58 protein-coding genes and 2 pseudogenes (2 of these 60 only partly in view) are annotated in these 54277 nt (G+C 62.9%); 21 read left to right on the top strand and 39 right to left on the bottom strand.

Features of this window, described 5'->3' with window-relative positions:
• The 5 genes from paaC to ACHMXK_RS20220 form a co-directional block, all read right to left on the bottom strand.
• Positions 1-22, bottom strand: partial view of a 1,2-phenylacetyl-CoA epoxidase subunit PaaC gene (gene paaC / locus ACHMXK_RS20240; protein WP_397442315.1) — the beginning only. The gene continues 749 nt to the left of window position 1, outside the view; 22 of the gene's 771 nt are visible here — the first part of the coding sequence; its start codon is at positions 20-22; its stop codon lies beyond the left edge, outside the window.
• Positions 22-306 carry a 1,2-phenylacetyl-CoA epoxidase subunit PaaB gene (paaB, locus tag ACHMXK_RS20235; protein ID WP_397442314.1) on the bottom strand — a complete coding sequence of 95 codons (285 nt, stop codon included), beginning with the start codon at positions 304-306 and terminating at the stop codon, positions 22-24. Before paaB ends, paaC begins: the two co-directional genes overlap by 1 nt.
• Entirely contained in the window at positions 303-443 is a 141-nt protein-coding gene (locus tag ACHMXK_RS20230; RefSeq protein ID WP_397442313.1) for a hypothetical protein, read from the bottom strand. Before ACHMXK_RS20230 ends, paaB begins: the two co-directional genes overlap by 4 nt.
• The gene (gene paaA, locus ACHMXK_RS20225) at positions 440-1441 is read right to left on the bottom strand and encodes a 1,2-phenylacetyl-CoA epoxidase subunit PaaA (RefSeq protein ID WP_397442312.1); all 1002 of its coding nucleotides are present in this window, start codon (positions 1439-1441) and stop codon (positions 440-442) included. Before paaA ends, ACHMXK_RS20230 begins: the two co-directional genes overlap by 4 nt.
• 122 nt (positions 1442-1563) lie before the next feature.
• Complete coding sequence (locus ACHMXK_RS20220) at positions 1564-2553, bottom strand: 23S rRNA (adenine(2030)-N(6))-methyltransferase RlmJ (RefSeq protein ID WP_397442311.1); 990 nt, start codon at positions 2551-2553, stop codon at positions 1564-1566.
• A 174-nt stretch (positions 2554-2727) separates the two neighbouring features.
• Between ACHMXK_RS20220 and ACHMXK_RS20215 the strand changes: the two genes are divergently transcribed.
• The 7 genes from ACHMXK_RS20215 to mdtD all read left to right on the top strand — a co-directional run bounded on the left by ACHMXK_RS20215 (position 2728) and on the right by mdtD (position 8688).
• Entirely contained in the window at positions 2728-4401 is a 1674-nt protein-coding gene (locus ACHMXK_RS20215) for a serine/threonine protein kinase (protein WP_397442310.1), read from the top strand.
• 202 nt (positions 4402-4603) lie between these two features.
• Entirely contained in the window at positions 4604-5032 is a 429-nt protein-coding gene (gene rplM / locus ACHMXK_RS20210) for a 50S ribosomal protein L13 (RefSeq protein WP_318409703.1), read from the top strand.
• 10 nt (positions 5033-5042) lie between these two features.
• Complete coding sequence (rpsI, locus tag ACHMXK_RS20205) at positions 5043-5435, top strand: 30S ribosomal protein S9 (protein ID WP_318409704.1); 393 nt, start codon at positions 5043-5045, stop codon at positions 5433-5435.
• Positions 5436-5552: 117 nt separating this feature from the next.
• A complete protein-coding gene (locus ACHMXK_RS20200) occupies positions 5553-6260 on the top strand; it encodes a DUF6776 family protein (protein WP_397442309.1) in 708 nt (235 codons plus the stop codon).
• A 30-nt stretch (positions 6261-6290) separates the two neighbouring features.
• A complete protein-coding gene (locus ACHMXK_RS20195) occupies positions 6291-6689 on the top strand; it encodes a polymer-forming cytoskeletal protein (RefSeq protein WP_397442308.1) in 399 nt (132 codons plus the stop codon).
• 110 nt (positions 6690-6799) lie between these two features.
• Positions 6800-7165 carry an iron-sulfur cluster insertion protein ErpA gene (gene erpA / locus ACHMXK_RS20190; RefSeq protein ID WP_096698577.1) on the top strand — a complete coding sequence of 122 codons (366 nt, stop codon included), beginning with the start codon at positions 6800-6802 and terminating at the stop codon, positions 7163-7165.
• A gap of 89 nt (positions 7166-7254) precedes the next feature.
• On the top strand, positions 7255-8688 hold the full coding sequence (gene mdtD / locus ACHMXK_RS20185; protein WP_397442307.1) for a multidrug transporter subunit MdtD: 1434 nt from the start codon (positions 7255-7257) through the stop codon (positions 8686-8688).
• Between the two features lie 7 nt (positions 8689-8695).
• On the opposite strand, the gene ACHMXK_RS20180 is transcribed toward mdtD, so the two are convergent.
• Together ACHMXK_RS20180 and ACHMXK_RS20175 are read right to left on the bottom strand one after the other, a co-directional pair.
• Entirely contained in the window at positions 8696-9832 is a 1137-nt protein-coding gene (locus tag ACHMXK_RS20180; RefSeq protein ID WP_397442306.1) for an anhydro-N-acetylmuramic acid kinase, read from the bottom strand.
• Positions 9833-9910: 78 nt separating this feature from the next.
• A complete protein-coding gene (locus ACHMXK_RS20175; RefSeq protein WP_397442573.1) occupies positions 9911-11272 on the bottom strand; it encodes a peptidoglycan DD-metalloendopeptidase family protein in 1362 nt (453 codons plus the stop codon).
• A gap of 212 nt (positions 11273-11484) precedes the next feature.
• Between ACHMXK_RS20175 and tyrS the strand changes: the two genes are divergently transcribed.
• Together tyrS and ACHMXK_RS20165 are read left to right on the top strand one after the other, a co-directional pair.
• Positions 11485-12717: a tyrosine--tRNA ligase gene (tyrS, locus tag ACHMXK_RS20170; protein WP_397442305.1), complete on the top strand. Its 1233-nt coding sequence runs from the start codon at positions 11485-11487 to the stop codon at positions 12715-12717.
• Positions 12718-12817: 100 nt separating this feature from the next.
• Positions 12818-14068 (top strand): hypothetical protein, encoded by a 1251-nt coding sequence (locus ACHMXK_RS20165; protein WP_397442304.1) that lies wholly within the window; start codon positions 12818-12820, stop codon positions 14066-14068.
• 67 nt (positions 14069-14135) lie between these two features.
• Here ACHMXK_RS20165 and ACHMXK_RS20160 read toward each other — a convergent pair whose 3' ends face one another.
• From ACHMXK_RS20160 to ACHMXK_RS20130, 7 genes are all read right to left on the bottom strand, one after another.
• Complete coding sequence (locus ACHMXK_RS20160) at positions 14136-14537, bottom strand: cupin domain-containing protein (RefSeq protein WP_397442303.1); 402 nt, start codon at positions 14535-14537, stop codon at positions 14136-14138.
• 144 nt (positions 14538-14681) lie between these two features.
• The gene (locus ACHMXK_RS20155) at positions 14682-15398 is read right to left on the bottom strand and encodes an ankyrin repeat domain-containing protein (RefSeq protein ID WP_397442302.1); all 717 of its coding nucleotides are present in this window, start codon (positions 15396-15398) and stop codon (positions 14682-14684) included.
• A 17-nt stretch (positions 15399-15415) separates the two neighbouring features.
• A complete protein-coding gene (locus ACHMXK_RS20150) occupies positions 15416-15907 on the bottom strand; it encodes a heme-binding protein (protein WP_397442301.1) in 492 nt (163 codons plus the stop codon).
• Between the two features lie 221 nt (positions 15908-16128).
• The gene (locus tag ACHMXK_RS20145) at positions 16129-16776 is read right to left on the bottom strand and encodes a response regulator transcription factor (protein WP_397442300.1); all 648 of its coding nucleotides are present in this window, start codon (positions 16774-16776) and stop codon (positions 16129-16131) included.
• A complete protein-coding gene (locus ACHMXK_RS20140; RefSeq protein ID WP_397442299.1) occupies positions 16773-18260 on the bottom strand; it encodes a sensor histidine kinase in 1488 nt (495 codons plus the stop codon). Before ACHMXK_RS20140 ends, ACHMXK_RS20145 begins: the two co-directional genes overlap by 4 nt.
• Positions 18261-18388: 128 nt before the next feature.
• Positions 18389-19006 (bottom strand): OmpA family protein, encoded by a 618-nt coding sequence (locus ACHMXK_RS20135; RefSeq protein ID WP_397442298.1) that lies wholly within the window; start codon positions 19004-19006, stop codon positions 18389-18391.
• Entirely contained in the window at positions 19006-19506 is a 501-nt protein-coding gene (locus ACHMXK_RS20130) for a FecR domain-containing protein (protein WP_397442297.1), read from the bottom strand. Before ACHMXK_RS20130 ends, ACHMXK_RS20135 begins: the two co-directional genes overlap by 1 nt.
• Positions 19507-19617: 111 nt before the next feature.
• Between ACHMXK_RS20130 and ACHMXK_RS20125 the strand changes: the two genes are divergently transcribed.
• Positions 19618-20532 carry a cation diffusion facilitator family transporter gene (locus tag ACHMXK_RS20125; protein ID WP_397442296.1) on the top strand — a complete coding sequence of 305 codons (915 nt, stop codon included), beginning with the start codon at positions 19618-19620 and terminating at the stop codon, positions 20530-20532.
• Entirely contained in the window at positions 20529-20969 is a 441-nt protein-coding gene (dtd, locus tag ACHMXK_RS20120; protein ID WP_397442295.1) for a D-aminoacyl-tRNA deacylase, read from the top strand. Before ACHMXK_RS20125 ends, dtd begins: the two co-directional genes overlap by 4 nt.
• Here dtd and ACHMXK_RS20115 read toward each other — a convergent pair.
• From ACHMXK_RS20115 to ACHMXK_RS20100, 4 genes are read right to left on the bottom strand one after another with little or no spacing between them, the layout of a single operon-like run.
• A complete protein-coding gene (locus tag ACHMXK_RS20115; RefSeq protein ID WP_397442294.1) occupies positions 20956-22599 on the bottom strand; it encodes a SulP family inorganic anion transporter in 1644 nt (547 codons plus the stop codon). The two genes, dtd and ACHMXK_RS20115, sit on opposite strands and share 14 nt — an antisense overlap.
• A 26-nt stretch (positions 22600-22625) precedes the next feature.
• Positions 22626-23252, bottom strand: coding sequence for a ParB-like protein (locus ACHMXK_RS20110; protein WP_397442293.1), 627 nt, complete (start codon positions 23250-23252; stop codon positions 22626-22628).
• A gap of 34 nt (positions 23253-23286) precedes the next feature.
• Positions 23287-23739 (bottom strand): rRNA maturation RNase YbeY, encoded by a 453-nt coding sequence (gene ybeY, locus ACHMXK_RS20105; protein ID WP_397442292.1) that lies wholly within the window; start codon positions 23737-23739, stop codon positions 23287-23289.
• Positions 23729-24739, bottom strand: coding sequence for a PhoH family protein (locus tag ACHMXK_RS20100; RefSeq protein WP_397442291.1), 1011 nt, complete (start codon positions 24737-24739; stop codon positions 23729-23731). The genes ybeY and ACHMXK_RS20100 overlap by 11 nt, the downstream gene beginning before the upstream one ends.
• 105 nt (positions 24740-24844) lie before the next feature.
• Here ACHMXK_RS20100 and ruvA point away from each other — a divergent pair.
• Both ruvA and ruvB read left to right on the top strand, forming a co-directional pair.
• A pseudogene (gene ruvA / locus ACHMXK_RS20095) lies at positions 24845-25416 on the top strand (Holliday junction branch migration protein RuvA).
• Positions 25413-26492: a Holliday junction branch migration DNA helicase RuvB gene (gene ruvB, locus ACHMXK_RS20090; protein WP_397442290.1), complete on the top strand. Its 1080-nt coding sequence runs from the start codon at positions 25413-25415 to the stop codon at positions 26490-26492. Before ruvA ends, ruvB begins: the two are co-directional and overlap by 4 nt.
• On the opposite strand, the gene ACHMXK_RS20085 is transcribed toward ruvB, so the two are convergent.
• Entirely contained in the window at positions 26472-28199 is a 1728-nt protein-coding gene (locus ACHMXK_RS20085) for a lysoplasmalogenase family protein (RefSeq protein ID WP_397442289.1), read from the bottom strand. The genes ruvB and ACHMXK_RS20085 overlap by 21 nt on opposite strands.
• A 299-nt stretch (positions 28200-28498) precedes the next feature.
• Here ACHMXK_RS20085 and ACHMXK_RS20080 point away from each other — a divergent pair, with 299 nt between their 5' ends.
• From ACHMXK_RS20080 to ACHMXK_RS20070, 3 genes are all read left to right on the top strand, one after another.
• Positions 28499-28882, top strand: a complete 384-nt coding sequence (locus ACHMXK_RS20080) for a RidA family protein (protein WP_397442288.1) — start codon at positions 28499-28501, stop codon at positions 28880-28882.
• A 113-nt stretch (positions 28883-28995) separates the two neighbouring features.
• Positions 28996-29232 (top strand): hypothetical protein, encoded by a 237-nt coding sequence (locus ACHMXK_RS20075; protein ID WP_397442287.1) that lies wholly within the window; start codon positions 28996-28998, stop codon positions 29230-29232.
• A gap of 112 nt (positions 29233-29344) precedes the next feature.
• On the top strand, positions 29345-29524 hold the full coding sequence (locus ACHMXK_RS20070; RefSeq protein ID WP_397442286.1) for a hypothetical protein: 180 nt from the start codon (positions 29345-29347) through the stop codon (positions 29522-29524).
• A 44-nt stretch (positions 29525-29568) separates the two neighbouring features.
• Here ACHMXK_RS20070 and ACHMXK_RS20065 read toward each other — a convergent pair whose 3' ends face one another.
• The 6 genes from ACHMXK_RS20065 to ACHMXK_RS20040 are packed head-to-tail and all read right to left on the bottom strand — an operon-like array spanning position 29569 to position 34162.
• Positions 29569-30696 (bottom strand): DSD1 family PLP-dependent enzyme, encoded by a 1128-nt coding sequence (locus tag ACHMXK_RS20065; protein WP_397442285.1) that lies wholly within the window; start codon positions 30694-30696, stop codon positions 29569-29571.
• On the bottom strand, positions 30696-31352 hold the full coding sequence (locus ACHMXK_RS20060) for a histidine phosphatase family protein (RefSeq protein ID WP_397442284.1): 657 nt from the start codon (positions 31350-31352) through the stop codon (positions 30696-30698). The genes ACHMXK_RS20065 and ACHMXK_RS20060 overlap by 1 nt, the downstream gene beginning before the upstream one ends.
• Positions 31349-31990: a DUF4136 domain-containing protein gene (locus tag ACHMXK_RS20055; protein ID WP_397442283.1), complete on the bottom strand. Its 642-nt coding sequence runs from the start codon at positions 31988-31990 to the stop codon at positions 31349-31351. Before ACHMXK_RS20055 ends, ACHMXK_RS20060 begins: the two co-directional genes overlap by 4 nt.
• Before the next feature lie 13 nt (positions 31991-32003).
• The gene (gene ttcA, locus ACHMXK_RS20050; protein WP_397442572.1) at positions 32004-32924 is read right to left on the bottom strand and encodes a tRNA 2-thiocytidine(32) synthetase TtcA; all 921 of its coding nucleotides are present in this window, start codon (positions 32922-32924) and stop codon (positions 32004-32006) included.
• A 58-nt stretch (positions 32925-32982) separates the two neighbouring features.
• Complete coding sequence (locus ACHMXK_RS20045) at positions 32983-33354, bottom strand: dihydroneopterin aldolase (protein ID WP_397442282.1); 372 nt, start codon at positions 33352-33354, stop codon at positions 32983-32985.
• A gap of 40 nt (positions 33355-33394) precedes the next feature.
• Positions 33395-34162 (bottom strand): SDR family oxidoreductase, encoded by a 768-nt coding sequence (locus tag ACHMXK_RS20040; protein ID WP_397442281.1) that lies wholly within the window; start codon positions 34160-34162, stop codon positions 33395-33397.
• A 67-nt stretch (positions 34163-34229) separates the two neighbouring features.
• On the opposite strand from ACHMXK_RS20040, the gene ACHMXK_RS20035 reads away from it, so the two are divergent.
• The gene (locus ACHMXK_RS20035; RefSeq protein ID WP_397442280.1) at positions 34230-35336 is read left to right on the top strand and encodes a class I SAM-dependent methyltransferase; all 1107 of its coding nucleotides are present in this window, start codon (positions 34230-34232) and stop codon (positions 35334-35336) included.
• Between the two features lie 485 nt (positions 35337-35821).
• Positions 35822-36016 (top strand): DUF2905 domain-containing protein, encoded by a 195-nt coding sequence (locus tag ACHMXK_RS20030; RefSeq protein WP_397442278.1) that lies wholly within the window; start codon positions 35822-35824, stop codon positions 36014-36016.
• Between the two features lie 7 nt (positions 36017-36023).
• Here the strand turns inward: ACHMXK_RS20030 and ACHMXK_RS20025 are convergent, their stop codons facing one another.
• The gene (locus ACHMXK_RS20025; RefSeq protein WP_397442277.1) at positions 36024-36926 is read right to left on the bottom strand and encodes a hypothetical protein; all 903 of its coding nucleotides are present in this window, start codon (positions 36924-36926) and stop codon (positions 36024-36026) included.
• A gap of 208 nt (positions 36927-37134) precedes the next feature.
• Between ACHMXK_RS20025 and ACHMXK_RS20020 the strand changes: the two genes are divergently transcribed.
• Positions 37135-38070, top strand: a complete 936-nt coding sequence (locus ACHMXK_RS20020; RefSeq protein WP_397442276.1) for an ROK family protein — start codon at positions 37135-37137, stop codon at positions 38068-38070.
• A 12-nt stretch (positions 38071-38082) separates the two neighbouring features.
• Here the strand turns inward: ACHMXK_RS20020 and otsA are convergent, their stop codons facing one another.
• The 6 genes from otsA to ACHMXK_RS19990 form a co-directional block, all read right to left on the bottom strand.
• A complete protein-coding gene (gene otsA / locus ACHMXK_RS20015) occupies positions 38083-39468 on the bottom strand; it encodes an alpha,alpha-trehalose-phosphate synthase (UDP-forming) (RefSeq protein ID WP_397442274.1) in 1386 nt (461 codons plus the stop codon).
• Between the two features lie 130 nt (positions 39469-39598).
• Positions 39599-41419, bottom strand: a complete 1821-nt coding sequence (locus ACHMXK_RS20010) for a glycoside hydrolase family 15 protein (RefSeq protein WP_397442272.1) — start codon at positions 41417-41419, stop codon at positions 39599-39601.
• Positions 41416-42180, bottom strand: coding sequence for a trehalose-phosphatase (otsB, locus tag ACHMXK_RS20005; RefSeq protein WP_397442271.1), 765 nt, complete (start codon positions 42178-42180; stop codon positions 41416-41418). Before otsB ends, ACHMXK_RS20010 begins: the two co-directional genes overlap by 4 nt.
• A gap of 53 nt (positions 42181-42233) precedes the next feature.
• Positions 42234-43508, bottom strand: coding sequence for a multifunctional CCA addition/repair protein (locus ACHMXK_RS20000; protein WP_397442270.1), 1275 nt, complete (start codon positions 43506-43508; stop codon positions 42234-42236).
• Between the two features lie 465 nt (positions 43509-43973).
• On the bottom strand, positions 43974-44663 hold the full coding sequence (locus ACHMXK_RS19995) for a glutathione S-transferase family protein (protein WP_397442269.1): 690 nt from the start codon (positions 44661-44663) through the stop codon (positions 43974-43976).
• Between the two features lie 94 nt (positions 44664-44757).
• Positions 44758-45750 (bottom strand): complex I NDUFA9 subunit family protein, encoded by a 993-nt coding sequence (locus ACHMXK_RS19990; RefSeq protein ID WP_397442267.1) that lies wholly within the window; start codon positions 45748-45750, stop codon positions 44758-44760.
• 199 nt (positions 45751-45949) lie between these two features.
• Here ACHMXK_RS19990 and ACHMXK_RS19985 point away from each other — a divergent pair, with 199 nt between their 5' ends.
• On the top strand, positions 45950-46393 hold the full coding sequence (locus tag ACHMXK_RS19985; RefSeq protein ID WP_397442266.1) for a hemerythrin domain-containing protein: 444 nt from the start codon (positions 45950-45952) through the stop codon (positions 46391-46393).
• On the opposite strand, the gene ACHMXK_RS19980 is transcribed toward ACHMXK_RS19985, so the two are convergent.
• From ACHMXK_RS19980 to ACHMXK_RS19955, 6 genes and pseudogenes are all read right to left on the bottom strand, one after another.
• Entirely contained in the window at positions 46394-46927 is a 534-nt protein-coding gene (locus ACHMXK_RS19980; protein WP_397442265.1) for an MgtC/SapB family protein, read from the bottom strand. It abuts the gene before it with no gap.
• 159 nt (positions 46928-47086) lie between these two features.
• Positions 47087-47284: a hypothetical protein gene (locus ACHMXK_RS19975; RefSeq protein WP_397442584.1), complete on the bottom strand. Its 198-nt coding sequence runs from the start codon at positions 47282-47284 to the stop codon at positions 47087-47089.
• 94 nt (positions 47285-47378) lie between these two features.
• The gene (locus ACHMXK_RS19970) at positions 47379-48308 is read right to left on the bottom strand and encodes a PEP-CTERM sorting domain-containing protein (protein ID WP_397442264.1); all 930 of its coding nucleotides are present in this window, start codon (positions 48306-48308) and stop codon (positions 47379-47381) included.
• A gap of 609 nt (positions 48309-48917) precedes the next feature.
• Positions 48918-49271 (bottom strand): annotated as a pseudogene (locus tag ACHMXK_RS19965) (transglycosylase SLT domain-containing protein); the annotation flags it as partial.
• A 48-nt stretch (positions 49272-49319) separates the two neighbouring features.
• Positions 49320-50666 carry a VanZ family protein gene (locus ACHMXK_RS19960; RefSeq protein WP_397442263.1) on the bottom strand — a complete coding sequence of 449 codons (1347 nt, stop codon included), beginning with the start codon at positions 50664-50666 and terminating at the stop codon, positions 49320-49322.
• 177 nt (positions 50667-50843) lie between these two features.
• Complete coding sequence (locus ACHMXK_RS19955) at positions 50844-52871, bottom strand: transglycosylase SLT domain-containing protein (protein WP_397442262.1); 2028 nt, start codon at positions 52869-52871, stop codon at positions 50844-50846.
• A gap of 9 nt (positions 52872-52880) precedes the next feature.
• Between ACHMXK_RS19955 and ACHMXK_RS19950 the strand changes: the two genes are divergently transcribed.
• Positions 52881-53519 (top strand): 5-formyltetrahydrofolate cyclo-ligase, encoded by a 639-nt coding sequence (locus tag ACHMXK_RS19950; RefSeq protein WP_397442261.1) that lies wholly within the window; start codon positions 52881-52883, stop codon positions 53517-53519.
• A gap of 129 nt (positions 53520-53648) precedes the next feature.
• On the opposite strand, the gene ACHMXK_RS19945 is transcribed toward ACHMXK_RS19950, so the two are convergent.
• On the bottom strand, positions 53649-54277 hold the 3' portion of the coding sequence (locus ACHMXK_RS19945) for a LysR substrate-binding domain-containing protein (RefSeq protein WP_397442259.1). It continues 358 nt past the right edge of the window; 629 of the gene's 987 nt are visible here — the last part of the coding sequence; its start codon lies beyond the right edge, outside the window — the gene reads right to left on this strand; it ends in the stop codon at positions 53649-53651.

Genomic DNA, 54277 nt, shown 5'->3' with positions numbered 1-54277 from the left:
AGTCCAGGGAGGATGCCGCCATCACATGTGACCCACTTCGTCCGGGATGTCGTAAAAGGTCGGGTGCCGGTAAATCTTGTCACCCATGGGCTCGAAAAATTCCGCCTTGTCGTCGGGCGCGCTGGCGGTGATGCTGCTGGACGGCACAACCCAGATGCTCACCCCTTCCTGGCGCCGCGTGTAGACGTCGCGCGCCATCTGCAACGCCTGCTGCGCATCCACCGCATGCAGGCTGCCGCAGTGTTTGTGCTCCAGGCCCTGTTTGGACCTGACGAACACTTCCCAGAGTGGCCATTCTTGACTCATTTTTCGCAAATCCTTTCCTTGGCATTCCATCTGCCACCGCTGTCGAGGCACCTGTCGATGTCATCACTCACCCAGGCAAGCAAGGAGAGGAAAACAACGAGAGCAACGGAAGAGACGGCAAGCAGAAGTTTTTTCATGCGGCTTTCCGCAACTGCCGCGATTTTTTCTTGGCCGCATGGGCCAGGGCCGCGTCACGCACCCACTGGCCGTCTTCATGCGCTTGCACCCGTGTGGCCAGGCGTTCCTGGTTGCAGGGACCGTTGCCGCCCACAACCGCCCAGAACTCGTCCCAGTCGATGGCGCCGTAGTCGTGTTGTCCGCGTTCCTCGTTCCAGGTCAAATCGGGGTCGGGCAGGGTCACGCCGAGGATGGCGGCCTGCGGCACGGTGGCATCGACAAACTTCTGGCGCAGCTCGTCGTTGCTCAGGCGTTTGATGCCCCAGCGCATGCCTTGCGCGCTGTTGCTGCTTTCCGCGTCGGGCGGGCCGAACATCGCCAGCACCGGCCACCACCAGCGGTTCACCGCGTCCTGCACCATGGCGCGTTGTTCGGACGTGCCTTGCATCTGCACCATCAGGCTTTCAAAACCCTGGCGCTGGTGAAAACTTTCTTCCTTGCAGATGCGAATCATGGCGCGTGCATACGGCCCGTAAGAGCAGCGGCAAATCGGCACCTGGTTCATGATGGCCGCGCCGTCGACCAGCCAGCCGATCACGCCGACATCGGCCCACAACAAGGTCGGGTAGTTGAAGATGGAGCTGTATTTGGCCTTGCCGCTGTGCAGCGCGTCCAGCAGCTGCTCGCGTGAGCTGCCCAGGGTTTCGGCGGCGGAATACAGGTAGAGGCCGTGGCCACCTTCGTCCTGCACCTTGGCCAGCAAAATCGCCTTGCGTTTGAGCGAGGGTGCGCGCGAAATCCAGTTGCCTTCGGGCTGCATGCCTATGATTTCGCTGTGGGCGTGCTGGCTGATCTGGCGCACCAGGGTACGGCGATAGGCCTCGGGCATCCAGTCCTGCGGCTCGATTTTCTGGTCGCTATCAATCTTCTGGTCGAAGCGGACCTGCAAGGCCTCGGGCGCGGCGGCGAGCGAGGCCGGCGCCGAGCTGTCGGCCACGTCTAGGGATTGGGTGTACATGCGGAAGCTCCTGTCATGCGGCGCTTGCCCAATAGGCAATTTCTCGCAGTATAGCAATTAGCCGACCGCACGGTCGGCTAATTGCTGGCAGGGCTGCCGAAGCGGCTGGTCAGCCGGTTTTTTTAACCGCCGTGGTCCAGCGTGAAGCCGGCGTTGCGGTCCTGCCCGAGGCGCGTCACCATTTGCGGCAGCGCCAGTTGCAGGTCGGCCTTGAGGGTGTGCGGCGGGTTGATCACAAACATGCCGCTGGCCGGCAAGCCGGGTCGCTTGACGTCGCCGGCCTCGTCGGTCGTGAGTTTGCTGGACTTGACCGTCAGGGTGGCATGTAACCAGCTGCGGCTGGACTTGGTCGCCAGGGTTTTCAGTTTGCGCGGCAAATCATGGGCTTCGGGGCGGGGAATGATGGGGTACCAGACGACGTAGGTGCCGGTGGCAAAACGTTTGACCGCATCGGCCATGATGGACGCGACACGGCCGTAGTCGGTCTTGATTTCGTAACTCGGGTCGCAAAAAACCATGGCGCGGCGCGCCGGCGGCGGCAGAAAGGTTTTCAGCACTTCAAAACCGTCTTCACGCGAAACGACCACTTGCCGGCCCACGCCCAATTGTTCGATGTTGCCGGTCAGTGACTTGAAATCGGTGGGGTGCAACTCAAACAGCTTGAGTTTGTCGCGGCCGCTCAAAAAATGTTGCTCGATAAACGGCGAGCCCGGATAAATTTTCAGATGGGCCGGATCGCCGGTTTCGGCAAACTGCGGGTTCAGGCTGCGCAGGAAATCGACGTAATCCTGCAGCACCGGCGCCAGGGGTTGCTCGGCGGCGACTTTGCCTGTTTTGGCAGGCGCTACGCTTTTGGTAGCTGTTGGCGCTTTGCCTGCCTGGGCTGCAGGCATTTTTGATGCCGAAAGCAGGCGAAAGATGCCGTCCTGGGCTTCGCCGCTGGTTTCGGTGTAATCACCGTCGAGGCGGTACAGCCCGGCCCCGGCATGGGTGTCGATCACGGTCAGTGCCGTGTCTTTTTGGGTCAAATACTTCATCAACGCGATCAGCGTGGTGTGCTTGAGCACGTCGGCATGGTTGCCGGCATGGAAGGCGTGGCGATAACTAAACATGGGGCTATGTTAACGGGCTCTCACGTCTTTCGCCGCGTGCCGCAGGGGTAGTCTATTTTTGCGATGAGGTACGCCCGCCCGACGGACGCAGGGCTTTGGCGGACAGGGTGTCTTGACGCTGGCAGGGGCGCCATGCCTAATGGCAGAAAAAGCCCTGTTTGCCTGCCGCCGCCCATGACCGACCCGTCGACCACGACCCCTGTTTCCCTGATCACCCATGCGCAGGCTTTGCCGCCAGGGACCCGTTTGGCCGAATTCGAACTGCTGGGGCTGCTGGGCGCCGGCGGCTTCGGCATGGTTTACCAGGCCTTTGACCATTCGCTGCAACGGCCGGTCGCCATCAAGGAATACATGCCGGCCGCGCTGGCTTGCCGCGGCGCCGACAGCGCGGTGCGGGTGCGTGATCCGGTCGATCAGCCGGCTTTCCAGGCCGGGCTCCAGTCTTTTGTGGCCGAAGCCCGTTTGCTGGCGCAGTTTGACCATCCTTCGCTGGTCAAGGTGTTTCGTTATTGGGAAGGTCACCAGACCGCTTACATGGTGATGCCGCTGTACCGCGGCATCACCCTGCAGGCGGCACGCAGCCAGATGCGCGCGCCGCCGTCCGAGGCCTGGCTGCGCAAGGTCTTGTGGGCGGTGCTGGGCGCGCTCAAAACCCTGCACCACGGGCAAGCCGTGCACCGGGATGTCTCGCCTGACAATATTTTTCTGCAGGACATCGGGCCTCCAGTGTTGCTGGACCTGGGCGCCGCGCGTCATGCCATAGGCGGCCAGACCCAGGACCTGGCGGATGCACTCAAGCTGAGTTACGCGCCGCTGGAGCAACATGTCGGCGCCTTGGGCTCACGCCAGGGACCATGGACCGATTTGTACGCGGTGGCCGCCGTGGTGCATGGCTTGTTGTGCAACAAGCCGCCCTTGCCCGCCACCCTTCGCGTGGTGCGGGACCGCCTGCCGCCTTTTGCCCGCGTCGCACGCACGGTGCAGGAGCAGTTTGGCCTGAGTTACAGCCCGGCCTTTGTGCAGGGCATAGGCCAGGCGCTGGCCATCGAGGCCAAGGACAGGCCGCAAAGCGTGGCCGCCCTGGTGCAGGCCATGGCGCTCGAAACGCCCAACGGCATGTCCCGCTTCGACTGGCGTGCTGAACTGGGCACGCTCTGGGGGCCGCCAGGCGCGCCCGGGGCCGGCAGGGCCGTATCCGAAGAACCCCGGCCGCGTCCCAAACGCCGACCCAGCCAGGAGCCGACACCGGCCCTGGCGTTGCCGGCTCGGCGTCGGGACGCAGTTCCAGCCGCCAAGGCGAGCGGTGGGCCAAGTCAAAGTCGCTGGCCCTGGCGTGTGGGCGCCGGCGTGGCGGTGCTGGTTTTGCTGGCGCTGTCCGCCGCGCTGTTTATGAATCGGGGCCGTGGGGCGCCCGAGGCTGGGATGGCGGCGGCGAAAAACGAACGCAAGGCCGATCCGGTTGCAACCGCGCGAGACGGCGGGCAGACGGTGCTGGCAACAACCGTCCCGGTGTCGACCGCGCCGGAGCATCCGCCTGTGCCGTCCGGCCCGGCCCATGCGCCCAAGCGGCCGTCGGGCAAACAACACGCGGCGCCGGTCGATGCGGCCAGCCCGCCGCCTGTTCCCGCCCCGGTTTCGGTGGCGGCGACCGCATCTGAACGTGCGGAGGCGGCTGCGCCGTCGCGCGCGGCCGCACCCGATCCACGTGTTTACTGCGCCGACAGCAACTTTGTGAGCCGCCCCATGTGTATTTACCACCAGTGCCAGAAACCGGAGATGGCGGGGCTGGCCCTGTGTGTTGAAAACAACGCCCGGCTGCAAAACAGCAAGCGGTTTGAGGGCTTTTAGCCCAGCCCAGCCCGGGAATGGCCCCTGGCCGGCGGGGCCGGAGCCCGGCAACTGGCGCAAATCCCCGGGTTTTGTATAATGGCAGGCTTCGCAGCGATCGGCTGGCCCCGCGGCGAGGCATTGATTCCCACCTAAGAGGTTTCCGTCAGAGAAACACCGACCGTGGAAAAGGGCTGCTCAAACCAACTTGAAAAGTAAACCCATGACAACTTTCAGCGCAAAACCCGCTGACGTGGTGCATGAGTGGTTTGTGATTGACGCGACCGACAAGGTCCTCGGACGAGTAGCCAGCGAAGTTGCTCTCCGTTTGCGCGGCAAACACAAGGCCATTTATACGCCTCACGTCGATACCGGTGACTTCATCGTCATCATCAACGCAGCCCAGCTTCGTGTCACCGGCGCCAAGTCGACAGACAAGATTTATTACCGTCATTCGGGTTACCCCGGCGGTATCTCGGCGACCAACTTCCGCGACATGCAGACCAAGTTCCCGGGCCGCGCCCTGGAAAAAGCCGTCAAGGGCATGCTGCCCAAGGGCCCGCTCGGTTACGCCATGATCAAAAAGCTCAAGGTGTACGGTGGTGCAGAGCATCCGCATACCGCCCAACAGCCTAAAGTGCTGGACATCTAAGGAGCTATTGATGATTGGTGAATGGAACAATGGCACCGGCCGTCGCAAATCCAGCGTCGCCCGCGTGTTTATCAAAAAAGGCACAGGCAAGATCACTGTGAACGACCGGGACATCCAGGCGTTCTTCGGTCGCGAGACCTCGATCATGATCTGCAAGCAGCCGCTGCACCTGACCAACCACGTCGAAACGTTTGACATCATGGTCAACGTTCACGGCGGTGGCGAGTCCGGCCAGGCCGGCGCGATCCGCCACGGCATCACCCGTGCGCTGATCGACTATGACACCACCCTCAAGCCAGCGTTGAGCCAGGCCGGGTTTGTCACACGTGATGCACGTGAAGTCGAACGTAAAAAAGTCGGCTTCCGTTCAGCACGTCGTCGCAAGCAGTTCAGCAAGCGTTAATTCGTTTTTGCTGTTCCCGAAAAAGCCGTCCGGTTTGCGCCTGGCGGCTTTTTTCATGGCTGGGCCACTCTGCGTGCACAATGCACGCTCTTGTACAGAAAATCGCAGGATCTGCCCTTGAAATTCCGCCTGTTTCGCCGCCGCTTGACCATCAGCTCACCCCGCATGGCCATTCGCAGTGCCATGCCCTGGCCTGTGCGTTGGGCGATGGGCGCGGTGATGCTGGGTTTTTCTGCCGCCATCGCCTTGTGGACCTTTGAGCTGGGCGTCAGCATTGCCGGGCTGGACAAGGATGCCAAGCTCGAATTGACCAAGCTGCGCGAGGAGGTCGCGACGTTACGCGCCGAGCGCGACAAGTCGCAATCGATTGCGAATATCTCGGGCAGCCTGCTGACGGCCGAAAAAGCCGCGCAGGAAAAAATGCAGGGCCAACTCAAGCAGCTGGAAGCGGATAACCGCCTGTTGCGTGACGACCTGGGCTTTTTCGAAAAACTCCTGCCCGCCGGCGGTGTGGAAAGTGTCGCCATCCGTGGGTTGCAGGCCGATGCCTTGTCAGAGATGCAGGTCAAGTGGCAGGTGCTGGTGATTCAGCCCGTGAAGGATGCGCCCGTGTTCAATGGCCGGCTGGAGCTGACGTTTAACGGCATCCTCGCGGGCAAACCGTGGACCGCAAGTCTGCCCGGTGGCGCCCAGCCCCTGCAGTTCAAGCAGTACCGCCGCATCGAGGGCGTGCTCGATTTGCCCGCCTCGGCCGTGGTAAAAACGGTGACCGCCAAAGTGGTCGAGGGAACGGCTGTCCGTTCCGTCCATACCGTCAAACTCTGACGCCCGCGGCCCAACCCACAGGATTTGTTCATGTTCGGTAAAAAGACACAGCCTCCGATCAAAAGTTTGATTGCCCAGGGCAGCTGTATTGAAGGTAATCTGAAGTTCACCGATGGCTTGCGCATCGATGGTGAAGTGATTGGTGATATTCGTGCCAATGAAGGCAGCCCCAGTATTCTGGTGATCAGCGAGTCGGCCTGTGTCACCGGCCACATTTACGCCGACCACGTCATCATCAATGGCCGCGTGATGGGGCCGGTCCATGCCCTGGATTTGCTGGAGTTGCAGCCCAAGGCGACCATCCAGGGCGATGTGGCTTACAAGGCACTTGAAATGCACCAGGGTGCCGTCATCTTTGGTCAGTTGCGGCCCATCAACCATGAGGTGAGCGACAAACCCCTGCTCAAGCTGGCTGCCAACAACGGCTAGAAGCTGCGAAGGGGAGTTGGCACTTACAATCAGCCCCAATTCAGGGCAGGCGCTGTGGTTGCTTGAATTGCGGTACCATGAATTATTGAGTTTGAAGAACGGAGTCCCCCATGAGCGCAGTAGCTGAAAACATCCAGACTGAAATGCCCGCACCTTTTGTCTTTACCGACAGTGCCGCGGCCAAAGTGGCTGATCTGATCGCCGAAGAAGGCAATCCGGATCTGAAACTGCGTGTTTTTGTGCAGGGCGGCGGCTGCTCCGGTTTCCAGTACGGCTTCACCTTTGATGAAATCACCAACGAAGACGACACCACCATGACCAAAAATGGCGTGTCGCTGTTGATTGACGCCATGAGTTACCAGTACCTGGTCGGCGCCGAGATTGATTACAAGGACGACCTCGAAGGCGCCCAGTTCGTGATCAAAAACCCCAACGCCACCAGCACCTGCGGCTGCGGTTCCAGCTTTTCTGCCTGAGAACACCCGCCAGCCCGTCCTGAAAGCCGCCCCTGAGGCGGCTTTTTACTGTCTGCTCGTCAGCGCGGCCATACCCAAATCGTAGAAACATGCCGACCCCCGCCCAAACCGAAGAAAAATCATTGCGCATCCTGCTTTGGCTGGTGGCGGTCGGATTTTTCATGCAGACGCTGGATGCCACCATCGTCAACACGGCCTTGCCGGCCATGGCCAAAAGTTTTGGCGAAAGCCCGCTGCGCATGCAGTCGGTGGTGGTGGCGTATTCACTGACCATGGCCATGCTGATTCCCGCTTCCGGCTGGGTTGCCGACCGTTTTGGCACACGGCGGGTGTATGTGGCGGCCATTGCCCTGTTTGTGGTCGGCTCGGTGGCCTGCGCTTTGTCGGGCAACCTGAGCCAACTGGTGGCGGCGCGTGTGGTGCAGGGCCTGGGCGGTGCCTTGTTGCTGCCGGTGGGGCGGCTGGCGGTGCTGCGGGCCTATCCGCGCGAACGTTTTTTGCAGGCCATGAGTTTTATCGCGATTCCGGGCCTGGTGGGCCCCTTGATCGGCCCCACACTGGGCGGCTGGCTGGTCGAGGTGGCCACCTGGCATTGGGTGTTTCTGATCAACATCCCGGTCGGCCTGATCGGTTGTGTGGCCACGGTGTTTTACATGCAGGACAACCCGCGGCCGGACACGCCACGTTTTGACCTGGCGGGTTATTTGCTGCTGGCCTTTGGCATGGTGGCCGTATCGCTGGCGGTGGACGGGCTGTCGGGGCTGGGCCTCAAGCAGGCCAGTGTGCTGGTGTTGCTGGTGTTCGGCATGGCCAGCCTGACCGCCTACTGGCTGCATGCGGCGAAGCGGCCGGACCCGCTGTTTTCACCGCAGCTCTTTTCCATTCCCACGCTCAGCATTGGTTTGCTGGGCAATCTTTTTTCGCGCCTGGGCAGCTCCTGCATGCCCTTTCTGGTGCCCCTGCTGCTGCAGCTCAGCCTGGGTTATTCGCCCATGCAGGCGGGCATGATGATGGTGCCGGTGGCCCTGTCGAGCATGCTGGTCAAACGTGTGACGACGCCGCTGATCACGCGTTACGGCTACCGCCGGGTGTTGGTCACCAACACCATGCTGGTGGGGCTCACCATGGCAAGTTTTGCCTTTGTCGCGCCCAGCCAGCCCTTGTGGCTGCACATCCTGCAACTGGCCTTGTTTGGCGCCGTCAACTCCATGCAGTTCACCGCCATGAACACGGTCACCTTGCGCGACCTGGACAGCAGCAACGCCAGCAGTGGCAACAGCCTGCTGTCCATGGTGCAGATGCTGGCCATGAGTATGGGGGTGGCGGCGGCCGGCGCCGTGCTGGCGGGCTTTACCGGCTTTTTTGGCAGTGCCCAGGCGTCGCAGACCCTGCATGCCTTTCAGGCCACGTTTGCCTGCATGGGTTTGATGACGCTGGCCTCGGCCGGCATTTTCTGGCAGTTGTCGCCCGAAGTGCGGGTGGTCAAAAAAGCGGAAGAACCCGAGGCGTCGGGTCAGGGTTAGTCGGGCTTCAGGCTGGGTAAATGCCGCCCAGTATGCGCGGACCGGCCGCACCCGTCACGCTGGCGAGGTTGCCGGGCTGGCGCTGGACGGCCTGGCGTGCCAGCCAGGCAAAGGCCGCCGCCTCCACCTGCAGCGGCGGCAGGCCACGGGCCTCTGAGGAACTCACCCGCAGGGCGGGCAAACCGGCCTGCAGACGTTGCATCAGGTGCTGGTTAAAAGCCCCGCCACCGCACACGATCAGTGATTTGCTATCTTTTGCATAGCTGTTCACGCCCGTGATACAAGCGCTAGCGGTGAATTCCGTCAATGTATGTTGGATGTCCTCAGGGCGCTGCGCGGCAAAGGGTGCCAGTTTGGCGGACAGCCATTGCAGGCTGAACAGATCCCGGCCTGTGCTTTTTGGTGGTGCTTTGGAGAAATAGGGTTCATCCAGCAGGCTGGCGAGCAGCGCCGGCAGCAGTTTTCCGCTGGCCGCCCAGGCACCGCCCGCATCAAACGGCTGGCCGGTGTGTTGCTGGCACCAGGCGTCCATCAGCGCATTGCCCGGCCCGCAGTCAAAACCCAGCACCGGCGCCGTGCCGGTGGGCGGCAACACGCTGAGGTTGGAAATGCCGCCCAGGTTCAGCACCGCGACCATGCTGTCGACAGCGCCAAAAATGTTTTGGTGAAAGGCCGGCACCAGCGGCGCCCCCTGGCCGCCCGCCGCCACATCGCGGCTGCGGAAGTCGGCCACCACGTCAACACCGGTCAGCTCGGCCAGCAGCGCCGGATTGTTGAGCTGGCGGGTGTAGCCGGAACCGCGAGCCGCGTTGGCGCTGTCTGGCGGCTGGTGCCTGACGGTCTGGCCGTGGGCGCCTATGGCCTGGATGTGGACGGGTTGGATGCCTTGTGGCGCGGCTTTGGCCAGCAGGGCCTTCACGACCCGGGCATAAACCGTCGCCAGCGTATTGGCGGCCAGGGCCGCACGGTGCAACTCGTTGTCAGACGGCGTGTTGAGCGCCAGCAGTTCGGCGCGAAAATCGGGGGCAAAAGGTTCACTCGCCGCCGCCATGACCCGCAGGCCGGCGCCGGAGAAATCAAGCAAAACGCCATCGGCGCCGTCCAGCGAAGTGCCTGACATCAGGCCAATGTAAAGATCAGACATGTGATCATTTTGCCGTACCGGTCGGCATAAAAAAAGCGCCCATCAAGAGCGCTTTTTTGATGAGTCCAGCGGGACGGCTTATTCTGCCCGGGTCTGGCCTATGGTGGTGGCCGCCTGCAACTCGATCCTGACGTTCTGAGCCAATTGCTTGAAGGCGGGCAGGGCCGCGGCGGAAACCGGAACGGTCTCGCTTTGGCGGGCGATGGTCATCGGGTCTTGCTGGGTGCCGTTGACGCGGAACTCAAAATGCAGGTGAGGTCCGGTCGCCCAGCCGGTGGCGCCGACCAGGCCAATGGTCTGGCCCTGGCTGACGGTCTGGCCTTTTTGCACCATGAGCTTGCTCAGGTGGGCGTAAACCGTTTCATGGCCGTTGCGGTGTTTGACAAACACCACGTTGCCATAGCCGTTTTGCACGCCGGAGAACTCGACCACGCCGTCACCCACGGTGCGTGCTGGTGTGCCCGTGGCCGCGGCAAAGTCGGTGCCCAGGTGGGCACGCCAATTTTTCAGAATGGGGTGGAAACGCATGGAAAACCCGCTGCTGATGCGGGAGAACTCCACCGGCGAACTCAGGTAGGAGCGGCGCAGGCTTTTGCCGTCCAGGGTGTAATAAGCCCCTTTGTTGGGTGTGCCTGTTGCGTCCTGGCCTGGCGGCTGGAACCACATGGCTTGGTAGGCCTTGCCGTCGTTGACGAACTCGGCCGACAACACCCGGCCGGTGCGCAAGGCCTCACCATCGGCTTCCAGGGTTTCATAAACCACGTTGAAACGGTCGCCTTTGCGCAGGGAACGGCGGAAATCGATGTCACTGGAGAAAATTTCCGCCAGCTGCACGGCCACACCGTCGGGAATACGAGCGTCATCGGTCGCGGCGAACAGCGAGGTCTGGATGTTGCCGCTGGCCAGCCGGTTGGAGCTGACGTAAGGCGCGGTTTCAACACGTGAAACCAGGCCCGTGGCGCTGCGTTCGATCACCAGACGTTTGAACTGGGTTTCGTCGTCAGTGGGCCAGCGCATGCTGAGCTTGAGCAATTGCTGGCTGTCGCTGGCTTCTGCGGTCACGGTTTTACCGGGGCGGCCTGTCAAGACCAGCCGGGCGTTGTCATCATTGCGCAAAAAGGCGGCGGCAGCGGCATCGTCTATGTTCAGGCGCTTGAGCAAGGCATCCGCGGTGTCGCTGCTGCGCGTGGTTTCGGTGCGAAACAGCTTGAAGCGGAAGGCATCGAGGGCTTCGGTCTGGTTTTCTGTCGGCAGGCTCTGGACGGCTTCCAGAATCTGGCGCACCGGCAAATCCGATGCATCGGGCGCCAGGGGCGCGACACCAAACGCAGTAACGCCTGTGCCCAGGAGCAAGGCGGCCAAGGTGCTTGTGATTCGCTTGGGGTGGCGGCGCAAAAAACTGGCAAGGGCTTGCAGGCCGCGTGAGAGATCGTTTTTGATCAAAACTGGAATTCCCAACTTATATACGCATCAGGCTGCGGTGAGCAGCCTGATAACAACTGGCGGTGGTGTTGCGCGGCCACAAAATAGGGTGGCGACGGGCAACAACTTAGAATCGGTTTGCAATTTGCGGGCCAACTGAGACAGGGGCTCGGCATGGCGAAACAGCGATTATATCTGTCGGACAACTGCCCGACATGTGAAAAACCCTTATGAATCAAGAGCTTGTTACAAACTACCCAGTGACTGACCGTGTAAAGATGGCCCTGGCCGTCTCCCTGCGAGGCTGCGAAGAGTTGATCCCCCAGGACGAATGGGTCAAAAAACTGGCGCGCAGCGAAGCCACGGGCGTGCCGTTGCGCATCAAATTGGGGCTGGACCCGACCGCGCCGGACATCCACATTGGCCATACGGTGGTGCTCAACAAGATGCGCCAGCTCCAGGATCTGGGCCACACGGTCATTTTCCTGATTGGCGATTTCACCTCCTTGATCGGTGATCCGTCCGGCCGCAACGCCACCCGGCCGCCGCTGACCTCCGAGCAGATCAAGGTCAATGCCGAGACTTATTACCGGCAAGCCAGCCTGGTGCTGGACCCGGCCAAAACTGAAATTCGTTACAACAGCGAGTGGAGCGAACCCCTGGGCGCCACCGGCATGATCCAGCTGGCGTCCCGTTACACGGTGGCCCGCATGATGGAGCGCAACGACTTCAACGACCGCTTCAAGGCCGGTACACCCATCAGCGTGCATGAGTTTTTGTACCCGTTGATGCAGGGTTATGACTCGGTGGCGCTCAAAAGCGACCTGGAGCTGGGCGGCACCGACCAGAAGTTCAACCTGCTGATGGGGCGCCACCTGCAGCAGGAATACGGCCAGGAGCCGCAGTGCATCCTGACCATGCCGTTGCTCGAAGGCCTGGACGGCGTCGAGAAGATGTCCAAAAGCAAAAACAACTACATCGGCATTTCCGAAGAGCCCAACACCATGTTTGCCAAGGTGTTGTCGGTTTCCGACGTGTTGATGTGGAAGTGGTACACCCTGCTCAGCTTCAAAAGCGAGGCCGAGATCGCGGCCCTCAAAAAAGAAGTTGAAGCCGGCCGCAACCCCAAAGACGCCAAAGTGGCGCTGGCCAAGGAGATCACCACGCGTTTTCACAGCGCCGCGGCGGCAGACGCGGCCGAGCAGGACTTCATCAACCGCAGCAAAGGTGGTGTGCCGGATGCAATTCCCGAAGTGTCGATGTCTGGTGCGCCGCTGGGCATAGGCGCCGTGCTCAAGGCCGCAGGCCTGGCCTCTTCGGGTGGGGACGCGACCCGGCTGATTGAAGGCGGGGGCGTGCGGGTGGATTCCAGCGTGGTGAGCGACAAAGCCCTCAAGCTCAACGCCGGGACCTATGTGGTCCAGGTCGGCAAACGCAAATTTGCGCGCGTGACACTTTCGTAAAAATGTAAGTAATTTGCCTTCAAACGGGCCATACTGGCGGGCAAAAAATCAGGGTTAGCCGGCGCTGCCAGCGCCGCGCCTGAAAAATGGAGTTTTTGCCATGACCCAGCAACATCGCCAGGTTTCCACTGCGGCCGCTCTACTGGCTGCTACAGCCGATACCAGTGTCCGCCACATCACCGTGACCGAAAGCCTGGCCGATGTGCCTATGCTGCGCCTCTCACCCGGCCAGACCCTGACCGGTGCGGACCCGCAAACCACACTGCGTTTTGTCGCCGGCCAGCACGGGCTCCAGCTGTCGACAGACAACTGCGTGGACAACCTGGAGCTGGTGACGGACATTGATAAATGGGCGGTCTTCAATGACACCGGGGTGGACCAGCTGGGCCGTCTCCTGCTGCAAAGCCTGGTCGTGCATGGCGTGGTGTTGCTGCTGGCGCGTGACAAGGTGCGGGGCGGTCATGTCGAGGCGCATGACGTGGACATTGTGGCCGCCGATGCGCGTGGTTACGAGGTGCGACCCGCCGGTTTTGGAGTGGAGGTGATTCCCGGCGCCTTCACGCTGTGGAACCAGCAGACCGACAAGGCCGTCACCATCACCGCCGAATTGACCGGCCTGTCGGCGGGCCGCGCCGGCGCGCCTGTGCATGGCAGTGGTATTTTCGTGAGTGGCGCGGGTGATGTGGGCGGCCGCATGGTGGTCAGCCTGCTCGAAACCGACGCGGTGTACAGCCATGGCGGCATCGCACCGGGCGTGGCCAACCGTATTTCCGGCGGTGTGTTCACCGTCTATGGTGCTTTCGTGGACAGCGTGCACAACCTGGGTCCGGTGACGACTTACGGCCAGAACGACATGGTGCTGGACAACTGGGGTTCGGTGGACAGCTGGGTGGCCGAAGACAAGATCACGTCCTACGGCCCCAGTGGCATCGGTTTTGTCAATTTCGGCACGGTCAACGAACTGGTGGTCAACGCCCCCATAGAAACCTTTGGCCAGGGCTCGCGCGGCTACAACGTGTATGCCGGCACCGTGCATTCGGCCGAGTTTGACCGCGTGGTCACCCATGCCGATGGCGCGGTAGGCATGCAGATCAGCCAGCCGGTGGGCAGCATTGTGGTGCACCGCGGCATAGAAACGTTTGGCGGAACCGGTGACTCGCTGGTCAAGGGTGTGGTGGTCAAGCTGTCAGCCATCGCTCTGAGTTTCAAGCCGGGTGCCTGGGCGCGTGAGGTCAGTATCGCGGGCGGCCTGACCACCCATGGCCCCGGCGTCAACCCGCTTGAACTGCACGGGACCGTGGATTCGCTGACGATCACCGGCGGCATTCGCGCGGCTGGTGAGGGTTTCTGACGCGGGCTATTCATCAGCGCATGGGGGGTGATCATCCCACCCATGTCGCTGGTCCCCGGCGCGCGGCTCAGGGGGCTGGTGTTGCCAGCGGTTTGCCCTTCTCCACGACATACACGCCGACCAGCTTGATCGGGCTGGCGCCATTGTTGTGTGCGTCATGCACCACGCCGGCCGGCACCACAAAAGACTCACCGGCCTTGACCTGGCGCGGAGGTTGTCCGTCGACCAGCAAGGTGGCTTCACCTTCCAGGACATAACTGATTTCATCGCCGGGATGGGTGTGGCGGCCGGCCTTGGCGCCTGGCGCAACGTCCACGCGGGCCACCACGGCCTCGCGTCCGGGCACGGAAACATCGGCCTTGCCGACCATGACCCGCGTCAGGCCAGAGGCCTGCGCAAAAAGGCCGCCGGCCGCCAGGGTCAGCAGGCCGCCGAGCGCGATGGCTGCGCCGCGTTTGTGAATTTTCATGTGCTTGTCTCCTCAGGGTTGTTTGAGTCGCACACAGCCGTGGTGGTGTGCGCAAGTCATCGTAGCGGTGCCATCCGGTGACCGCGCCGGGAACAACCCTTAGCGGGCTTCGCGAGGTTTTTGAACGCCCTGGAGCCACGGGCTCTAGCGTGCGCCGGCCTGTTCCAGCATCTGCACCATCTCGCGGTAGCCGCGCGACTTGGCAAGTTGCCGTGGCGTGTTGCCTTGCCGGTCGCTGAGCTGAAGGTTCGCGCCTGCGGCTATCAGTGCGCGCAAGGTTTCCTGATGGCGCGGCCCGCCATTGCCCAGCACGATGGACTCGATCACGGCCGTCCAATGCAGGTTGTTCACGTGGTCCAGCGGTGTGCCGGCGGCGATCAGCTGTTTCACCACACCCTCGTGGCCCAGATGGGCGGCGGCGATCAGGGCGGTGCCGTCATAGCGGCTGGTGATGTGTTTGGCGCTGGCACCCAGTGCCAGCAGCACGCGCAATGTTTCTTCGTCATCGGCAACCGAGGCTATCGTCACGCCGTCGTACCTGTCCTTGTCCAGCAGGTTGATGTTGGCGCCCGCTTTTGCCAGTGCGCGGATGGCGCCTGCTTGTTTTGCAAAAGTTGCCACATGTATCGGGGTGCGGCCGTTGCCGTCGCGGGTATCCAGTTCGGCTTTGGCAGCGACGAGTTTTTCGATCTTGGCCAGGTCGCCCTTGTGGGCGGCGGCGTGCAGGCCTTGGTAGGCGGCCACTTCCGTGGCGTCAGGGGCGACCTGGGCCGCTGCGGACAGGGCCGCCATGCTCACCAGCCCGCAGGCTGCGGCCAACACCAGCTGGCTCAGGGGCAGGCGAAGAGGGCTGGGTTTCATGGCGGATTTTCCTGGGATTATTTCAACTGGTCCTTGACCTTGTCCAGCGCCGCCACGGCGCAGGCTTCGTCCAGGTGGCCGCCGGGTGCGCCACCCACGCCGACGGCGCCTATGGTGTCATTGCCGACCTTGACCGGCACGCCGCCGCCCAAGAGCAAAAAGCCGGGGATATCGGTCAGGTTGGCGGCGCCGGGGTTTTTCTGCGCGCCTTCCATCATGGCCAGCGTGGTGTTTTTGGCGGAGGCCGAGGTGAAGGCTTTCTGCAAGCTGGCGGCCAGGGTGTGCGGGCCGGCATTGTCGGCGCGTTGCACGGCACGCACGGTGCCGGCACGGTCCACCACGGTGACGCCCACGGCATAACCATTGGCTGTACAGGCGGCGACGGTGGCGGCCGCGATCTGGTTGGCCAGCTCCAGGGAGATGTTTTTCTCGGTGCGCACGCCCTGGGCGCTGGCAGCAGCGGCCACGAGGGACAGGGCAAGAGCGGAAACCTTGATAACGTTGCGCATGGTGTTCTCCATCAATTCTTTGTGAAACGGTTCAATCAACCGTGGAAGAACTTTAAAAAATGGCAACACCTTTGCCCATTCGTAGGGCTACGCGCCGAGCTCCGTAGAAATACTGCCCCCACGGTCATTCGCTTCGCGTAACTCCCTGCCCCCCGAGGGGGCCGCCCGCCTGCGGCCTGGCGAAGCCGGTTCTGCGGCTGGGACTGGTTTTCGGTGAGGACCTATCGACCGTCGGCTTTGTCCACCAGCGTCGCATATTGCCGTATCAACTGCGCCAGTGAGTCGGCCTCCAGCTTGGCAAACAGATTGGCGCGGTGGGTTTCCACGGTGCGCGGCGAGACATCCAGCGCACGGCCGATTTCCTTGTTGGTCAGGCCGGCGACGATCAGGCCCAAGACCTCGCGTTCGCGCTCCGTCAGCTGGGCAAAGCGCGCTTGGGCGTGCTGGTCGACCTTGTTCCGTTCGCGCGACTGGACATGCTGGCGCACGGCGTTTTGCAGCGCCTCCAGCAGTTGCTCGTCGTTCACCGGTTTTTCCAGAAATTCCGCGGCCCCGGCCTTGAAGGCGCGGCGGCACATGGCCACCGTGCCGTGGCCGGTCAACATGATGATGGGCTGGTCCACACCCTGGCTGATGAGTGTGTCGAGGATGCTCAGGCCGCTCACACCGGGCATACGCACGTCCAGCACAATCGCGCCTATGGTTTGCCGGTCGAAGTCCTGCATGAAGACCTGCGGATCGGCCCAGGGTTGTACACGCAGGCCCACGGTGCCGATCAGCAAGGCCAGGCTGTTACGCACAGCTTCGTCGTCGTCAATCAGGTGGATGAGCGGTGACAGGGTGGCCGCCGTTGGGTTTGTTTCGTTCATGGCGCGATTCCTGATGACGTCGTTGCCAGTGGCAGGCTTAGACGGAATTCAGCGCCCTGCGGGGTGAGCTTGTGGGCGCTCAGCGTGCCGCCCATGTTGCTGACCAGGGTCTCGCACAAGCTCAGGCCCAAACCCAGGCCGCCAGCGCGGGTGGTGAAGAAGGGTTCAAAAATACGTGTCAGCAGTTCAGGCGGGATGCCGGGGCCGCTGTCGCGCAGGCTCAAGACGCCCTGGTGTTTGTCTTCGCGCAGTGCCAACGTGAGTTGGCGCTGCGGTACTGCCACCTGCTCCAGCGCCTGCAAGGCGTTCATCAGCAGGTTGTGGATGACTTGTTCCAGCGCCACCGGGTCTGCCAGGACGGGGCCCGGCTGGCCGGTCGATTCGATTTCCGGCAGGGCGACGTTGCGGCGCCTGAATTCGGGCTCCAGCAGGTAGAGCGCGTTGCGCACGGTGTCTTGCAGCAGCACCGGCCTGACTTCTCCCGCCAGTTCCGGCCGCTCTATGACACGGCGCAAACGTCCCACCACCTCGGACGCCCGTCTGGCCTGCTCCACCGCCTGCGTCATGGCGACGCGCGCAGTGCCCAGTTCGGGCGGGTCTTCATCCAGCAGGCGGCTGGCGGCCTGGGTGTTGGCCAGCACGGCGGTCAGGGGCTGGTTCAGCTCATGGGCCAGGCCGGCGGCAAGTTCGCCCAGCGAGTTCAGCCGCGCGACCTGGCCCAGTCGCAACAACTCTTCGGCGCGCCGGCGCGCTGTGCGCTGACGCAACACCGCCATCCAGGCGCCCAGCAGGGCTGCAACCAGCGCCGCCCAGGCCGACATTTCGCCCCAGGGCAGTTCCGACCAGCCCACCTGACGCTCGGCGACAACGTCAAAAGGCTGGCTGTCGGTGGCCAGGTGTTTGTGAAAGTCAAAACGCCATCCGGTCCCGGCGAGCTGCCCGGGCTGAAGCAGGAAACTTTGACCGCCATGGTCCAGGCTGACACGTACCGGGCTGTTTTCTGGCTGCATGGGCCACTCGCTCCAGGGCACGGTGCTGCGCAGATCAATCAGCAAGGCGTGGCTGGTGGGGTCGGCGCCCAGCACCAGCTGGTAGCGGCCTGTGCTGAAGTCAACATCGGCCAATTCGGCGTGATGGCTTTGGCGTGATTTTTCTTCGGCGAGACGCAGGCTGTCCTGCGGCCAGGAAGTACCGGGATCGCGCCGTTGCACCGCGAGGATTTGCGGGTAGACCGAACCCAGGCGCTGCTCGGGCTGGGCGGATGGCGAGGCCTCGCGCAGGGGCTGCAGCAGGGCCAGCGTGGCCATCACCGCGTCATGCTGCACCACACGCTGACTGAGCAGGCGGTGGGCAATCCGCATGTCGGTTTCAAAGGCTTCGCGCGCTTGGGTGAGCGCCAGGCGGCCCAGCAGCAGGCAGCCCAGGGCCGTGATCAGGCCCCAGGCCAGGATCCACGGCCAGCGACGTTGCAGCGTATTCAGCATGCCGCATTTTTGCATGCTGAATCGCCGGAGCGCTCAGACGCAGTGCGCGGAGACCGTTGCGCGGAGATGAGTCGCTTCTGTTTTGATAGCTGCTTGCGCAGGTGGGGTAAGGGCTATAGCCCCTTTTTTTATCTAACCTCGATGACCACGCGCCGGTTCCGCGGCTCTTCCGTCTCATCGGGTGTGGGAATCAACAACTCACGTTCACCGCGTCCGGCGGCTTCGATGCGCAGCGCAGGAAAGCCGCGGCCAATAAACATCTGCTGCACCTCCTGGGCGCGCAGGTGCGACAACTCGTCGTTGCCCGGACCCGGCCCCACGGTGTCGGTGTGGCCGGTGATCACGATGTCGCCGCCACTGCGCGCCAGGGCGTCCGCCAGGGCCGCGTCCATGGCTTGTTGCGACTCGGGGGTGAGTGCGGTACCGCCTATGTCGAAGTGCACGATGTAACGCCCTGGCTTGGGCGGGCGCAAGTCAAACAGGCTGGCGTTGTCGGCCCGGAGTTTGGCCGGGTCCACCTCGTCGAGCCGGGGCGCACCGGTGGCATGGGTCAGGGCGATGGCGCGTTGATAGGGCTGGGACAAGACCCGCTCACCGCCCTTGGCGTGGACGACCACCGCCGAGGGCTGGCCATCGTCTTGCGGCAGCAGCACGACACGCGTGCCCGGCGAGGTGCAGGCCGCCAGCAGCGCGCTGAATCCCAGCAAACAAAGGACGGTGAAGAATGGAGGGCGTTGATCGGTCATCAGATCGGGTCGGCTTGAACGATGAAATCCGTGCCGCGAATGCCGACATAGGTGGACCTGGTGTCGATACGCACGGCTTCGGGCTGGGCCTTGCCGAGCAGGCCGGTCAGCATGCGCATCGAGCCTTGCAGCAAGGACACCAGCAGATTGCCTTTGTGCGTCACGGCATCAAACTGGAAGGCTTTGAGATCCAGTTGTGAGGTCGGACCGACCACAATCACGGTGCCGTCGCGCAGCACCAGGCTGGCGGCGGCGTCGGTGCCCGTCACGATGCGGTCCGTGGGCTGTATCTGTTCACCGGCACGGGCTGGCCTTGCGGCACCCTTGGCATTGAGCAGGGACACGTCGCCGTGCACCGACTTCAAGACGCCGGCATGGATGGCCACAGGGGCGGCGGTTATTGCGGGTGGGGCTGGCGCGACGGTGACGCTGTCCTGCGCAAACACGCTGGTGCTCACCAGGAGGATACTGCTCAGCAGCCGTTTGTAGTTGTTGTTCATGGGGACCCTGTTGACTGCATCACAATATCTTACAGATGATGTCCTTCTCAACTCGCCGGTCCCGCCTGGACTATTCCTGTACTTCGTGAATTTGGTCACCAAAGTCGTGTCATGAACCCTTCCTTCTGGTTGTTCTGGAATCCGCAGCGCCTGCTCATGGCGTCTGTGGCCGTGGCCCTGGTCACCATCACGCTCAAAACAGCAGCCTGGTACATCACCGGTTCGGTGGGGTTGTTGTCCGATGCGATGGAGTCCTTTGTCAATCTGGCCAGCGCCTTGTTCGGCGTGGCCATGGTCACCATCGCGCAGCGACCGGCCGACGATGACCATCCTTATGGCCACCACAAGGCCGAGTATTTTTCGTCCGGCTTTGAAGGCGCGTTAATCATTGGTGCCGCCGTGGCCATCCTCTGGACGGCGGGCCATCGCCTGTTCCACCCCCAGCCGCTGCAGCAGGTGGGTTGGGGGCTGGTCCTGTCCGTGCTCAGTTCTGGCCTCAACGGCGTGTTGGCCTGGGCCATGTTTCGCTCGGCCAAAATACATCGCTCCATCGCGCTGGAAGCGGATGCCAGGCATCTCGTGACCGATGTCTGGACCTCGGCCGGTGTGGTCATCGGTATTGGCGCCGTGGCCTTGACCGGCTGGTTGTGGCTGGACGCGCTGGTGGCGATGGGGGTGGCGCTGAACATCCTGTGGGAAGGTGGCCGACTGATGTGGCGTTCGTCCCAGGGCTTGATGGACGAAGCGGTGGAGCCGGAGGTGCTGGCCGAGATTCAGAAAACGCTGGAAGCGTTTGCGCATCCCACCATCCGTTTTGACCACATGAGCACGCGGCGTGCGGGCCAGCGGCGTTTTGTCGACCTGCACATGCACATGCCGGCCAACTGGTCCCTGGGCCGTGCGGCCGCCGTGCGTACCAGCGTCGAGCAGGCGCTGATGAGTGCAGTGCCCGGCCTGCGGGCCACCATCCAGTTGTTGCCTTCCGATGTGGAAGCCTATGTTGATGATGAGAAGGATTTGATGTGAACAGTGTGATTCAGCGCGTGAGCCAGGCCCGTGTGGTCGTGGACGGCGAGGTGATCGGCGAGATCGGTGCCGGGCTGCTGGTCTTGTTGTGCGCCGAACGCGGCGACAGCGAGGGGCAGGCCGACAAGCTGCTTGCCAAACTGTTGAAGCTGCGGATTTTTGCGGACGAGGCCGGCAAGATGAACCGCAGCGTGCAGGACATCAACGGCGGTTTGCTGCTGGTGAGCCAGTTCACCCTGGCCGCCGATGTGTCGGCTGGCAACCGGCCCAGTTTCACCAACGCCGCTGCACCAGATGAAGGGCGCCGGCTGTACGACTACTTTGTGGCGCAGGCGCGGCAGGCCCACCCCGTGGTGCAGACCGGGCAGTTCGCGGCCGACATGCAGGTGCACCTGGTCAATGACGGGCCGGTGACGATTCCCCTCAGGGTGGCGTAGCGCTTGTGGTCGGGATGGCGTTGACGGCGTCGTCCACACTCCAGAACAGCGACACGGCCGGCGGGGCTGTCCCCGTGAGGCCGGCGCGCAGCAAGGCCTCGCGCGGCCTGTCCTTGACACGTGCCAGCAAGAGCGCCACGCCTTGCTGCTGCAGGCCGACCACGAACTCCCCGAGTGCTTCGACCGCCGTGCTGTCCAGGTCGTCGCAGACCTCCAGGCTGAGCACCACGGCGCGGGCCGCGCCGGCTTCGGCGCGTTGGCGCACCACCTGGAAAATACGTTCCGCATTGGCAAAAAACAGGGGTTCTTCAGGGCGCATGATCAGGGCGCCCGCGACCGGGGTGGCATTGGCATGGCGTGAGCGGTCAATGTAATCGCGTGTTCCGGGCAACAGGCCGAGCTCCGTGACAATCGGCTGCGCAAAACGCCGCATGGCCAGCAGCAGCGACAGGCCCACGGCCAGCAGCATGCCAAACAACACACCGAACAGCAGCACGCCCAAGGCGGCCGCCCCCGCCAGCCAGGCGTCCCCGCCCAGGTGCAGGCTGGCCAGCACCGCGCGCGGCCACAGATTGTGCGAAAGAATGCCGATCACCACGGCGGCCAGCACCGGCACGGGCAGCAGCGCGATCCCCGGCCGGGCCAGCCACAACAGCAACGCGAGCGCCAGCGCAGCGGCGACGCCCGCCCATTTGCTGCGGCCACCGGCGGCGTGGTTGGCCGCTGCGGCCGAGAAGCCCGCGCCCACCGGCAGGCCTTGTACCAGGCCGCTGGCGACATTGGCGGCGCCCAGGGCCAGCAATTCGCGGTTGGCATCGACCTTGTCGCCGTTTTGCAGGGCCAGTGAACGCACCGAACCCCAGGACTCGGCGAACAGGATCAGCAGCAGGGCGGGGGCAATTTCCATGGCGCGCAGCCAGTGGTCGGTATGCATGGTGGGCGGGCTCCAGGACAGCGCTTGCCAGTGGATGTCGCCCACCAGCGCCACACCACGTGTGCCCAGGTCCAGGCCGGCCGAAGCCATGACACCCAGGACCAGCACCACCAGGGAGACGGGCAGAAAGCGCCAGCGCTGTACCCCGTGGTACAGCGCCAGCCACAGCAGCAGGGCCACTACGCCCAGCGCCAGGCTGGGCAGATGGGTTTGCGGGGCCGCGATAAACAAGCTCCAGACCAGTGGTCCGAACTGGGCGCCGCTGGCATGGACGCCCATCAGCAGCGGCACCTGCTTGAGCATGATGGTGAGGGCCAGCGCCCAGGCAAAACCGCGCAGCACCGGGCGCGAGATAAACGCCCCCAGAAAGCCCGCACGCAGGGCCGCAGCGACCAGGAACAAGGCCCCGGTCAGGCTGACCAGCGCATAGCCCATGACCGGGCCGCCTATCGCCGCTGTCGACGCAAACACCGCGGCCGCAGACGAGGTGGGCGCCACCACGGCAAAGCGGCTGCTCCCGAAGCAGGGGTAAAGGCACAAGCCGATCAATGCGGCCAGCAACGCGTGCATGGGCGCCACACCGGCAATTGCGGCATAAGCCACAGACTCGGGCAACAACACACCGGCCACCGAGATACCCGCCAACAGGTCTGCCCACCATGTGTTTCGCGGGGATGCGGGCTGGGCCGTGCTCACGAAACGCCGTGATGTGGGTTCAGGGGCTAGGCGGCCAGCGGTGTGACCACCCCCGACCAGCCTGGCAGGTGCGCGGCTTCGGGGCTGTGGCACAAAATGAGCGCCGTTTGCAGCCCGGCATCCGGATCGCGTTTCACCTGTTTGGTGCTGATGCGACGGCGAAAAAAGTCGGCCCACAAAAATTCCGCGAAGGGCGTGGCGTCCTTGGGGAAGCCGCCGGCGTGGCGCACTTCCCCGGCCAGGCTGCGGTAGGGGTCGTCCTTGAGCTGGTCCAGCGTTTTGGGCAGTTCGGCCACGGTGCGGCGTCGGCCACGGCCATCGTAGGGGTGAACCCACTGGTGGTGGTCCATCACGGTCCAGAACTCGTCCTTGTCCAGCATGCTCAAGTCCTTGAGCAACACCACAAAACTCTGGTTCACACCTTCTTCCAGCAGCGCCAGGCCCAGGTGGTGGTGGTCGACGATGTAAAAATTGTCATTCGGGCCACGCACGGCGGGAAACCAGTGGTTGTCCAGAAACTGTTGGCGCTGGGTTTTGCCCATGCCGCTCCACAGCCCCCGTTTTTCCTCGACTTCGGCGTAACCCACCGTGATCTGGGTGGGGCGCAGTTTGCGCAAGTCGGTTTTGAACAGGTGTTGGTGGTGCGTGTGCATGGCCTCTGTCCTTCGGGTTTGTGAGGGGTTGTGGCTAATACGGATTCTTGAAACCCAGTCCCGCCAGCACCCGGGTCTCCAGGGCTTCCATGTCTTCGGCATCCTGCTGGCTGGTTTCGTGATCGTAGCCCTGCGCATGCAAAGTGCCGTGCACCAGCAAATGCGCGTAATGGGCTTGCAAGGTTTTTTTGTTTTCCTTGGCTTCTTTGGCCACCACCGGTGCACACAACACCAGGTCGGCAGTGACGACGGGCGCTTGTGTGTAGTCAAAGGTCAACACGTTGGTGGCGTAGTCTTTTTGCCGGTAATCGCGGTTCAGCGCCTGGCCTTCTTCGGCGTCCACGATACGCACGGTGATCTCCGCATCGTTCTCCAGCGCGTGGCGTATCCAGCGTGTCACACTGTGGCGGGGCAGGGCGGCGCGATGCCGGGCGGCGTCTTTCAAATCGCCGAACTGCAGCGAGAGTTGCAGATTTTTAAGAGCCATTGCGGCTCCTGGTCCTGCCAGGGCGGGCGATGGGCACGACCGAATCTGTCACGTCTTCGGTGCTGTCTTTGCCCTTGTAGCCGTCGTAAGCATCGACAATACGTGCCACCAGCGGGTGCCGCACCACGTCGGCGCTGGTCAGGCGGGTGATGGCAATGCCCTTGACCCGTTTGAGCACACGTTCGGCATCCACCAACCCGCTGAGCTGGGTGCGCGGCAGATCAACCTGGCTGACGTCACCGGTGACCACGGCCTTGGCGCCAAAACCAATCCGCGTCAAAAACATCTTCATCTGTTCGGGCGTGGTGTTTTGCGCCTCGTCCAGGATCACAAACGCATGGTTCAAGGTGCGGCCACGCATGAAGGCCAGCGGTGCGATTTCGATCTGCTGGCGCTCAAAGGCTTTTTGCACACGCTCAAACCCCATGAGTTCGTAAAGCGCGTCGTACAGCGGCCGCAAATAGGGGTCGACTTTCTGGTTCAGGTCGCCCGGCAAAAAGCCCAGGCGTTCGCCGGCTTCCACCGCCGGGCGTGTCAGCACAATACGTTGCACCGCGCTGCGCTCCAGCGCATCCACCGCGCAGGCCACGGCCAGGTAGGTTTTTCCGGTGCCGGCCGGGCCTATGCCGAAGGTGATGTCGTGGGTGGCGATGTTTTCCAGGTAAACGCCCTGGTTCACCGTGCGGGCGCGCAAATCGGCGCGGCGGGTGGACAGCGTCATCGCGCCGTCCGGCGCCACGTTGAGGGCGGTGTCGCCGGCCAGCATCAACTGCACGATTTCTTCGGGAATCGGGCGCTGCGCGATTTCGTACAAGGCTTGCAAGACCTCCAGCGCCTGGTTGGCGCGGACCTTGGTGCCGTCGATCTTGAACTGCTCAAAACGGTGCGCAATCGTGACCTGCAGCGCCGCCTCGATGGTGCGGATATGCGAGTCAAGGGGACCGCACAAATGGCCCATGCGGGTGTTGTTCGGCGGCGTGAAGGTGTGGCGGAGAATCAAAAGCGGGTTTTCCTGGAGGCTTTTCGGGCAGGGATAGGATTTGGCGGGAGCCAAGCGTGATTGTCCCTCCATATTTAAGTCAGTGCTGACTGATAAGATTTGCCCATGATCGGACGAATAAGTGGCCTGCTGGCCGAAAAAACCCGCCGGAGCTTCTGGTGGACTGCAATGGCGTCGGTTACGAGGTGCTGGTGCCCATGAGCACCTTTTACAACCTGCCCGGCCTGGGCGACAAAGTCAGCCTGCTGACCCATTTTGTGGTGCGTGAAGACGCCCAGATTCTTTACGGTTTTGGCTCGACCAATGAACGGGCGGCCTTTCGCCAGTTGATCAAGATTTCCGGCGTCGGCCCGCGCACCGCGCTCAGTGTGCTCAGCGGCATGAGTGTGGACGAGTTGGCCCAGGCCGTGACCAGCCAGGAAGCCGGCCGCATCATCAAGGTGCCCGGTATTGGCAAAAAAACCGCCGAGCGTTTGTTGCTGGAACTCAAAGGCAAGCTGGGCGCCGACATGGGTATCCAGGTCAATGTGGCCGACGATGCCCAGTCCGACATCCTGCAGGCGCTGGTGGCCCTGGGTTACAGCGACCGCGATGCCGCGCTGGCGTTGAAAGCCCTGCCCAAAGACATTGGTGTCAGTGACGGTATCAAGCTGGCCTTGAAAGCCCTGGCCAAATGAGCATTCAGACTGACGACTTCGATATGTCGGGCGTGCCGCCCACCAAACGCGTCATGTCGGCCGCACCGGCATCGCCGAACGAAGAGGCGATTGAACGCGCCTTGCGGCCCAAGCTGTTTGACGACTACGTCGGCCAGTCCAAGGTGCGCGAGCAACTGGAGATTTTTATCGGCGCGGCGCGCAAACGCGGCGAGGCCATGGACCACGTCTTGTTGTTTGGCCCACCCGGTCTGGGCAAAACCACGCTCTCCCACATCATTGCGCATGAGCTGGGTGTGAACCTGCGCCAGACCTCGGGTCCGGTGCTGGAAAAACCCAAAGACCTGGCGGCGCTGCTGACCAACCTCGAAAAAAACGATGTCTTGTTCATCGACGAAATCCACCGCCTGAGCCCGGTCGTCGAGGAAATTTTGTACCCCGCGCTGGAGGACTACCAGATCGACATCATGATCGGTGAAGGCCCGGCGGCGCGCAGCATCAAGCTTGATTTGCAGCCCTTCACGCTGGTCGGTGCGACCACACGCGCCGGCATGTTGACCAATCCGCTGCGTGATCGTTTCGGCATCGTCGCGCGGCTGGAGTTTTACTCCGCCGACGAGCTGGCCCGCATCGTCAGGCGCAGTGCCGGCCTGCTGAATGTGCCCATGGACACCGAAGGTGGTTTCGAGATTGCCCGCCGCTCGCGCGGCACGCCGCGTATTGCCAACCGCCTGTTGCGCCGCGTGCGCGACTACGCCGAAGTCAAGGGCACGGGCCAGATCACCTTGGCGATTGCCAACAAGGCCTTGGCCATGCTGGACGTGGACCCGCAAGGATTTGACGTGATGGACCGCAAACTGCTGGAGGCGGTGATCCACCGTTTTGACGGCGGGCCGGTGGGCCTGGACAACATCGCCGCCAGCATCGGTGAAGAACGCGACACGATTGAAGACGTGATCGAGCCCTATCTGATCCAGCAAGGTTTTTTGCAACGCACGCCGCGCGGGCGCATCGCCACCTTGGCGGCTTACCGGCACCTGGGCGTGACGGCACCGGCGAACCGGCAGGACGGCGGCTTAGACCTGTTTGTGTCCTGACGGGTTCACGGGCCGGGCGTGGCTGGCGATCAGGATTTGCGCCACGTAATAGGTGCTCAAGACCCACAACTGTGCCAGCGGTAGCGGCTGCACAAAACGGTTGGTCGCCAGCAAGGCGTCACTCAGCATGAAAAAGCCGGCACCCACGGCGACGGCGACCGAGGCCTGGTCGCGCAGCACCAGCGCGCGGCCTATGGCCTGCGCCGCCATCAGCGTGATCACCAGCACATAAGCCGCCACTGCGCCCTTGAGCAGCGGGCTCAGGTGGGGCCACAAAAATGCGTACATGGCCAGGCCGGTGAGCAGCGTGAGCCACAAGGTGCGGCGGCTGGGAAACCAGGCCACACCTTGCCGGAACAGGGCGATGAAAAACAAATGGGCGACCAGAAAGGCCAGCAGCCCGGGGATGAAATAACCGGGGAGCATCAACAACACGTCACCGGCCAGGCTGGCGGCCAGCGCCATCAAGAGGTATGCATCAAATCGGCCTCCAGCCCAGGTAGGACGAGCGCGAGCGGCTACCAAAATCATAGCGATCAGCAGGGTCAAGGGTTTGAACACCAGGTGCAATTCGCGCAAGCCCAGCGCCGCACTGGCCGTGGCCAGGGCGGCGGAGCTGATCAGCAAGACCTGCAAGATGCTGAGTCGGCCCTGCAGCAGGCCGCCCACACTCCACAAACCAGCCAGCAAGACCCCCAACCAGATCACACGCGGTGCCAAGGCCATGGCCTCGGCCTGCCAGAGGTAGGCGATCACACCCAGCAAGAGCAGCCCAAACTGCAAGGCGCCGAACCAGCGCACGCTGCGGCTTAGCGGTGGGTGAAAAACTTCCAGTTGGGTCATGTCAAAAGGCGGCTTGGGAAAACGCGCCGCCACGTCAGGCGGCCGCCAGCCCGGCGGCTTGAACCAGACGCGTAGTTTGTCGGCCCAGTTTTTCGCGTGCCAGCTGTCTTTGAGCAGGCTCCAGTAGACCTCGGTATTGGCCCAGAGCGGGTCCCAGCTGTTGAGCGGGCTGCGCGTGCCGTAAACACATTTTTCGTCTTCTTCCTTGAAGCTGCCGAACAAGCGGTCCCAGATGATCAGGATGCCGCCGTAGTTGCGATCCAGATAGCGGTCATTGACCGCGTGGTGCACGCGGTGGTTGGACGGCGAGCAGAACCAGCGGTCAAACCAGCCCAGCTTGCGCACATGTTCGGTGTGCACCCAGAACTGGTAAAGCAGGTCGATCAGCGCAACGCTGCCAAACAGCAGCGGCGGCACACCGGCCACGGCCATGGGCACATAAAAAATCCAGCCCAGCAGGGCGCCGCTGCTGGTTTGCCGCAAGGCGGTCGAGAGGTTGTAGTCCTGGCTCTGGTGGTGCACCACGTGGGCCGCCCAGAACACCGCAGATTCATGGCCGGCGCGGTGCAGCCAGTAATAACAAAAGTCGTAAAACACCAGCGCCAACAGCCAGCCGTACCAGTGGTTCCAGAACTCGGCGTTGGGAAACAGCGCGACCGATGAATAAATCGCGGTGTAAATGCCGACCCGCAACAGCCGTGTGAACACCGCGCTGAGCTGGCTCAACATGCCCAGACTCAGGCTGTTGACGGCGTCGTTCAGGCGGTAGGTGTTGCGGCCTCTGGCGTAGCCCCAGGCGAATTCAATCGCGATCAGCAGCAGGAAGAATGGGACGGCAAGGACGATGATCTGGCTTGAGCTCATCCCGCGATTCTGGCCTGACTCAGGTCAAGGTGCCTCTGGCATCAACCCTGATGATTTGTTTTCATAAGGTCCGACAGGCGCTCCTCAGCCAAAGCGCCTTGTCAAGCGCGTTGTGGGGTTTGAGTGCGGCTTCATGCAAACGCTGTTCTTCTGTTTTATCTCGTCGGATAAACTGGGACAGCCGGTTTATTCGACGATCTACATTACGTTAGGCGACAGCAAACACATGCTTCGCCGCTCTCGGCAGCAGAGAAGACTGCAGTCAGGCCCCGAAACCTTAGCCAACTTGACCACGTCCGATGAATGAAGCCGAACTTGTTGCAGGACTTTCAGCGACGCCGCAATACCGCTACGCGGATCGCCTCGGCGATCGCCTGTTCGTGGCTGGCCAGGTGCCTCTCGACTCCCATGGCCAATTGGTGGGCCCCCAGGACCCGAGCGCACAAGCCCTGCAGTGTTTGCGCAACTTAGAGCGGCTCCTCGCAGTACACGAATTTCAAGTCACGGACATTCGACAATTGGCCGTGTACGTGGTCGGAGATCAAGCAAGTCTCTCTGCGGCATGGTCAGCGGTCGCAGGTTGGTTTGGTGGCCAAGTTCCGCCAGCTACCTTGCTCGGTGTTGCCAGACTGGGCTACGTGGGACAACTCGTAGAGATTGACACCACAGTGATCAAGGCGTGAGGTCATCTCATCACGTGACGCCTAACCCTTCCATCGAGGGGATGCCTAAAAGGCTGCGCCTTTTAGGCATCCCTCATGTCAAACGGTAAAACTCACAAGGCTAGGATTCAGGCATGCGCGGCTATCTGTTTGCACTCACGCTGCTTCTTTGGGTATTGGTGGGGTCTATGTGGCTACTGCCGAGGAAGTTCAGACTGATGCGGCGCCTCGGCCACCTCACTCCGCAAGAAATCATCCAGCGGGGAAAGGATGGCGACGCCGAAGCGAAGATTTTGCATCGTGACTCAAATCGTTTCGTGATCGCCGGTCTCGTCCTTCTGTTACCCCAAGTTTTTCTCCGATATGTGTAAGAGTACGCGGAGTTCTAACAGGTCACTCAACGCGGACACCCAAGACGACTTGCCAGTTCCGCCGCCGGTCTTGGTTTCCGGTCACCTTCGACGTTAGCCATTTCTCTCCCCCATGCTCACTGACTCTTGGCTCAATCGCTGGCGATCTCTGGCCGTTATCCATGCCGGTGAAGGCCCGATGTTGGAGATGGGTCAAGGTGACGACACGGCTGCCCTCGTCGGAGCCGGCCTGGTGGTGGCGAGTTTTTCCTTGCACGACATCGGGTGGGAAGAGCCCCTGTTTATCGTCTAGCGCGTCCGGTAGGTACTGCGTTCAGGTCGTTTGTCCATGCGTAATCAGGTCAACGCGCCTCGGGCATCCACCCTGATGATTTGTTCGACCGTGCCGTGTTGCAGGCCGCCGCGCACGCCAAGCAGGTGGTCGTGCAGGTTCACCGTGGGGTCGCAGTGGCCGGGGATGAGCCAGACCGTGTCGCCCAGCGCCGGCAACGCCGCGCCGCGCAAAATGCCGTGTTCGTCGCCGCCGTTGGTGTACTCCAAGTCCAGCCCGTGCACCGCCGGCAGGCCGGAGTCGATGGCGTGGCTTTTGTGGCCGGCGTCCACCACCGCGTGGCTGGCACACACACTCATGACCTGGCTTTTGACAAACAAGGCGTGTTCAAACTGCGGCTGTGCCGGGTCGCGTTCGTTGCTGGCGTAGTCGCGGTCCATGAAGAGGTAAGAGCCGGCCTGCAACTCGCCATACACGCCGCTGGCAGTTTCCAGCGAGAAGGTGCCGGTACCGGCACCGGTGACTAGGGGTACGGCATGGCCGGCCGCTTCCAGTGCCGCTTTGGTGGCCTGTACATGGGCCACCACCTGCGCGATGCCGGCATGCCGGTCGCTGACGGCGCGGAAATGTTGGGCCCGGCCATGGTAGGCCTGCAAGCCGCCCAACTGCAGCGCCGGGTGTCTGGCAATTTCAGCCGCCAGCGGCACGGCGGCCGCACCGGGCGCCAGGCCGCAGCGGCCGTGGCCGACATCGATCTCGATGAAAACGCGGATCAGGGTGTGCTGGCCGTCTGCGGCCTGGGCCAGGCGTTGCAGGCCTTCGAGGCTGTCCACGGCGATGGCCAACTGGCCGCCCAGGGCTTGCAGCTCTTTGGCCAGTGCGACCACGCGTTTGAGCTTGAAGGGCGAGACCACCTCGTTGCTGATGTAGATGTTGTTCACGCCCAGTGCCGCCAGCGCTTCGGCTTCGGCGGTTTTTTGCACACAGACACCGACCGCGCCGTGGGCCATTTGCAACTTGGCCAGGGTGGCACTTTTGTGCATCTTGGCGTGGGGACGCAGCTTGACTTGGTGTTTGGCGGCAAAGGCCGCCATGCTGGCCAGGTTGCGCTCCATCGCGTCCAGGTCAATCACCAGCGCGGGTGTGTCGATGGCGGCAGCGGGTTTGCCCAGCAGGTCAGACAGCAAATACATCAGGTACTCGTTTCATCCAGAGGTTTTTTCAGGGCGGGCACGTTGTCCAGGTGTTGGGTGTCGGCCCAGCCGACCAGGGAAAAGCCCTCGGGCGTCCAGAGCAGGCGGTTGATGGCCGCATTGCCCAGCGCCCAGGTGCGCGCGGCCTGCAGCTCCAGCCGGGTGGCGGCGCGGTACAAGACATCCATCACGCCGCCGTGGCCGACCAGCACAATCAACTCGCCCAGATGCCGGGCGGCGAGTTTTTCGGCGGTGTTGACCACACGTTCACGCAACTGCAACAAGGATTCACCCCCGGCCGGGGCAAAGGCCGGGTCGCGGGTGCGCCAACGCATGGCTTGTTCGGGCAACACGGCTTCGATTTCGGCAAAAGTTTTGCCCTGGAACTCGCCAAAATGCCGCTCGCGCAAACCTTCTTCGGCGCGTACCGCCACACCGGTGGTCCGGCTGATGGACAACGCCGTGTCGTAGGCGCGGCCCAGGTCGCTGGCGTAAATCGCGGCAATCGGTTCTTCCGCCAGCGCCTGGCCCAAGCGGCCGGCCTGCCAGCGCCCGGTCTCATTGAGCCCGACATCGAGCTGGCCCTGGATGCGGGTGTCGACATTCCAGGTGGTTTCGCCATGGCGTATGGCCAGGACACGGGCGGCTTCAGTCATTTTTGAATCTCTATGCTGATCCGGCGCGGCCCGACCGGAGGGACAGGGAAGCCGCGCAAGGCAGCGTCCAGCATGGCGGCCAGCACCGGCACGCTGTCGCGCCAGGCTTCGTCGCTGGTGGCGCGGGTTTCGTAGACCACGCTGTTGCTGCGCAAGTCGCGCATCACGATGCTGAGTTCACGCCGATACAGCGGCGGCTCCATGCCGCCACCCAATGGAAAACCCAGGCCGAAACCGATGGAGCTGCCGCCGCTGCCTATACCGATGCCGCTGCCAATAAAAACATTGGGGTAGGCCGCGTAACCGCCGTCCCAGCGCGCGCGCGCCATGGGCAGGGTGCTGGCGCTGATCTGCACGCTCAAGCTGGCAACTTGCGGGTTGTGTTGCAGGCCGACCTTGGCCAGCGCGGTCTGGGCCAGGGTTTCCAGCTGGGCTTGCTGGAGATCGGCTTGTTGCTGTGAAGGCAGGCGCTCGAAGCGGTAGTTGACACCAGGCGCAGGCGGCGCGGGCGCCCAGCGGGCAAAGGCCGTGACCTCGCTGTCCACCATGCGGCTGGTGGCGCAGCCGCTTAACAGGCCGACCAGGCTTGCTGCAAAAAGAATAGCTGTCAGCGCACGTCGCATCAGGGCTACAGGCATTTTTGGCTTAAACCTAGGTGAGGGACACAACCGCCATGCCGGGCCGGGCGGGCTCGAAAAATTCTTCCACGTCGAAGGCCTTGTCGCCGTCCGGGTCCGGCATGCCGGTGCTGCGCAGGCCTTTGAAGTCGTGTTGTTTGCCGTCCATCAAATGTGAAGGCACGATGTTTTGCAACGAGGTGAACATGTTCTCGAGACGGCCCGGGAATTTTTTGTCCCACTCGCGCAGCATGTTGCCGACCTGCACACGTTGCAGGTTTTGCTGGCTGCCGCACAAGGTGCAGGGAATGATGGGGAAGTCGCGCACCTGGGCCCACTTGATCAGGTCTTTTTCGGGCACATAAGCCATGGGCCGGATCACCACATGTTTGCCGGTGTCGCTGACCAGCTTGGGCGGCATGCCCTTGAGGCGCGAGGCAAAAAACATGTTCAGGAAAAAGGTCTGCAACATGTCGTCGCGGTGGTGGCCCAGCGCGATTTTGGTCGCGCCCAGCTCTTCGGCCACGCGGTACAAAATGCCGCGGCGCAGGCGCGAACACAGCGAACACATGGTTTTACCCTCGGGGATCACCCGTTTGACAATGCTGTAGGTGTCCTGTGTTTCGATGTGATACGGCACACCGAGTTGCTCCAGGTATTGCGGCAGGATGTGGTCGGGAAAACCGGGTTGCTTCTGGTCCAGGTTGACAGCGATCAGTTCGAAGTTGATGGGCGCACGTTTTTGCAGCTTGAGCAAGATGTCCAGCATGGCGTAGCTGTCCTTGCCGCCCGAGACGCAGACCATGACCTTGTCGCCTTCCTCGATCATGTTGAAGTCGACAATCGCGCGGCCGACTTCGCGGCACAGGCGTTTTTCCAGCTTGTGTTCTTCGCGTTCTATCTTCAGGCCGGCTTTGGCGGTCGTTGCGGTGTCTTCGTTGGTCAGGTCGTTCATCACTTCTTCATTCAATACAGCGCTCATGGCTTTACCCCAGGTTGGCGGCGGTGGTGGTTTACCACTGGCCGGTCTCGACGCGAATGGCGACTTCGCAGTCTTCAAAAATTTCAAGTTTGGCAATTTTCACACGCACCCCCAACACGCCGGGCAGCAGCATCAGGCGGTGCGCCAGCTTGCCGATCAGGCTTTCCAGCAGGTTCACATGGTCGGCCGTGCATTCGTTGATGATGATCTGGCGCACCTTGCGGTAGTCCAGCACATGGTGAATGTCGTCGTCGCTGGGCAGCAGGGGCTGGGTGCCGAGGTTGAGCTCGGCATCGACCTGAATCGGCTGCGGCGCGCTTTTTTCGTGATCCAGAATGCCCAAGTTGGCGTCAAAGCGCAAACCATTGAGTGTCAGGATCTGGGTGCCCCGGGTGTTGAACATGATGGCTGGCCGTTGATGGTGGGTGTGTGGGGACGCGCGCTCACATCAGTGAGAAGTCGCGCTCGAATTTCATCAGGTGCTGGCCGCCGTCCACCAGCAGCGTGGTGCCGGTGATGGAGCTGTTTTCCAGCGCAAACTTGACGGTGGCGGCCACATCGGCCGGACTCGACGAACGGCCCAGCGGCGACAACTGGTGCAAGGCCTCAAACTTTTCCTTGCTGAGCAAATGGCTGGTCAAGGTCAGTCCCGGCGCCACACCAACCACCCGCAGTTGCGGCGCCAGGGCGATGGCCAGCATGGTGTTGGCCGCTTCCAGCGCGGCCTTGGACAAGGTGTAACTGAAAAAATCGGGGTTCTGGTTCCAGAGTTTCTGGTCCAGCAGGTTGACGACCGCGCCGGTCGTGTGGCGGGCGCTGACATGCGCATGCAGGGCCTGGGCCAGCAAAATGGCGGCGCCGGTGTTGCTGCGCATGTGTTTTTCCAACGCCGCAAAACCGAAACTGGCGGCGCTGTCGTGTTCAAAGGTGGAGGCGTTGTTGACCACCGCATCGACTTGGCCGAAGTGGCTTATCACTTGCGGCAACAGGGCGCGAACTTCCGTTTCATCGTCCAGATTTGCACGGAAATGAGCTGCAGCCCCCGTCAGTCGGGCGCAGTCAGCTACGGTTTTGAGAGCGTCGGCTTCCGACGCCCGGTAATGCACGGCAACCCGCCAGCCGCCGGCAGCCAGCGCCAGCGCGATCTCGCGGCCCAGCCGCTTGGCGGCGCCGGTGACGAGAACAACAGGGGCGGGGGACGCTGGTTTCATGCGGGTGGGGGTGGATCAGGCTGGGGACGGGGCAATCGCCGACAATCCGGGGGTGAGTACCCCGACCATGACGACACCCCCTAGTTTAACGAGCACCCTGGCCGCGCACATCCGCGGGGCCATTCACGCCGCCGGCGGCTGGATAGCCTTTGACCGCTTCATGACCCTGGCCTTGTACACCCCCGGCTTGGGTTATTACGCGAATGATTCGCGCAAATTCGGCTGGATGCCGGCCTCGGGCAGCGATTTTGTGACCGCGCCCGAGCTGTCGCCGCGTTTCGGCCAGGCCCTGGCCCGGCAGGTGGGGCAGGCCTTGCAGGCCAGCGGCACCCGCGAGGTCTGGGAGTTTGGTGCCGGTTCCGGCGCACTCGCGCTGCAAATTCTGGAGGCGCTGCCAGAGATCCAGCGTTACACCATCGTGGATTTGTCCGGCAGCCTGCAGGCGCGCCAGCGTGAACGTCTGGCCGCCCACGCCGACAAGGTCAACTGGGTCAGCGAACTGCCGGCGCAGATGACGGGCGTGGTGGTGGGCAACGAGGTGCTGGATGCGATGCCGGTGCAGTTGCTGGCGCGCACGGACGGCGCTTGGTACGAACGTGGCGTGGCCGTGGTTGAAGAGGCTTTTGTGTGGGCGGACCAGCCCACCGAGCTGCGACCCCCCATGGAGGTCGAAGGCGAACACGACTACCTGACCGAAATCCACCCCCAGGCCCAGGCTTTTGTCGCCACCCTGGCCGACCGGCTGCAGGCCGGCGCGGTGTTTTTGCTGGATTACGGTTTTCCCGAACACGAGTATTACCACCCGCAGCGCCACATGGGCACCGTCATGTGCCACCGCGGCCATCTGGCCGACGCCGATGCGCTGCAGGACGTGGGCGAAAAAGACATCACCGCCCATGTCAACTTCACCGGCATCGCCCTGGCCGGCCAGGACGCCGGTCTGCAGGTGCTGGGTTACACCAGCCAGGCGCGGTTTCTGCTGAACTGCGGTGTGCTGGACGGCATGGAAGACGTGCCGCTGACTGAACGTGTGATGGTGCAGAAACTCATCAACGAACATGAGATGGGTGAGTTGTTCAAGGTCATTGGCTTTGTGGTCGATTCGGCGGAGCGACCTTGGAGTGGGTGGCAGGGGATGGGGTTTGCGGTGGGGGATAGATCGCATACCTTGTAGGGATACTTGCTGGCGTCACGCTGCTGACGCGGTTCGCCTGAGACAGTAGGCGTGACTCCCCACTCCCACCCCTAACCCCTCCCTCGCCCCGCTGGGCGATGGAGGGGGACTTCATTTGGCTACGTGTGCTGCGCCCGCGTGCTTGAATCACAGTCCCGTAAGACTAACGAGGACGCGCAAAGCGCGTTCTCGTTTCCCTGATCTTCACCCCCTTCTGTCTGCGCCGAGGAGCGCAGGGCCAGGCGGATCAGGGCGAGCGATTGTCTGAGCCGCAGGCGAGTTCGAGCTCGACCCCGACTGGACCGAGCACCGCAGGTTGCCCCGAAGCGCAGCGAAGGGGACGCAGACAGCGGGGTCGCCTTTTCTTTGCTTACTTTCTTTTGGCGAAGCAAAAGAAAGTGAGTTGCCGCCGGGCAACCCCCGGCATGCAGGCAGACCACAACACAACAGCTCAGATCAACAGTCGATCCACCTACACTAAGCCCATGATTCGCTGGATGCTCGTGATTTCCCTGGCGCTGATCCTGATCAGCTGGTTTACGCCCTTGTTGCACAAACTGGGCTTTGGCAAGCTGCCGGGCGATTTTCGTTTCAGGCTGTTCGGCCGCGAGTGGTTCATCCCGCTGACCACCACCCTCATTCTGAGCATGCTGGCCGGCGTGGTCAGCAAGCTCATCTGATCGGGGCTTAACGCACCTTTTGCCCGGTGGCAACGTCCACCACGGAGCCATCGGCGAGGTTGATGCGATAGAACTCGCGCAACACATTGCCGGAGAAGGCCAGCTCGACGATGGACACGTTCTGGAACGAGGTTGTCATGCCTTCAGGCAAGACCTTGTTGAAGTCGGCGGCGACCTGGTTCATGCCGGCCTGCACTTGCGGCGTGAAACGCGCCATGCTGTAGACCAGGGTGTTGTGCGGGTTGTGCGAGCGCAGTTCCTTGCCGTCCTTGATCACGTTGACGCCGCTCACGCCCACGCTGCGCACCAGGTCCTTGCCGGCCTCGCCCATTTTGGCGAAGACCGGACCGGTCACGCGGGGCAGCGGTCCGTCGCGCAGCGGTGCAAACGCGGCCGTGGCGCGGGTGTTGAAGCTCATCATGTCTTCATACGCCTGGCCGGTCTTGACGATGCCCAGGTCCAGCCACCAGGGATGGCCGGCGTCTTTGGCGGCTTCGGTGGTGTAGAAGTTTTTCAGCACCACGCCGTTCATCACAGGCGGCAGCGCCGGCAAGGCCTTGAGCATTTTTTGCGGCGTCGTCGGGTCGGCACTGTGGATATGCACCACGGTGACGTGTGGCAGGTTGAAGGTCTGGGCTTCGGCGTCCAGACCCATACGCACCAGGTGTTGCTGCAGCGGCGTGGTGATTTTGGCTTCCATCACATCAACCACGTCCTTGGGCAGGCGGTAGACCAGGCCGTAGGTGGCCGTGTGTGGGCGAAACGCAGGCTGCGCCAGCGCGCTGTTGTCGATGGCCGCCGGCGCTTGTGCGGGGCTGGCGACGCAGGCGCCCAGCAGGGCGAGGGATGCGGCGGCCGACAAGGCGGCGCCCAGTCGGCGCCAGGGGGCGTGTTTGGTTGTCGAGGTCATGGGTTTTATTCCGCTTGTTGGGATGTTGAAAGATTTTTGTCGCCTCCGATGCCGCGTGCGCCACGGTGATGCCGTTACACCCGGGATCGGTTCTATGTGTTTTCGGTACCAAACGGTAACCGTCACGCGTGACCGGCGCATGACAGCCTGTGGCCTAAACTGGCACCATGACTCTGCTGGCGCCTCGCAACCTGAAAGAACCTTTTCCATGAAGGCTTGTATCGACATAGGCGGCACCAAGGTGGCCGTCAGCCTGAGCAGCGGCGCCGGCCTGGAACTGCTGGCGCGGCGCAGCGAGCCCACAGCCATGACCGGCAGCAACGACGCGCTGGCGCGGCAGGTGCTGCGCATGGTGGACGCGGCCTGTGCCGAGGTCGGCATCGCGCCCGAGGCCGTGTTAGGCGCGGGGGTGTCGTCCTGCGGTCCTTTCACGTTGCGTGATGGCCTGGTGGAGGTGGCCGCTCCGAATATCTGCGGCGGCCTGGCCGGCCCGGCGCGCGGCCTGCCTAACAACTGGACCAGCGCCTTGCTGGAAGCGCCGCTGCGCGAACGTTTCAGCGAACTGCGGATTGAAAACGATGGCATCGCGGCGCTGGAGGCCGAGCGCCGCTGGGGCGCGCTGCAGGGCTTTGCCCACTGCGCCTACGTGACCTGGAGTACCGGCATCGGTGTCGGCCTGTGTGTCGACGGCCGGGTGCTGCGCGGCAAAAACGGCAATGCCGGCCATGCGGGCCACATGTTTGTCAGCGACAACAAGGACGCCTTGTGCGGCTGCGGCAACATCGGTGACGTCGAGGCCCTGGTTGCCGGCAACGCCTTGCCGCGGCGGTTTGCGGCGCTGGGCTATGCCGATTCTGCTAGTCTTTTGATAGCCGCTCGCGCAGGTGATGCGGGGGCTGTGGCTACGATTGATGATGTATGCCGGGTCATGGGCCGGGCCTTGTACAACCTGGTGGTGACCTTGGACCTGCAGCGCATCAGCCTGGGCGGCAGCGTGTTCTGGCACCACCGTGATTTTTTGCTCCCGCGCCTGCAGGCCCAGATCAGCGGCAAGCTAGCGGCACTGACCGATGGGTTTTTGCTGGTGCCCGCCGGGCTGGAGGACAAGGTGGGTGACTACGCGGCGCTGGCGCTGGTGCTCTGACGCAGACGCAAACTAGCTGGTGCCAACGCCGGACAAGGTGTTTAAAAAAGCCTTGCGCCACCAATGCACGTCCTCGCTGCGTATGCGGGCCAGCAGTTTCTGGTGCCGCGCCTGGCGCTCCTGCAGCGGCATGTGCAGTGCGATCTGTATGCTTTCGGCCGTGCCGTCGGTGTCGTAGGGGTTGACCAGCAAGGCTTCCTTGAGCTGTTCGGCCGCACCGGCAAAACGCGACAACACCAGCACGCCGGGGTCGGCCGGGTCTTGCGCGGCGATAAATTCCTTGGCCACCAGGTTCATGCCGTCGCGCAGCGGCGTGACCAAGGCCACTCTGGCCACGCGGTACAAGCCGGGCAGGCGTTTGCGTGCGACGTTGCGGTGGATGTAACGCACCGGCATCCAGTCCAGCTCGCCGAAGTCGCCGTTGATGGAGCCGCACAGGCTTTCCAGTTCCTGAAGCAGATCGGCATAGGTGTGCAGGGCCTCGCGGCTGGGTGAGGCGATCTGGATCAGGGTCGCGCTGTTGAGGTTTTCCGGGTACTTCTGCAGCAAGCGGCGAAAGCTGCGCAGGCGCTGCGGCAGGCCCTTGGAATAATCCAGGCGTTCCACGCCCAGCAACAGGCGGCGGCGCGAATATTCTTCCTTCATGCGGTCGTACATCTCGCGGGCGTCCTTGCCATGGGTCAGGGCCGCAAATTCATCGACGTCGATGCCAATCGGAAAAGCCTGGGCATGCACGGTGCGCCCGAAGGCGCGGAACTGGTGCTGGTCCAGCACCTCGGCGCCGGCCTCCTGGCCGACATAACGCGAGAAGTGGTCCACGTCCGACTGGGCCTGAAAACCCAGCAGGTCATAAGCAAACAGTGAGCGGATCAGCCACTCATGTTGCGGAATCGCCGCCAGGATCAGCGGCGGCGGCAGCGGAATGTGCAGAAAGAAACCGATGCGATTCTGGCAACCCATGGCCCGCAACTCGGCGGCCATGGGGATCAGGTGGTAGTCGTGCACCCAGATGATGTCGTCGGGCCGCAGCAGCGGCATCAGCTTGCGCGCCAACAACTGGTTGACACGCCGGTAACCGCCCACAAAACCGGCGTCAAAGTCGGCCAGGTCCAGCCGGTAATGAAACACCGGCCACAACACGCCGTTGCTGTAACCCAGGTAATAGCTGTCGTGGTCTTCGCGGCACAGGTCCACCGTGGTCAGCGTGACGTTGCCGGCCTGCTGGGTGTGCACCTCGCCTTCGCCCGGTGTGCCGTCCTCGACCACAGTGCCGCTCCAGCCAAACCATAAACCGCCATTAACCGCCAAGGCGTCGCCCAGCGCCACCGCCAGGCCGCCCGCCGCTGCCGCCTTGCGCGGATCGGCGACACGGTTGGAAACCACCACCAATCGACTCATAGTGCACCACCGATGCTGATGTCTTTGAGCGCAGCCAGCAAGCGCCGCGGAACCGGCTTTGCCGGGCCGCAGGAGTCGCCCCCTGCAAGGGGGGAGGCGGCTACACGCAGTGAGTCCGCAACGGGGGTGTTCATACTGCTTTGTCCCAGGGTGCCGACAAACGAACGGCCGCGTTGATGATGCCGACCATGGAATACGTCTGCGGAAAATTCCCCCACATCTCGCCGGTCACCGGGTGGGTGTCTTCCGACAACAGGCCCAGATGGTTGCGTGCGGCCAGCATGGCTTCGAAAATTTCTCTGGCCTGCTCCTTGCGGCCTATACGCGCGAGCGCATCTATGCGCCAGAAGGTGCAGATGTTGAACGCGGTTTCGGGTTTGCCGAAGTCGTCCGGCGCCTCGTAACGCCGCATGTAGGGGCCATCACACAGGTGTTTCTCCAGGGCATCTACCGTGGCGACAAAACGCGGGTCTTTCGGGTCGATAAAGCCCACTTCAATCATCAGCAACACGCTGGCATCCAAATCACGCCCGCCAAAACTTTCGGCAAAAGCCTGACGTTCCTCGTTCCAGGATTCGCGCAGGATGCGCTCACGCATCACGTTCGCGTGGCCATGCCAGTAGATCGCGCGATCGGGTTGTTTCAGGCCTTCGGCGATTTTGCCCAGGCGGTCGCAGGCGGCCCAGCACATCAGCGCCGAGGAGGTGTGGACCCGGGCGCGCGTACGCAACTCCCACATGCCGGCGTCGGGCTGGTCGTAGGTACGCACCGCCTGTTCGCCGACCGCTTCCAGGCGCAAGAACTCGGCTGCGCCGGCGCGGTGCAACAAACGCTGGTCGTGAAAAGCCTGGGCCGCGCCCAGCACCACGTTGCCATACACATCGTGCTGAAAATGTTCCTGCGCCTGGTTGCCCACACGCACCGGCCCCATGTCGCGGTAACCACCCAGGTGGCCGTGGATGGTCTCGGGCAGTTCACGCTCCAGGCCTATGCCGTAGAGCGGCTGGATGTGGCCGCCGCCGGCCTGCACCACCACGTTGCTGAGCCAGCGCAAATAGTCTTCCAGGGTGCCGACTTCGGACAGGCTGTTGAGCGCGCGCACGACAAAAAAAGCGTCGCGCAACCAGCAGTAGCGGTAGTCCCAATTGCGACCGCTGTGGGGCGCTTCGGGAATGCTGGTGGTCATGGCCGCAACAATCGCGCCGGTGTCTTCAAACAGCGACAATTTGAGCGTGATGGCCGCGCGTATCACCGCTTGCTGCCACTCCAGCGGAATGGCCAGGCGCTGGCTCCACTTGCGCCAATAACTCAGGGTTTCTTCTTCAAACAGGCGCGCGGTGTCGGCAATGCCCTCGGTCAGTGACTCGTCGGCGCCCAGCAAAAAGTTGTGTTCGCGTGTCAGCACAAAAGCCTGCCTGGAGAGCAGATGCGACAGCGGCGCGTCGGTGGTGAGTCTCAGGGTCAAGGCGTCGCCGACATAACGCAGGTGGTTGCTGCCCTGGGTGATCTCAGGCGCTGTCCGGCCCCAGTCATAACGCAGGTCCAGCGCCACCCGGATACGCGGCGCGCCGTGCAGGGGCCGCACGCGGCGCACCAAGGTTGTTGGCTTGAAAAAACGCGAGCGCCGGTAAAAACGCGGCGCAAAGTCGGTGATTTCGATCGCCTGGCCGCTGGTGTCAAACAACTGGGTGTGCAAGACAGCGGTGTTCGGTTCATACCATTGCTTGCTGTACGAGAAGTTTTCAATATCTATGGCAAAGGCGCTGCCTTGCTCGCTGTTATCCAGCAGTGCGTTGAACACCGGGTCGGCGTCAAACCGCGGCAGGCAGCACCAGACGATGCGGCCGCGCGCATCCACCAGCGCGCTGAAGGCGCAGTTGCCGATGATGCCCAGGGACAAGGACGGCGGAGCGGGCGGCGCGAAGTAGCCGGACGGTGGGGTGGAACTCATGAGGCCTTCCTTTCAGAATCCGGGCTGTGGGTCAGGACGGCCGACTGCAGCCAGGCCGCGAGGTGTGCCACGCTGTCGCAGCGGTAGGCCGCCAGCGTGAGGCCAGGGCCGACCTTGATGCCCTGGCCGCCCAAGCGGGCCACCTCGGCAAAGCCGGCTTCGTCGGTGACGTCGTCGCCGACAAACAAGGGCACCCGGCCGGCAAACGGCGCTTCGGCCAGGAAGGCCGCGATGGCCGTGCCTTTGCTGACGCCGGCCGGCTTCACATCGATCACAAACTTGCCCTGCATCATGTCCAGCCCGGGGCTGCGTGCCATGGCCGCACGCATGGTCTGCAGGCACAGGTCTTCCAGCTCGGGCGCGTGCCGGTAATGCAGGCTCAGGGCCAGGTTTTTGCGTTCCAGCTTGAGGCCGGCATGTTGTGCCAGCAGGCTTTCGGCGGCCAACAAGGCGGGCTGCAAATCCACCGTCGGCGCGTTGACGAGGCTGCCATCGGCGCGGCGGCGTTGTGCGCCATGTTCACCTGCTGCCGGCAACAACAGGGGCGCCAGAAAGTGATCCAGATCCAGCAGGCGGCGGCCCGACACCAGGGCCAGCGCCCCCTGGAGCTGTGTTGACAGCGCCGACAAGGTGGCGGCCAGGCCGGGCGGCACCTGGATGGCTTCGGGCTGCTCGGCCAGCTCGACCAGCGTGCCGTCAAAATCCAGAAAAAGAGCGCTGTCGGGCGCGATGCGGGGTAGCGTTTCGTGAGGCTTGGGCATGACGCTTCACCTTAGCAGCATCCTCACCCGCGGCGTGTAGGTCGGCGCCCTGTTCAGTCGGCGGTGGCCGTGTCCAGCCAGTCCTGCACGGCCCGCACCCGGGCCATGTGGATCATCTCGCCAATTTTGGCGCCCGACAGGCCGGCGGCCTGCGCGGCTTGTGCGACCGGCTCGGTGGCGACCGACTGGGCCGCCTGCAGCGCCTGCGCCAGCCGCTGGCGTTGTGGGTAGGGCGTGTTTTCCAGCCCGAGGCGGCCGCGTGCATCACATTCGCAGGCCAGCAAGGCTTCCGCAAAACGTTGGGGCTTGCGAAACGCATCGCAACGCTCCAGCAGTCGCACCAGCGCGCCGGCGCCAAACTCGGCGCTGCGGTGGATGTTGCCATGTTCACGCGCCACCACCTCGGCCAGTTCGCGGCACTCGGTCGGCACACGCAGGCGTTCGCACAGACCTTTGAGCAGACGCGCGCTGCGTTCTTCATGGCCGATGTGACGCGGCAATACATCGGCCGGGGTGGTGCCTTTGCCCAGGTCGTGGCCCAGGCAGGCAAAACGCACGGGCAGGCTGGCCTGCAGTTGCGCCGACATGTCCAGCACCAGCATCAGGTGAACACCGGTATCAATTTCCGGGTGGTACTCGGCGCGTTGCGGCACGCCCCAGAGTTTGTCGACCTCGGGCAATAATTTTTTCAAGGCACCGCAGGCGCGCAGCACCTCGAACATGCGCGAGGGTGTAGCTTCCATCAGGCCGCGGCTGAGCTCCTGCCAGACGCGTTCGGCCACCAGCGCGTCGGCCTCGCCGTCGTCCACCATGGCCTGCATCAGCGCCAGGGTCTCGGGCGCCACCGTGAAGTCGGCAAACCGCGCCGCAAAACGCGCCACACGCAGGATACGCACCGGGTCTTCGCGGAACGCGTCGGTGACATGGCGCAGCACCTTGTCCTGCAAATCCTGCTGCCCGCCGTAAGGGTCGATCAGGACTTCTGTTTTTATATCAAAAAGGCCTTCAGACCAGTCTGGATGGATACCAATAGCTATTGAATTGATAGTAAGATCGCGCCGAGCCAGATCCTGCTCCAGCGTCACGTCGGGCGCGGCGTGGATGTCGAAGCCGCGGTAACCGCGCGCGGTTTTGCGCTCGGTGCGCGCCAGCGCGTATTCCTCTTTGGTTTGCGGATGGAGAAAGACCGGGAAGTCCTTGCCGACCGGAATAAAACCTTGGGCCGCGAGTTCTTCAGGGGTGGCACCGACCACCACCCAGTCGCGGTCTTGTACCGGCAAACCCAGCAAGGCGTCGCGGACTGCGCCACCGACCATGTAAATTTCCATGGGGTTAGTGTAGTTTGGCCTTTGCCAGTTTGATGGTTGTTGGTACTTCGGGCAGGCCGGGGTTGCCCGGCGGCAACTCACTTTCTTTTGCTTCGCCAAAAGATAAGTAGGCAAAGAAAAGGCGACCCCGCTGTCTGCGTCCCCTTCGCTTGCGCTCAGGGGCAACCTGCGGTGCTCGGGAAAAGCGGGGTCTCGCTCGAACTCGCCTTCGCCTCAGACAATCGCGAGCCCTGATCCGCTTTTCCCTGCGCTCCTCGGCGCATACAGAAGGGGTGGGGAGAAAAATAGAGAACGGAGGCGGGAAGACAAGAGGCCGTCATTCATGCACGCGCTTGCAGCACACGTAGCCAAATGAAATCCCCCTCCATCGCCCAGCGGGGCGAGGGAGGGGTTAGGGGTGGGAGTGGGGAGTCAGGCCTACTGCCCAATGCCAACCCAAGGCGCAGCGTGATGCCGTCGCGAAGACTACCGCGCCACGCGATAAGGTTCATCCGCCGGGACGAAGTCTTGCTCGGTCAGGCCGTCCTCTATCCAGGCCTTCACACCGGGCAAGGCGCAGACGCGGTTTACGTAGTCGGTGATGTGGCTGGGCACCGGCAGGCCGTAGGTTTTGATGCGCATGCAGACGGGCGCGAAGTAGGCGTCGGCAATAGTGAACTCGCCAAAAAGCATAGGGCCTTTGTGTTGCGCCAGCAACTCGGTCCACATCGTCACGATGCGTTCTACGTCGCTGCGCACGGCCGCCTGGTCGCGCCAGATGATGGCGCCGGTCTGGGACAGTTTGGCTTCGATATTCATGGGACAGGCGCTGCGCAGGGCGCCAAAGCCGGCGTGCATTTCGGCGCAGACGCTGCGCGCGCGTGCGCGGGCCTGCACATCCTGCGGCCAAAGGGTTTTCTCGGGAAACTTCTCGGCCAGATATTCGGCGATGGCCAGGGTGTCCCAGACCGCCAAGCCCTCGTCCACCAGCACCGGTACCCGGCCGCCGGGGCTCACCGCCAGGACCGCCTGCTTGAAGCTGGAGGTGGCGGAAAACGGATCGGCGCCGAAACGCACCATGACCTCCTCGAACACAATGCCGGCCTGCTTGAGCAGCACCCAGGGCCGCATGGACCAGGACGAATAATTTTTGTTGGCGATGTAGAGCTTGAGCATGGGGCTTCCTGCTGTGAACGAAAGGCCATGCTACTGCACGACCGACCTGGCATTGATGCAAAAAAGAGCGCGATTGATGATGGCGGACTGAGCGCTAAAACCGGCCCGCGGTTTTGCGTTTGAGCGTCAGGTTGCTGCGCAGGCCCCAGCCGCCGCCGACGGGGCCCAGGTAGGTCGGCGCGATGGCTTCCACCGCCGCCGGCGTGATGCCCAGCGCCTGCAGCCCCGGCAGGTTGCCGCTGGCGATGTTGGGCAGGGTCATGGAGTCCAGGTTGTCGCGGCTGAGCAGGGGTTCGCCCGGTGCCAGCGCCATCAGCCGCGCCTGCAGGCGGCCCAGCGCGGCGGGCAGGGCGATCACCGGTCGGCCCTGGCCGTGGCGCACGCCGCTGAAACTTCCGGCCATTTCGACCAGTTGCCGGAGCGTGAATATTGCCGGGCCACAAGCCTCGAAGGTTTTGCCGACCGTGGCGTGGGTGTGGGCGTCCTGCAAGCTGTGCACGACGGCCTCGGCCACGTTTTCCACCCACACCGGCTGGAACAAGGCCTGGGCGCCGGCCAGCGGAATGAGGGGAAAGGTTTTTTGCAGCTGCGCAAAGGTGTTGAGGAATTTGTCCTCGGCGCCGAAGATCACGCTGGGTCGCAACAGGGTCAGGGCCAGCCTGGCGGCTTGATGCAGTGCCACCTCGCCGTGGCCCTTGCTACGCAGGTACATCGATGGCGCGCCGTCCGGGTTGCGTGCGTCGGCGCCCAGGGCGCTGATATGGATCACACGCGACACGCCGCTGGCGACGCAGGCGCGGGCCAGTTTTTGCGGCAAGGCCACATGCACTTTCTGAAAATCCGACTGCGAGCCATGCAGGATGGCCACTAGGTTGACCACCGCATCGTGGCCGGCCACCAGCTCGGTCAGGGCGGCTTCGTCATGCACATCGGCTTCGAAGACATCAAGCGCGGGCAACATCTGGATGTCCCGGGCGTTGGCCTCCTGCCGGGTGGGCACGGTCACGCGCCACTGCAGTTGCGTGAGTTTTTCGCAAAGATGGCGACCCACAAAGCCGGTGCCGCCCAGAACCAGAATTTTCTTCATGCGCTTATTAAACGCCTTCGCGGCGGCAGATGCAAAACATCAAACATGTTGATAATGATTTTTGCCTGTAGCCCATATCCTGCGGTTCTAAGTAGCTATTAATTTCGTAGCGATTGAGGGGCGATGTAGGTCGCCGTCGCCGCCAGCCTGGGCGCCACGACCTACACGCCATGTGGCAGCGGCTCCAGATAATTCAGGGATGAACATTTTTGAAGCCCTGCGCACCAGCCACGACACCCAGCGCGACCTGGCGGACCACCTGGTCAAAACTGCGGGAGACAGTACGGACCGCGCCGCCTTGTTCAAGGAACTGAAAGCCGAACTCGCGGCCCACGCGGCAGCCGAGGAGCGTTTCTTTTATGTGCCGCTGATTGCGCACGACATGACGCAGGAGCCGTCGCGCCACGGTATTGCCGAGCACCACCAGATGGACAAACTGGTGGCCACGCTGGAAGCCACCGACTTCAGTTCACCGGCCTGGATTGCGGTGGCCAAGGAGTTGCACCACAAAGTCCACCATCACCTGCAGGACGAAGAACAAGGCATTTTTCAGCTGGCCGGCAAGGTGCTGAGTGAGGCGGAAAAACTGTCGCTGGCCAAAGCTTATGAAGGCGAATTTGTCTCGCAGCGCGTAAAAGCCTGATCACGCGTCTGCTGGTTTTGCGCCTGGGTCGGCGGCCAGCAGGGGTGCTGGTTTTTCCGGCAGCCTGACCAGCAGCGGCACCAGCGCCAGTATGGCCAGGGCCAGCAGCGTGGCCAGCAAGGCCGTGAGTTCGCGCCCCAGGCCCGCGGCCACCCCCATGGCGGCGGTCAGCCACAGGCCGGCCGCCGTGGTCAGGCCTTTCACGTCGCCCAGCTTGTCGCCCTTGAGGATGGTGCCCGCGCAGAGGAAACCCACACCGGCGGTGATGCCCTGAATCACCCGGCTCATGTCGTCCGGCCCCATGCCGGTTTGCTGCGACACCAGCACAAACAAGGCCGCACCCATGGCCACCAGCATGTGGGTGCGCACGCCGGCCGCCTGGCCTTTGTGTTCTCTTTCCCAGCCGAGCAAGCCACCCAGCAAGGCCGCCATCAACAGGCGCAAGACCACGCGGGTGGTCTGGGCCAGATCGGGCAGGTCCGAAAATTCGGCGGCCAGGGTGCTGGCAATTTGTTGCCACCAGGTGGGGTTCATCGTGAGGGCTCCTGCGCAAAGGGGAAGCGCTCAATTTAGCTGGTGCGCCCTCAGGAAGACATAGGCGCAAGCCTACAAAACCGCCGGACAAGCGCGCCTTTCATCCGGGTATCAAGCCTTTTAGGCCCCCAGCCCTTGTCGGATGGATGCAAGCAGCTATCAGTTTGGTAGCGAAGCCGGTGCGCCGGCCGCTGCTCGGGGCATTTTTTCGTCAGGCGGTGGCGCACTGGCTTCGCGCAGTCCCACGGTGCCCAGCCGGGCTTTCAGCGATTGCGGCTGGCCGGTCAGCAGGGCGGCTCGTGGCTGCTGGCGCTGGCGGCGTACTGGTTCTGGCTGCAGGTGGTGTGAAACGCACACGCAGGTGGGGCCTGGAATGGACGGGGCAAAAAATGGCACCGCTGCCGGTGCTATGTTCTCAGCCCGGGGTCTGTTGCCCCGGGGTGCCTAACGCTTAAACCGCATTGGATTTTTTGCGCTGTGCCAGGTACAACCCGCCCAGAGCTGCCAGCACCAGCGGCAAACTGTCGGGTTCAGGAACATTGTTGGGATCGCAAGGCGGCTGGTTGGGCTGGCCACACACAATCACGCCGCCGCCGCCTGCAAATCCACCGCCGAGCACCACCGTGTCATCCAAAATATTGGCTGCAAAATTATTGCCATTACCCACGATCAAGGACTGCAACGCACCGAAGCCACCTTCGAAATACGCATGCCATGGTGTCGCGTTGGAAATATCGGTGTTGGTCAAGCCGGGGAACTGCGCGTTACCTTGGACCGTCAGCTGTAACTCGCCGGAATTGGCAATGCCACCCGAGTTGTCACCTTTGACCACCAGCGTGGGCAACAGCGAGGTCAACCAGCCATAACCAATGCTGCTGTTGGCCTGTTCCTGGGTGAAGAGTCCACCGCCTGCCGCCAGATAGTTGTTGATGGCCGTGCCATTTAGATTGACCACGGCCAATTGGATGTCGTTGATGCCGCCAGTTACATTGTTGGCTACCGTAGGCATATAAATGAAACCTGCATTCGACAAATTGACCGCACCCGTGTTGTTGAAGAAGTTGGTGATGTCGGTGGTAGAGGTCAGTTGGGTGGAGGTCCAGCCCGTCAGTCCTGCCAAGCTAAAAGCACTGCTGAACGCGGCGCTGGCCTGACTGCCGTTACAGCCAATACACACCGCATTGGTCTGTCCGTTGCTCACAGCTCCGCCGATATTGCTCATGGCCAGTTGCATGAATTTCCAACCCGTTTGATTGGCTCCTCCCGAGAAGAAACCATGGTCATCCATATCGGTGCCTGCAATGATGATGGGTCCGGCATGGGCCACGCTAAAGCCTAGCACCAGGGCGGTGGCGGCCAGAATTTGCTTGATCTTTTTCATTGTGCTTGCCTTAAATGGTTGTGGTTGGAGGGAGGGAGCCACGGGTAAATAGTTTGGTTTCCCGAACTTTCAAAGCACCCAGAGCAAATTCCGGTCCAGCTTTGTAGAGGTGAAAAATATCCTTTTATTTCAATGGTTTACGTTGATTTTTTGAGATGCCTGGGAGGCGCTTGAATAAGGTTGTGTAAACATATTCGACATTTTTTGCGCATGGTTTGTAGCGTCAAAGTGAGCTGCTGCTGGTCTTGAAGCGCCCGGACATACCGCTGCACACCCATGGCAGCGAAACCGATCTCCGTGACTTCGTGAAAAGCGCAAAGTCAGCGGGGGCACGCGCCGTGATCTGGGCCGTCAGTGTCGTGACACCTTTGCCAGCCTGAAGAAAACCTGCCGCAAACTGGGCATCTCTTTCTGGCTGTACTTGCTTGATCGCGTATCCCTGAGCAACACCATCCCGCCACGGTGGACTCTCATTCGCAACGCTGCGGCTGCTGCTGCTGCTGGCTTGCCTTGAGCTATTGAGAAGTTACTATTTCAGGCCTCTAACCCTTTGGGTTCGGGTGCCGGCAGCTATCAAGTTTGTAGCGAAATAGATGCGCGAGCCGCTGCTCAGGGCATTTTTTCGTCAGGCGGCGGGGCCGAGGCTTCGCGCGGTCCCACGGTGCCCAGCCGGGCTTTCAGCGACTGCGGCTGGCCAGTCAGCAGCTCAGCGTAGTTGGTGGTGTTGGACAACACTTTTTTCACGTAGTCGCGGGTTTCGGCAAACGGCACGTTTTCGGCCCAGATCGCGGCTTCCAGCACCGGCCCGTTGCGTCAGGCGCGCGGCCGGCCGGGACCGGCGTTGTAGGCGGCGGCGGCCAGCGGCATGGCGCCGCCGAAGTCGTCGAGCGCACGTTTGAGGGAGGCCGTGCCGATCACGATGTTGGTGTCGCGGTCGTTGATCTGGTCGGCGGTGAAACTGGTCAACGCAGCCGCCCGGCTGTCCCCTGGGCCGATCTGCGAGCCGGAAGCTCAAGCCCTGCGGTGTCTATGGCGGTAGACCTTTTTCTTGCGCCGCATGCCGGCGTGGCCGAGCGCGGCCACCAGCCAGCCCATGGCCAGCGCGGTCAGCACCGATGAAATTTCAGCCGTGCGGCCGGGCAGGTAGCGCTGGCTCCATTCGCAAGCGAAAGCCAGCGCCGCCACGCACAAGGTCGTGCCCACAAGCACCCAATCCATGCGCGCGGTGCTCCAGATAATGGCGCCGAAACACAGGGCTTCAAAGGCCACCGAGGTCACCGCGGCTTCGATGCTGCCTTCGAGCGACGAGGCGAAAGGCCGCCAATGCATGGCGGTGGGGAAGTCCTGGAATTCATACGGTGCGAGTGCGTAGACCAGGTAGCTCGCCACCGCAATCAGCAGCACCACCATCAGGCGCAGGCGCTCGGGCATGAAATCCGTGGACAGCCACAGGATGAAGCCGCCGGCGATGCCAAACACCACGGCCAGGCCGGGCGACTGGCCGAGCACGACGAATTTGCCGGCCAGCATGCACAGGGTCACCAGCCCCGCCAGTGGCCGCACCAGCCTGCCCACCGAGGCCGAACGCAACAGCTGCGCCAGCGCCTCCAGGCCGATCAGGGTCATGCCCACGTGAGTCCACATGCGGCGCGGTTGCCAGGGATCTTGTTGCCACAGTGACTTGACGTTGTCATAGACCGAAGACACATCGAAGGTGGGAATCAACGGAAACAGTTCGGCGATCACCCAGATGGCCAGCATGAGGACGGCAAAACGGTCGGCGGTGCGCAGCCCCGGGTGGCGCTGCATGACACCGTTCAGCGCCTGGACCGACAGCCTGCCAGCCCACCAGCCCGCCACGTGGCCCGTCATATTGAACACGATGTCGGAGGCCGCGGGCGTGCGCGGCAGGTATTTCTGCAGCCACTGCAGCACGCTGGCCACCACGAGCGCGATCACGAACCAGATCCAGAAATGCGTCCACTGGCGCTGCCGGCCGTCGTAGTGCCAGGCCAGCAGCCAGCCCAGCGGCAGGAACAGCACGATGTTTTCCACCAAATCGATCACACCGACCTGGCCGATGTAGATGAAGTCCTGCGGCTGATCGAAATTCCAGGTCAGCGGATACAGCGAACCATAGGTGATGAGGACCAGCAGAATGCCGACGGCGATGCGGTAGCTGGCCGCACTCGCGCGGGCCGGGTCGCGGTTGGGCTCGGCGGGCTGGCGTGATGACGAGCGAGAAGAATACGATGACGAGGAACGACACCGGCGGCTTTCACCACTGCCGCCGTCTCCCCCGTCCAAACCAATGGGCCGTATGCGCGCATCCGGCGCCGCGTTGTCTTCAGGTTCCATAGACACCCTTCATCGCGTTGTTCAATTCGTCGCCACCTCCGGCATGGCCCGAGCAGAAGCGCCTGCTGCTGGCTTGTCTGGAGTTATTGAGAAATTACCCTTTTAGGTCTCTTGCCCTTTCTGGACGGACGCAAGTAGCTATTGGTTTGGTAGCAAGACCGGCGCGCCAATCGCCGCTCAAGGCATTTTTTCGTCAGGCGGCGGGGCCGAGGCGTCGCGCGGTCCCACGGTGCCGAGTCGGGCTTTCAGCGACTGCGGCTGGCCGCTCAGCAGGGCGGCGTAGTTGGTGGTGTTGGACAACACTTTTTTCACATAGTCGCGGGTTTCGGCAAACGGCACGTTTTCGGCCCAGATCGCGGCTTCCAGCACCGGCCCGTTGCGCCAGACGCGTGGCCGGCCGGGACCGGCGTTGTAGGCGGCGGCGGCCAGCGGCATGGAGCCACCGAAGTCGTCGAGCGCACGTTTGAGATAAGCCGTGCCGATCACGATGTTGGTGTCGCGGTCGTTGATCTGGTCGGCGGTGAACCCCGCCAGGCCGATGTAACGCGCGGTTTCGCGCGCCGTGGCCGGCATCACCTGCATCAGGCCCGAGGCACCGACGCCGGAACGCGCGTCCATGATGAAACGTGACTCCTGGCGGATCAGGCCGTAGACATAAGCCGGGTCCAGGCCGATGTCGCGGCTGCGTTGCAACACGGCGTCACGGAAAGGCGTGGGGAAACGCTGGTCGAAATCCATCTCGGTGCGTGTGCGTTCGCTGGTGTTGATGCAGCGGTCCCAGATCGCGCGGTCGCAGGCAAACTGGGCGGTGGCCAGCAGTTGGCGCTCGCTCATGCCGCCGCGGTCATGCAGGTTGACGCTGTAATTCCACTCGCGCACGCCTTCGGGGCGCAGGCCCATGCCGATGGCATAGACGGCGCGGGTCAGGCCGGGGTGCTGCTGCGCGGTTTCTTTTTCTTCGGGTGTGAGCGGCGCCGGCCGGGCCGGGGTGCTGATTTTCTGGCCCAGTTCTTCCAGGGCCAGCTGTTCGTAAAAACCGCGCACCGACGCAATCGATTGCATCAAGGCCAGGGCCTCGGCGCGTTGCGGCGCGATGGATCCGCCGGCGGCGGTGGCCGGCGCGTTGCTGAGCAGGGCGCGCGCCTTCCAGTAGACCCAGGTCGGGTCCTGGCGGGCGCTCTCGCTCATGGCGTGGATGCCGGACAAGACCAGCGGCCAGCGCGGCACGGGACCGGCGCGCAAGGCGGCGCGGACTTTCCAGCCCAGCATGTCGTCGCTCAGGTCGCTGTCCTTGCTGACCTTGGCAAAGTAGCCCAGCGAGGCGTCCCCGTTCAGGCGGGTCGCGGCCTGCCGGCCGATCGCACCCCAGACCCAGTTGCGTTCTTCTTCCGTGAGTTGCGCGCCCCATTTGTCTTCCAGCATGCGCGCCGCGCCGTCGGCGTCGCTGGTGGCCAGCTTGACCAAGGCCAACACGACGATTTCCTTGCGGACCTTGCTGACCGCCAGTGACTTGGTGGCCAGAAAACGCAGCGGGCTGTTATTCAGCTCGGTCACCAGGTTCAGCGCGTCGGGCGCGATGATCTCGACCGCATCACGTGCGGCGCGCGGTCGGTTGGCTTCGGTCGCCAGCCTGGCCTTGCGCCAGACATCCCGCGCCGTCAGGTTCTTGCTGCCGACCAGGCGCGCGGCGGCACTGGTGCAGCCGTCGCTGGCATCGCGCTGGGCGAACCAGTTGCCGCGCACTTCCTCGGCCAGGCGCGCATCGGCGCCGGGGTTTTTCAGGTGTTCGACCAAGAGCGCATAACAACGCACATCCTTGTCGTCGCCCATGCGGTACTTCGGGTATTCGGCGGCAAAACCGGCCCAGTCGCGGCGCTGGCCCAGCAGCAGCAACCAGTCGTTGCGCAGCCGGTCTTCCTGGTAGGTGCCGGCGTAACGCGCCATGACGTCCTGCACCTCCTGCGCGCTGGCATCGTCCAGCCGGACTTTCAGCTCCCAGTAGGCGGCCCAGGGCTCCAGCGTGTGGCCGCGCGCTTGCGGCAGCAACTGCGCCAGCTTGTTTTTGTCGCCGCGTTTGAAGGCTTTGTTCATCTCCAGCAACACGTCGTCGCCGCGGGAACCGTTGTTTTGTGCCCCTGCCGGCAGGAGGATCAGCAAGAAAGAGAGGCCTGAAATCAGGGTGGTGACAACAAATTTGGATAGCATCGGGACATTATGGACAAATTAACTGCGCGAAAAGCGTTGATCGAACAACGTCTGAACCTGCCCGATCGCCTACAGCGCGCCGATTTGTTGCAGCGGGTGTTGCGGATCTGGCTGATAGGCCGCGAGGACGCGGTGATCGGCGCTTACTGGCCGATCAAGGGCGAGTTCGACCCCTTGCCGGCCTTGTACCGCTGGCAGGAAGACGCCATGCTGGGCGAATCCTTTGAGCCAAAAACACCGTTGACGCCAGATGGGTCTGTGCAGATCGCGACCGAAAGCATGGCCAGCCGCTCGCCGCGCAAGATTGGTTTGCCGGTGGTGGACAAGGTCCATAAAACCCTGACTTTTCACGCCTGGTACCCCGGCTGCCCGATGGAAGAAGACGCCTACGGCATTCCCAAACCCAAGGACACCGAGGTGATTGTCCCGACCCTGCTGTTTGTGCCCTGTGTCGGTTACGGGCCGGGCGGTTACCGCCTGGGTTACGGCGGCGGTTTTTACGACCGCACCCTGGCCACCTTGTTGCCTCAGCCGTTCACCGTGGGCCTGGGTTACAGCCACGGCTGGTTACCCGAGCTGATGCCTGAGCCGCATGATGTGCCGCTGGATACCTTGTTGAATGACGAGGGTGTGGTCTGGCCGAGGTAGTGGCCCCCACGTTCGCTCACTGCGTGTAGCGCTCCGCCCCACTAGGGGGCCGCTGCGCCTGCGGCCCGGCGGAGCCGGTTCCGCGGCCCTGGCTTGCATGAATAGCCCCACGCGCGCTGCGCGTCGCGCTCAATCGATGTTATCCACCGTGTCCGGGTCCGGCATATCGCCGATCGCCTGGCGGGTCAACGCCCCCTGGACCTGCAGCCAGTCGCAAAACGCCTTGACCTCGGGCCGGGCCGCGCTGCGGCTGCCGACGATTAACCAGTAGGCCATGGGCGAGTCCAGCCGCAAGTGGGGCAGCGGCTCGATCAGGTCGCCCGAGGCCAGGCTTTCGGCAATCAGCGGCAGGCGGGCCAGCACCACGCCTTGGCCGGTCAGCGCCGCCTGCACCATCTGGTAGGCGTAGTTGAAATACAGCCAGCGTTTGCCTTCCAGCTTGGGTGTGCCCTGGACCTCCAGCCAGCGTCGCCAGGTCAGCCACTCCATATGGGTGGCGTGGGAGTCACCCGCCTCGATCAATGCAAACTGGGCCAGGTCTTCGGGCTTTTTCAGGCGCGGACTGCTTTTGAGCAGCCAGGGGCTGGCCACCGGCGTCAGCTGTTCGCCAAACAGGCGGATCGCGCCTGAGGACGCCATGCGGCTGGCGGGGCCATAACGCAGCGCAATGTCCAGGTCCGAGGTGTCGAGGTCTATCGCCGCGTCGGACGCATCAATCCGGATGTCCATGTCGGTGTTGTCGCGCTGGAAGGCTTCCA

Source organism: Polaromonas sp. UC242_47 (assembly GCF_044452385.1).
Taxonomy (GTDB): domain Bacteria; phylum Pseudomonadota; class Gammaproteobacteria; order Burkholderiales; family Burkholderiaceae_C; genus Polaromonas.
This window is presented reverse-complemented; position numbering and strand designations above follow the sequence as displayed.

Coding starts and splice junctions, on each gene's coding strand:
- ACHMXK_RS19985 (WP_397442266.1), top strand. CDS start 45,950: ATGAACATTTTTGAAGCCCTGCGCACCAGCCACGACACCCAGCGCGAC.
- ACHMXK_RS20010 (WP_397442272.1), bottom strand. CDS start 41,419: ATGAGTTCCACCCCACCGTCCGGCTACTTCGCGCCGCCCGCTCCGCCG.
- ACHMXK_RS20045 (WP_397442282.1), bottom strand. CDS start 33,354: ATGTTCAACACCCGGGGCACCCAGATCCTGACACTCAATGGTTTGCGC.
- tyrS (WP_397442305.1), top strand. CDS start 11,485: ATGAATCAAGAGCTTGTTACAAACTACCCAGTGACTGACCGTGTAAAG.
- mdtD (WP_397442307.1), top strand. CDS start 7,255: ATGCCGACCCCCGCCCAAACCGAAGAAAAATCATTGCGCATCCTGCTT.
- ACHMXK_RS19990 (WP_397442267.1), bottom strand. CDS start 45,750: ATGAAGAAAATTCTGGTTCTGGGCGGCACCGGCTTTGTGGGTCGCCAT.
- ACHMXK_RS20215 (WP_397442310.1), top strand. CDS start 2,728: ATGACCGACCCGTCGACCACGACCCCTGTTTCCCTGATCACCCATGCG.
- ACHMXK_RS20145 (WP_397442300.1), bottom strand. CDS start 16,776: ATGAACGAAACAAACCCAACGGCGGCCACCCTGTCACCGCTCATCCAC.
- ACHMXK_RS19955 (WP_397442262.1), bottom strand. CDS start 52,871: ATGCTATCCAAATTTGTTGTCACCACCCTGATTTCAGGCCTCTCTTTC.
- rplM (WP_318409703.1), top strand. CDS start 4,604: ATGACAACTTTCAGCGCAAAACCCGCTGACGTGGTGCATGAGTGGTTT.
- ACHMXK_RS19960 (WP_397442263.1), bottom strand. CDS start 50,666: ATGGAACCTGAAGACAACGCGGCGCCGGATGCGCGCATACGGCCCATT.
- ACHMXK_RS20030 (WP_397442278.1), top strand. CDS start 35,822: ATGATTCGCTGGATGCTCGTGATTTCCCTGGCGCTGATCCTGATCAGC.
- ACHMXK_RS20180 (WP_397442306.1), bottom strand. CDS start 9,832: ATGTCTGATCTTTACATTGGCCTGATGTCAGGCACTTCGCTGGACGGC.
- ACHMXK_RS20155 (WP_397442302.1), bottom strand. CDS start 15,398: ATGAAACCCAGCCCTCTTCGCCTGCCCCTGAGCCAGCTGGTGTTGGCC.
- ACHMXK_RS19995 (WP_397442269.1), bottom strand. CDS start 44,663: ATGCTCAAGCTCTACATCGCCAACAAAAATTATTCGTCCTGGTCCATG.
- ACHMXK_RS20070 (WP_397442286.1), top strand. CDS start 29,345: ATGCTCACTGACTCTTGGCTCAATCGCTGGCGATCTCTGGCCGTTATC.
- ACHMXK_RS20230 (WP_397442313.1), bottom strand. CDS start 443: ATGAAAAAACTTCTGCTTGCCGTCTCTTCCGTTGCTCTCGTTGTTTTC.
- paaA (WP_397442312.1), bottom strand. CDS start 1,441: ATGTACACCCAATCCCTAGACGTGGCCGACAGCTCGGCGCCGGCCTCG.
- ACHMXK_RS20075 (WP_397442287.1), top strand. CDS start 28,996: ATGCGCGGCTATCTGTTTGCACTCACGCTGCTTCTTTGGGTATTGGTG.
- ACHMXK_RS20020 (WP_397442276.1), top strand. CDS start 37,135: ATGAAGGCTTGTATCGACATAGGCGGCACCAAGGTGGCCGTCAGCCTG.
- ACHMXK_RS20160 (WP_397442303.1), bottom strand. CDS start 14,537: ATGAAAATTCACAAACGCGGCGCAGCCATCGCGCTCGGCGGCCTGCTG.
- ybeY (WP_397442292.1), bottom strand. CDS start 23,739: ATGGCTCTTAAAAATCTGCAACTCTCGCTGCAGTTCGGCGATTTGAAA.
- ACHMXK_RS20165 (WP_397442304.1), top strand. CDS start 12,818: ATGACCCAGCAACATCGCCAGGTTTCCACTGCGGCCGCTCTACTGGCT.
- ACHMXK_RS19980 (WP_397442265.1), bottom strand. CDS start 46,927: ATGAACCCCACCTGGTGGCAACAAATTGCCAGCACCCTGGCCGCCGAA.
- paaB (WP_397442314.1), bottom strand. CDS start 306: ATGAGTCAAGAATGGCCACTCTGGGAAGTGTTCGTCAGGTCCAAACAG.
- ACHMXK_RS20150 (WP_397442301.1), bottom strand. CDS start 15,907: ATGCGCAACGTTATCAAGGTTTCCGCTCTTGCCCTGTCCCTCGTGGCC.
- ACHMXK_RS20135 (WP_397442298.1), bottom strand. CDS start 19,006: ATGACCGATCAACGCCCTCCATTCTTCACCGTCCTTTGTTTGCTGGGA.
- otsA (WP_397442274.1), bottom strand. CDS start 39,468: ATGAGTCGATTGGTGGTGGTTTCCAACCGTGTCGCCGATCCGCGCAAG.
- ACHMXK_RS20040 (WP_397442281.1), bottom strand. CDS start 34,162: ATGAAACCAGCGTCCCCCGCCCCTGTTGTTCTCGTCACCGGCGCCGCC.
- ttcA (WP_397442572.1), bottom strand. CDS start 32,924: ATGAACGACCTGACCAACGAAGACACCGCAACGACCGCCAAAGCCGGC.
- ACHMXK_RS20055 (WP_397442283.1), bottom strand. CDS start 31,990: ATGCCTGTAGCCCTGATGCGACGTGCGCTGACAGCTATTCTTTTTGCA.
- erpA (WP_096698577.1), top strand. CDS start 6,800: ATGAGCGCAGTAGCTGAAAACATCCAGACTGAAATGCCCGCACCTTTT.
- ACHMXK_RS20195 (WP_397442308.1), top strand. CDS start 6,291: ATGTTCGGTAAAAAGACACAGCCTCCGATCAAAAGTTTGATTGCCCAG.
- ACHMXK_RS19950 (WP_397442261.1), top strand. CDS start 52,881: ATGGACAAATTAACTGCGCGAAAAGCGTTGATCGAACAACGTCTGAAC.
- ACHMXK_RS20140 (WP_397442299.1), bottom strand. CDS start 18,260: ATGCTGAATACGCTGCAACGTCGCTGGCCGTGGATCCTGGCCTGGGGC.
- ACHMXK_RS20000 (WP_397442270.1), bottom strand. CDS start 43,508: ATGGAAATTTACATGGTCGGTGGCGCAGTCCGCGACGCCTTGCTGGGT.
- ACHMXK_RS20080 (WP_397442288.1), top strand. CDS start 28,499: ATGAATGAAGCCGAACTTGTTGCAGGACTTTCAGCGACGCCGCAATAC.
- ruvB (WP_397442290.1), top strand. CDS start 25,413: ATGAGCATTCAGACTGACGACTTCGATATGTCGGGCGTGCCGCCCACC.
- ACHMXK_RS20110 (WP_397442293.1), bottom strand. CDS start 23,252: ATGCACACGCACCACCAACACCTGTTCAAAACCGACTTGCGCAAACTG.
- otsB (WP_397442271.1), bottom strand. CDS start 42,180: ATGCCCAAGCCTCACGAAACGCTACCCCGCATCGCGCCCGACAGCGCT.
- ACHMXK_RS20220 (WP_397442311.1), bottom strand. CDS start 2,553: ATGTTTAGTTATCGCCACGCCTTCCATGCCGGCAACCATGCCGACGTG.
- ACHMXK_RS20025 (WP_397442277.1), bottom strand. CDS start 36,926: ATGACCTCGACAACCAAACACGCCCCCTGGCGCCGACTGGGCGCCGCC.
- rpsI (WP_318409704.1), top strand. CDS start 5,043: ATGATTGGTGAATGGAACAATGGCACCGGCCGTCGCAAATCCAGCGTC.
- ACHMXK_RS20130 (WP_397442297.1), bottom strand. CDS start 19,506: ATGAACAACAACTACAAACGGCTGCTGAGCAGTATCCTCCTGGTGAGC.
- ACHMXK_RS19970 (WP_397442264.1), bottom strand. CDS start 48,308: ATGAAAAAGATCAAGCAAATTCTGGCCGCCACCGCCCTGGTGCTAGGC.
- ACHMXK_RS20085 (WP_397442289.1), bottom strand. CDS start 28,199: ATGAGCTCAAGCCAGATCATCGTCCTTGCCGTCCCATTCTTCCTGCTG.
- ACHMXK_RS20065 (WP_397442285.1), bottom strand. CDS start 30,696: ATGTATTTGCTGTCTGACCTGCTGGGCAAACCCGCTGCCGCCATCGAC.
- ACHMXK_RS20060 (WP_397442284.1), bottom strand. CDS start 31,352: ATGACTGAAGCCGCCCGTGTCCTGGCCATACGCCATGGCGAAACCACC.
- ACHMXK_RS20125 (WP_397442296.1), top strand. CDS start 19,618: ATGAACCCTTCCTTCTGGTTGTTCTGGAATCCGCAGCGCCTGCTCATG.
- ACHMXK_RS20035 (WP_397442280.1), top strand. CDS start 34,230: ATGACGACACCCCCTAGTTTAACGAGCACCCTGGCCGCGCACATCCGC.